43 protein-coding genes (1 of these 43 running past the window's edge) are annotated in these 57,671 nt (G+C 71.8%); 18 read left to right on the forward strand and 25 right to left on the reverse strand.

The annotated features are described in order from the left end of the window. Positions 1-391: 391 nt before the first annotated feature. A complete protein-coding gene (locus ACWC5C_RS34060) occupies positions 392-1,006 on the reverse strand; it encodes a hypothetical protein (protein WP_450881830.1) in 615 nt (204 codons plus the stop codon). Positions 1,007-1,124: 118 nt separating this feature from the next. Next, positions 1,125-2,582, reverse strand: coding sequence for an adenosylhomocysteinase (gene ahcY / locus ACWC5C_RS34065; RefSeq protein ID WP_450881832.1), 1,458 nt, complete (start codon positions 2,580-2,582; stop codon positions 1,125-1,127). Between the two features lie 493 nt (positions 2,583-3,075). Here ahcY and ACWC5C_RS34070 point away from each other — a divergent pair, with 493 nt between their 5' ends. Continuing rightward, positions 3,076-5,223, forward strand: a complete 2,148-nt coding sequence (locus ACWC5C_RS34070) for a fructose-specific PTS transporter subunit EIIC (RefSeq protein WP_450881834.1) — start codon at positions 3,076-3,078, stop codon at positions 5,221-5,223. A 691-nt stretch (positions 5,224-5,914) separates the two neighbouring features. On the opposite strand, the gene ACWC5C_RS34075 is transcribed toward ACWC5C_RS34070, so the two are convergent. The 7 genes from ACWC5C_RS34075 to ACWC5C_RS34105 all read right to left on the reverse strand — a co-directional run bounded on the left by ACWC5C_RS34075 (position 5,915) and on the right by ACWC5C_RS34105 (position 14,232). Next, positions 5,915-6,835 carry a cation diffusion facilitator family transporter gene (locus ACWC5C_RS34075; protein WP_450881835.1) on the reverse strand — a complete coding sequence of 307 codons (921 nt, stop codon included), beginning with the start codon at positions 6,833-6,835 and terminating at the stop codon, positions 5,915-5,917. A 96-nt stretch (positions 6,836-6,931) separates the two neighbouring features. Continuing rightward, positions 6,932-8,149 carry a mannose-6-phosphate isomerase, class I gene (gene manA, locus ACWC5C_RS34080; protein WP_450881837.1) on the reverse strand — a complete coding sequence of 406 codons (1,218 nt, stop codon included), beginning with the start codon at positions 8,147-8,149 and terminating at the stop codon, positions 6,932-6,934. Between the two features lie 66 nt (positions 8,150-8,215). Continuing rightward, a complete protein-coding gene (locus ACWC5C_RS34085) occupies positions 8,216-9,550 on the reverse strand; it encodes an SIS domain-containing protein (RefSeq protein WP_450881839.1) in 1,335 nt (444 codons plus the stop codon). A gap of 99 nt (positions 9,551-9,649) precedes the next feature. Then, a complete protein-coding gene (locus ACWC5C_RS34090) occupies positions 9,650-9,835 on the reverse strand; it encodes a Trm112 family protein (protein ID WP_450881841.1) in 186 nt (61 codons plus the stop codon). A gap of 713 nt (positions 9,836-10,548) precedes the next feature. Continuing rightward, positions 10,549-11,913 (reverse strand): phosphomannomutase/phosphoglucomutase, encoded by a 1,365-nt coding sequence (locus tag ACWC5C_RS34095; RefSeq protein ID WP_450881843.1) that lies wholly within the window; start codon positions 11,911-11,913, stop codon positions 10,549-10,551. 87 nt (positions 11,914-12,000) lie between these two features. Then, the gene (locus tag ACWC5C_RS34100) at positions 12,001-13,617 is read right to left on the reverse strand and encodes an L-lactate permease (RefSeq protein WP_450881845.1); all 1,617 of its coding nucleotides are present in this window, start codon (positions 13,615-13,617) and stop codon (positions 12,001-12,003) included. Positions 13,618-13,788: 171 nt separating this feature from the next. Beyond that, positions 13,789-14,232 carry a DUF3499 domain-containing protein gene (locus ACWC5C_RS34105; protein ID WP_385448566.1) on the reverse strand — a complete coding sequence of 148 codons (444 nt, stop codon included), beginning with the start codon at positions 14,230-14,232 and terminating at the stop codon, positions 13,789-13,791. Between the two features lie 341 nt (positions 14,233-14,573). On the opposite strand from ACWC5C_RS34105, the gene ACWC5C_RS34110 reads away from it, so the two are divergent. Then, positions 14,574-15,014, forward strand: a complete 441-nt coding sequence (locus ACWC5C_RS34110) for a metallopeptidase family protein (protein WP_385448584.1) — start codon at positions 14,574-14,576, stop codon at positions 15,012-15,014. 48 nt (positions 15,015-15,062) lie between these two features. Here the strand turns inward: ACWC5C_RS34110 and ACWC5C_RS34115 are convergent, their stop codons facing one another. The 3 genes from ACWC5C_RS34115 to ACWC5C_RS34125 form a co-directional block, all read right to left on the reverse strand. Beyond that, on the reverse strand, positions 15,063-16,586 hold the full coding sequence (locus ACWC5C_RS34115; RefSeq protein ID WP_450881847.1) for a DUF5719 family protein: 1,524 nt from the start codon (positions 16,584-16,586) through the stop codon (positions 15,063-15,065). After that, positions 16,583-20,452, reverse strand: coding sequence for a glycosyltransferase family 2 protein (locus tag ACWC5C_RS34120; RefSeq protein WP_450881849.1), 3,870 nt, complete (start codon positions 20,450-20,452; stop codon positions 16,583-16,585). The genes ACWC5C_RS34115 and ACWC5C_RS34120 overlap by 4 nt, the downstream gene beginning before the upstream one ends. 175 nt (positions 20,453-20,627) lie before the next feature. Beyond that, positions 20,628-20,891: a WhiB family transcriptional regulator gene (locus ACWC5C_RS34125; RefSeq protein WP_004952403.1), complete on the reverse strand. Its 264-nt coding sequence runs from the start codon at positions 20,889-20,891 to the stop codon at positions 20,628-20,630. A 614-nt stretch (positions 20,892-21,505) separates the two neighbouring features. On the opposite strand from ACWC5C_RS34125, the gene ACWC5C_RS34130 reads away from it, so the two are divergent. From ACWC5C_RS34130 to ACWC5C_RS34145, 4 genes are all read left to right on the forward strand, one after another. Further along, positions 21,506-22,018, forward strand: coding sequence for a cysteine dioxygenase (locus ACWC5C_RS34130; protein ID WP_450881851.1), 513 nt, complete (start codon positions 21,506-21,508; stop codon positions 22,016-22,018). A 50-nt stretch (positions 22,019-22,068) separates the two neighbouring features. Then, positions 22,069-23,031 (forward strand): 2-phospho-L-lactate transferase, encoded by a 963-nt coding sequence (gene cofD, locus ACWC5C_RS34135; RefSeq protein WP_450881853.1) that lies wholly within the window; start codon positions 22,069-22,071, stop codon positions 23,029-23,031. Next, positions 23,028-24,413 carry a coenzyme F420-0:L-glutamate ligase gene (locus ACWC5C_RS34140; RefSeq protein WP_450881855.1) on the forward strand — a complete coding sequence of 462 codons (1,386 nt, stop codon included), beginning with the start codon at positions 23,028-23,030 and terminating at the stop codon, positions 24,411-24,413. The genes cofD and ACWC5C_RS34140 overlap by 4 nt, the downstream gene beginning before the upstream one ends. Before the next feature lie 456 nt (positions 24,414-24,869). Beyond that, positions 24,870-25,778: a DNA-3-methyladenine glycosylase family protein gene (locus ACWC5C_RS34145; protein WP_450881857.1), complete on the forward strand. Its 909-nt coding sequence runs from the start codon at positions 24,870-24,872 to the stop codon at positions 25,776-25,778. A gap of 47 nt (positions 25,779-25,825) precedes the next feature. Here the strand turns inward: ACWC5C_RS34145 and ACWC5C_RS34150 are convergent, their stop codons facing one another. After that, complete coding sequence (locus ACWC5C_RS34150; protein ID WP_450881859.1) at positions 25,826-26,926, reverse strand: sugar phosphate nucleotidyltransferase; 1,101 nt, start codon at positions 26,924-26,926, stop codon at positions 25,826-25,828. Positions 26,927-26,996: 70 nt separating this feature from the next. Next, on the reverse strand, positions 26,997-28,421 hold the full coding sequence (locus ACWC5C_RS34155; protein WP_450881861.1) for a peptidoglycan recognition protein family protein: 1,425 nt from the start codon (positions 28,419-28,421) through the stop codon (positions 26,997-26,999). A 117-nt stretch (positions 28,422-28,538) separates the two neighbouring features. Here ACWC5C_RS34155 and ACWC5C_RS34160 point away from each other — a divergent pair, with 117 nt between their 5' ends. The 4 genes from ACWC5C_RS34160 (at position 28,539) to ACWC5C_RS34175 (ending at position 34,246) form a co-directional block, all read left to right on the forward strand. After that, positions 28,539-29,282 (forward strand): TIGR03089 family protein, encoded by a 744-nt coding sequence (locus tag ACWC5C_RS34160; RefSeq protein WP_450881863.1) that lies wholly within the window; start codon positions 28,539-28,541, stop codon positions 29,280-29,282. Between the two features lie 222 nt (positions 29,283-29,504). After that, positions 29,505-30,626, forward strand: a complete 1,122-nt coding sequence (locus ACWC5C_RS34165; RefSeq protein ID WP_450881865.1) for an LCP family glycopolymer transferase — start codon at positions 29,505-29,507, stop codon at positions 30,624-30,626. Positions 30,627-30,858: 232 nt separating this feature from the next. Then, positions 30,859-32,547 carry an LCP family protein gene (locus ACWC5C_RS34170; protein ID WP_450881867.1) on the forward strand — a complete coding sequence of 563 codons (1,689 nt, stop codon included), beginning with the start codon at positions 30,859-30,861 and terminating at the stop codon, positions 32,545-32,547. Positions 32,548-32,617: 70 nt separating this feature from the next. Continuing rightward, positions 32,618-34,246, forward strand: coding sequence for an LCP family protein (locus tag ACWC5C_RS34175; RefSeq protein ID WP_450881869.1), 1,629 nt, complete (start codon positions 32,618-32,620; stop codon positions 34,244-34,246). 94 nt (positions 34,247-34,340) lie between these two features. Here ACWC5C_RS34175 and ACWC5C_RS34180 read toward each other — a convergent pair whose 3' ends face one another. Next, complete coding sequence (locus ACWC5C_RS34180; protein WP_450881871.1) at positions 34,341-35,360, reverse strand: glycosyltransferase family 2 protein; 1,020 nt, start codon at positions 35,358-35,360, stop codon at positions 34,341-34,343. Between the two features lie 225 nt (positions 35,361-35,585). On the opposite strand from ACWC5C_RS34180, the gene ACWC5C_RS34185 reads away from it, so the two are divergent. The 3 genes from ACWC5C_RS34185 to ACWC5C_RS34195 all read left to right on the forward strand — a co-directional run bounded on the left by ACWC5C_RS34185 (position 35,586) and on the right by ACWC5C_RS34195 (position 39,827). Then, on the forward strand, positions 35,586-37,022 hold the full coding sequence (locus ACWC5C_RS34185; RefSeq protein ID WP_450881873.1) for an LCP family protein: 1,437 nt from the start codon (positions 35,586-35,588) through the stop codon (positions 37,020-37,022). An 82-nt stretch (positions 37,023-37,104) separates the two neighbouring features. Beyond that, a complete protein-coding gene (locus tag ACWC5C_RS34190) occupies positions 37,105-39,048 on the forward strand; it encodes a serine/threonine-protein kinase (RefSeq protein WP_450881875.1) in 1,944 nt (647 codons plus the stop codon). Next, positions 39,045-39,827, forward strand: a complete 783-nt coding sequence (locus ACWC5C_RS34195; RefSeq protein ID WP_450881877.1) for an FHA domain-containing protein — start codon at positions 39,045-39,047, stop codon at positions 39,825-39,827. Before ACWC5C_RS34190 ends, ACWC5C_RS34195 begins: the two co-directional genes overlap by 4 nt. A gap of 20 nt (positions 39,828-39,847) precedes the next feature. On the opposite strand, the gene ACWC5C_RS34200 is transcribed toward ACWC5C_RS34195, so the two are convergent. After that, complete coding sequence (locus tag ACWC5C_RS34200; RefSeq protein WP_450881879.1) at positions 39,848-40,399, reverse strand: acyl-CoA thioesterase; 552 nt, start codon at positions 40,397-40,399, stop codon at positions 39,848-39,850. Positions 40,400-40,506: 107 nt separating this feature from the next. On the opposite strand from ACWC5C_RS34200, the gene ACWC5C_RS34205 reads away from it, so the two are divergent. Then, on the forward strand, positions 40,507-41,814 hold the full coding sequence (locus ACWC5C_RS34205) for an LCP family protein (protein WP_450881881.1): 1,308 nt from the start codon (positions 40,507-40,509) through the stop codon (positions 41,812-41,814). Positions 41,815-41,942: 128 nt separating this feature from the next. Then, positions 41,943-42,665 carry a DUF6250 domain-containing protein gene (locus ACWC5C_RS34210; protein ID WP_450881883.1) on the forward strand — a complete coding sequence of 241 codons (723 nt, stop codon included), beginning with the start codon at positions 41,943-41,945 and terminating at the stop codon, positions 42,663-42,665. Positions 42,666-42,727: 62 nt separating this feature from the next. On the opposite strand, the gene ACWC5C_RS34215 is transcribed toward ACWC5C_RS34210, so the two are convergent. Continuing rightward, positions 42,728-43,891, reverse strand: coding sequence for an acyl-CoA dehydrogenase (locus ACWC5C_RS34215; protein WP_450881885.1), 1,164 nt, complete (start codon positions 43,889-43,891; stop codon positions 42,728-42,730). Positions 43,892-44,080: 189 nt separating this feature from the next. Between ACWC5C_RS34215 and ACWC5C_RS34220 the strand changes: the two genes are divergently transcribed. Then, a complete protein-coding gene (locus tag ACWC5C_RS34220; RefSeq protein ID WP_385446166.1) occupies positions 44,081-45,421 on the forward strand; it encodes a UDP-glucose dehydrogenase family protein in 1,341 nt (446 codons plus the stop codon). Between the two features lie 86 nt (positions 45,422-45,507). Here the strand turns inward: ACWC5C_RS34220 and ACWC5C_RS34225 are convergent, their stop codons facing one another. The 4 genes from ACWC5C_RS34225 to ACWC5C_RS34240 all read right to left on the reverse strand — a co-directional run bounded on the left by ACWC5C_RS34225 (position 45,508) and on the right by ACWC5C_RS34240 (position 50,901). Continuing rightward, on the reverse strand, positions 45,508-46,935 hold the full coding sequence (locus ACWC5C_RS34225) for an alkaline phosphatase family protein (protein WP_450881887.1): 1,428 nt from the start codon (positions 46,933-46,935) through the stop codon (positions 45,508-45,510). A gap of 170 nt (positions 46,936-47,105) precedes the next feature. Beyond that, complete coding sequence (locus ACWC5C_RS34230; protein WP_450881889.1) at positions 47,106-48,305, reverse strand: dipeptidase; 1,200 nt, start codon at positions 48,303-48,305, stop codon at positions 47,106-47,108. 929 nt (positions 48,306-49,234) lie between these two features. Continuing rightward, a complete protein-coding gene (gene purE, locus ACWC5C_RS34235) occupies positions 49,235-49,765 on the reverse strand; it encodes a 5-(carboxyamino)imidazole ribonucleotide mutase (RefSeq protein ID WP_450881891.1) in 531 nt (176 codons plus the stop codon). After that, complete coding sequence (locus tag ACWC5C_RS34240; protein WP_450881893.1) at positions 49,762-50,901, reverse strand: 5-(carboxyamino)imidazole ribonucleotide synthase; 1,140 nt, start codon at positions 50,899-50,901, stop codon at positions 49,762-49,764. The genes purE and ACWC5C_RS34240 overlap by 4 nt, the downstream gene beginning before the upstream one ends. Positions 50,902-51,066: 165 nt before the next feature. On the opposite strand from ACWC5C_RS34240, the gene ACWC5C_RS34245 reads away from it, so the two are divergent. Further along, entirely contained in the window at positions 51,067-51,603 is a 537-nt protein-coding gene (locus tag ACWC5C_RS34245) for a GtrA family protein (protein ID WP_385446171.1), read from the forward strand. Between the two features lie 50 nt (positions 51,604-51,653). On the opposite strand, the gene ACWC5C_RS34250 is transcribed toward ACWC5C_RS34245, so the two are convergent. Next, positions 51,654-52,904, reverse strand: coding sequence for an ATP-binding protein (locus tag ACWC5C_RS34250; RefSeq protein ID WP_450881895.1), 1,251 nt, complete (start codon positions 52,902-52,904; stop codon positions 51,654-51,656). A gap of 22 nt (positions 52,905-52,926) precedes the next feature. Then, positions 52,927-53,607, reverse strand: a complete 681-nt coding sequence (locus tag ACWC5C_RS34255) for a response regulator transcription factor (RefSeq protein WP_123101300.1) — start codon at positions 53,605-53,607, stop codon at positions 52,927-52,929. 295 nt (positions 53,608-53,902) lie between these two features. On the opposite strand from ACWC5C_RS34255, the gene ACWC5C_RS34260 reads away from it, so the two are divergent. Further along, positions 53,903-55,432, forward strand: a complete 1,530-nt coding sequence (locus ACWC5C_RS34260; RefSeq protein ID WP_450881898.1) for a peptide MFS transporter — start codon at positions 53,903-53,905, stop codon at positions 55,430-55,432. Between the two features lie 87 nt (positions 55,433-55,519). Here ACWC5C_RS34260 and dacB read toward each other — a convergent pair whose 3' ends face one another. Next, positions 55,520-56,911: a D-alanyl-D-alanine carboxypeptidase/D-alanyl-D-alanine endopeptidase gene (gene dacB, locus ACWC5C_RS34265; RefSeq protein WP_450881900.1), complete on the reverse strand. Its 1,392-nt coding sequence runs from the start codon at positions 56,909-56,911 to the stop codon at positions 55,520-55,522. Between the two features lie 139 nt (positions 56,912-57,050). After that, positions 57,051-57,671, reverse strand: partial view of a hypothetical protein gene (locus ACWC5C_RS34270; RefSeq protein WP_450881902.1) — the 3' end only. Its footprint extends 735 nt past the window's final position; the window shows 621 of its 1,356 coding nt (coding positions 736-1,356); its start codon lies beyond the right edge, outside the window; its stop codon occupies positions 57,051-57,053.

Consider the following 57,671-nt stretch of genomic DNA (forward strand, 5'->3'; position numbering starts at 1 on the left):
AACCGTATCACCGGTTTCTCCGGGCTTTCCCTCCGGGCCTTTCGGCCTTTCGTGTTTCCAACCTTACCAGATCCGTTTTCCGTTCCGTTTCCGGTTCGAATTCCGTTTCCGGTGGCCTGTTGGGGGCCTTTGCCTTTCGGCTGTCCTTGACTTTAGCAGAGTCGCATCGGCCGACCTAATCGGCTTCGCGATTACCTGCGGGGGGTCAAAGTGCTCCGTTGGAATTGCCTTCACGAACGAAGCGTTTCAGATGCCAACGGCTGCTGAGCAACGTACCACGCCGCTCATCGCAACCGTTAAAATCTACCTCCCCACATGGCCCGTGTCAACGGGTTTCGGGGAGATGAACACCGTACCAGCTCAGCGGGGCGCTCCGCACATCACCCGCACATCACCCGAAGGACGACGGCGGGGTCTCCAGTTCCTCCAGTTCGATGCCCGGGGCCGCGAGCACCACGTCGCCCGCGATGTGGACCGTGTGCTGCTCCCCCGTGTCCAACTCGCTGACCTGGTATTCGTCCACGGTGAGCGGGCCGACGTCGGTGGTGTGCTGGGTGCTGCCGAGCAGGGCCCAGGACTGGTCCAGGGTGCGCGGGGCGAGGACCGGGTCGGTGAAGGCGACGAGGCGGACGCGTACGGGGCTCCCGCCGGGTTCGAGCCGGAGCATGCGGGTGAGGGCGACGAGGAACGCCGGGGAGGTGCCGGTGAACGCGTGGGCCTGGGTGTTGCCCTCGGTCGCGTGCGCTCCGGACGGATCCGTACGGACCCAGGTCACGCCCTCCATCGCGCCGCCGCGGATCCGCCAGCTCGCGGCGTGCAGCTCCAGGCGGAGGGGGCGGCCGAGTTCGTCGAGGGTGAGGTCCACGGAACCGGCGTGCTCGCCGGAGGGCGAGGTGCGCTGGGCGACGTAGCGCCATCCGCTGGGGCCCGGAGCGCAGTGGAAGTGTTCTTCGCCGAGGGGCGCGTGGTCGTGCGTGTCATGGAGGGAGTAGCGGCCGCGGGGCATGGTGAGGTCCTTGAAAACGGGCTCGGGCCCGCCCGGCCGGAATGGCGCGGACGGGCCCAAGTGGCCCCGCCGGTGCGGCGGGGCCGGTGACCGGCGCTCGGCGCGCCGGCCGGGGCGATCAGTAGCGGTAGTGGTCGGGCTTGTAGGGGCCCTCGACCGGGACGCCGATGTAGTCGGCCTGCTCCTTGCGGAGGGTCGTCAGCTTGGCGCCGAGTGCCTCCAGGTGGAGCCGGGCGACCTTCTCGTCCAGGTGCTTGGGCAGCACGTACACATCGGTCGGGTAGGACTCGGGCTTGGTGAACAGCTCGATCTGGGCGATCGTCTGGTCCGCGAAGGAGTTGGACATCACGAACGACGGGTGACCGGTCGCGTTGCCCAGGTTCAGCAGACGGCCCTCGGAGAGCACGATGAGCTTCTTGCCCTCGGGGAACGTCCAGGTGTGGACCTGCGGCTTGACCTCGTCCTTGACGATCCCGGGGATGGCCGCGAGACCGGCCATGTCGATCTCGTTGTCGAAGTGGCCGATGTTCCCGATGATCGCCTGGTGCTTCATCTTGGCCATGTCGGTGGCCATGATGATGTCCTTGTTGCCCGTCGTGGTGATGAAGATGTCCGCGGTCTCCACCACGTCGTCCAGGGTGGCGACCTGGTAACCGTCCATCGCCGCCTGCAGCGCGCAGATCGGGTCGATCTCGGTGACGATGACCCGGGCGCCCTGGCCGCGCAGCGACTCCGCGCACCCCTTGCCGACATCGCCGTAGCCGCAGATGACCGCGACCTTGCCGCCGATCAGGACATCGGTGGCGCGGTTGATGCCGTCGACCAGGGAGTGGCGGCAGCCGTACTTGTTGTCGAACTTCGACTTCGTCACCGCGTCGTTGACGTTGATCGCCGGGAAGAGCAGGGTGCCCTCCCGGTGCATCTCGTACAGGCGGTGAACGCCGGTCGTCGTCTCCTCGGTGACACCGCGGATCTCGGAGGCGAGCTGCGTCCACTTCTGCGGGGTCTCCGCGAGAGTGCGGTTCAGCAGCTCGAGGACGACGCGGTGCTCGTCGTTCTCGGCGGTGGCGACGTCAGGGGCGGCGCCCGCCTTCTCGTACTCGACGCCCTTGTGGACGAGGAGGGTGGCGTCGCCACCGTCGTCCAGGATCATGTTGGGGCCGCCGGTGGCGGTGCCCGGCCAGGTCAGCGCCTGCTCGGTGCACCACCAGTACTCCTCCAGGGTCTCGCCCTTCCAGGCGAAGACCGGGATGCCCTGCGGGTTCTCCGGGGTACCGGTCGGGCCGACGGCGATCGCGGCGGCCGCGTGGTCCTGGGTGGAGAAGATGTTGCAGGACGCCCAGCGGACCTGCGCGCCGAGCGCGGTCAGGGTCTCGATCAGGACCGCGGTCTGCACCGTCATGTGCAGCGAGCCGGTGACACGGGCACCGGCCAGCGGCTGGGATGCGGCGAACTCCTTACGAAGCGCCATCAGGCCGGGCATCTCGTGCTCGGCGAGGGTGATCTCCTTACGACCGAAATCGGCCAGGGAGAGGTCGGCGACCTTGAAGTCCTGACCGGTGTCGGCTGACGTCATGAGTGCTGCTCCTCATTGATCGGTTGGCGAGCGAGAGTGTTTCGGCTGGCCTGCGGGCAGCGGGCACTGTGTGTCCGGCGGTGCGTCCGGGTCCGGGGTGTGTCCGGATCTGGACCCACGTTAGGCGGACACACGTGTCCCCTTTGCTCGCAGTGCGCAGTCCGTCGGAGGCCCTCTCTCCCTCGGCCGCCCCGCGGTACGGGACGCCCGACCGCCATCAGCAGCGACGTCTGGCTCGGTCACGAATCTACACCGCTGGGCGGGGTGAGCCCCAGCCCGAGGGGGTGTTCTTCGGCCCCGGGCCTGGACGGGGCCCCGGTTGTGGGGCCGAGCGCTTTGATCCCGTCCACGGGTATTGCAGGATGCCGCTGGCACGGGGACGCTTGCACATTCCCGCGCTGCCCGGCGTGTTGACGGTGCTGTACGGCGTTGTGCGGCCCTGTTCGGCGCCGCAGGGGCCGCCGGGGAAGCTGATCGTGACAAGGAGAACCACGTGACCAGTCCAGCCGATCCCCCCAGCGGTGCGGGGGCCAGCGACAGTGCGGAGACCGGCGGGCCGGGGCTCAGACTGCTCGCGGTGACCGCCTGTCCTACGGGCATCGCCCATACCTACATGGCCGCCGAGAAGCTGACGCAGGCCGCGGAATCGCTCGGGCATCGCATGAAGGTGGAGACCCAGGGCTCGATCGGGGCCGAGAACGTCCTGTCTGACAACGATGTCAGCGAGGCGGACGGAATCATCATCGCCGCCGACAAGGACGTCGACCGCAGCCGGTTCGTCGGCAAGAAGGTGCTCGTCGTCGGGGTGGCGGAGGGGATTCACCATCCGGAGGGACTGATCGAGCGAGTGCGGGACGCGCCGGTGTACGAGGGGGATGGGCGCGGTGGGGGTGGTGCCGGGGCCGTCGGTGGTAGTGCTGGTGGTGGTGGCTCGGCCGGTGGTGGCGGCGCCAAGGGGCGTGGGGTCACGTACAAGGCGCTCATGAACGGCGTCTCGTACATGATCCCGTTCGTGGTCGTCGGCGGTCTCCTGATCGCCGTCTCGCTCGCGCTGGGCGGCGATACGACGGCCGAGGGGATCGTCATCCCCGACGGCTCCTTCTGGAAGACCGTCAACGACATCGGCAGCATCGGCTTCCAGCTGATGATCCCGGCGTTGTCCGGCTACATCGCGTACGCCATCGCCGACCGGCCCGGGCTGGTGCCCGGCATGGTCGGCGGCTGGATAGCGGCCCATGGCGAGCTGTACGACAGCGAGGCGGGCGCCGGGTTCATCGGGGCGATCGTCACCGGGTTCCTGGCCGGGTATCTGGTGCAGGGGATCAAGAGGGTCCGGGTACCGAAGTTCGTTCAGCCGATCATGCCGATCATCGTGATCCCGATCGTGGCGACGTCGGTGCTCGGTCTGTTCTTCATCTACGTGCTCGGCAGGCCCATCGCCTGGGTCTTCGAGAACCTCACCGACTGGCTCGGCGGGCTGACCGGGACCAGTGCGGCGCTGCTCGGCATCATCCTCGGGCTGATGATCGCGTTCGACATGGGCGGGCCGGTCAACAAGACGGCGTTCCTCTTCGGGGCCGGGCTGGTCTCCAAGAACCCCGAGGTCATGGGCGCGTGCGCGGCGGCCATTCCGGTGCCGCCGCTGGGGCAGGGGCTGGCCACGCTGATCCGTCGCCGGATGTTCGACGACCAGGAGCGGGAGACCGGGCTCGCGGCCCTGTTCATGGGCTTCTTCGGTATCACCGAGGGGGCGATTCCGTTCGCCGCGGCGCGGCCCGCGATGGTGATTCCGGCGAACATGCTGGGTGGTGCGGTGGCCGGGGCCATAGCCGGGCTGGCGGCGGTCGAGGACAGCGTGCCGCACGGAGGGCCCATTGTGGCGGTGCTCGGTGCGGTGAACGGGGTGCCGATGTTCTTCGTGGCTGTGGTGGTCGGTACGGCCGTCACGGCGGTGGCTACGGTCGGGCTGATGTCGGTACGGCGGGGTGGGGCGGGGGCCGTTCCGGCGTCTGCCTCGGCTGGGGCGGTGGCTTCTGTTGTGGCCGAGCCGGTGTTGGTGGGGAGTGGTGCGGGGGCCTCGGGGGGTGCGTCGGGGGGTGGTTCCGCTGTTCGTACCGATGTAGCGAAGCCTGTGGCGTCTGCGGAGTCTGCGGCCTCTGCGGAGTCTGCGGAGCTTGCCGGGGGTGCGGTGTTGTCCGGGTATCTGACCGAGCAGACCGTCAAGGAGCAGCTGGCCGCTGATCGTAAGGACGAGGCGATCCGCGAGATGGCCGCGCTGCTGGCCGCGAGCGGCAAGGTCGCGGACGCCGCGGAGTTGGTGCGGGTCGCGTTCGCCCGCGAGGACCAGGGCACGACCGGTCTTGGGGAGGAGATCGCGATCCCGCACGCCAAGACGGACGCGGTGACCGCCCCGGTCGTCGGCTTCGCGCGGTCCGCCGAGGGCATCGAATGGGGCGCGCCGGACGGTACGAAGGCCCGGCTGGTCTTCATGATCGCGGTGCCGGAGGCTGCGGCGGGGGATGAGCACCTGCGGATCTTGGCGCTGCTGTCGCGGAAGTTGATGGTTGCGGAGTTCCGGGAGCGGTTGGTGGGGGCGGAGGATGTGGGGGCGATTTTGAGGGTGTTGGGCGAGATCGCGTAGGTGGGTGGCGGGGTGGGTTGTCCCCCACCCCGCCCCTCCCCGACCCCGGGGCTCCGCCCCGGCCCCCGCTGGGGGCTGCGCCCCCAGACCCCCTTCCGGGGGCTCCGCCCCCAGACCCCCTTCCGGGGGCTCCGCCCCCGCACCCCCGCCGGGGCTCCGCCCCTGGACCCCGGGCGGTGTCGCCGCATCCCGGGCCCGTCTCGGTGCAGCGAGGCCCCCGACCCCAGGAAGCCGCGCAGCCCCGGCGCGGCTGCGCCCCTGGCCGCGAGCGGTGGGGCGCCGTGCAGCGGGGCTCCTCGCACCGAGCAGCTGCGTTTCTGGGCCCCGGCCCGAGGCCTCGCACCGCACCGCCAGGGTTGGCGCAACGTCCCAGGGCCGATTCGACGCGGCGGGGCTCCCCGCACCACGCTGCGCTTCTGGACCCGTACCGGGGCGTCGCGCGGCGCCCCGACTCGCTGCGTCGCTGGGGCCGTCGTGGGGCTCGCTCTCGCGCCTGTGCGGGGTTGCGTCCCCGCGCCCCTGGCCCTGGGGCGCTGTGCAGGGGCGGGGCAGCAGGGGTTCGGCGCGGCGCTCTTCCTCGCCACCTGCCCGGCCGGGGGGCTACGCCCAGGGCCCCACCCGGCCGCGCAGGGGGGCGCTGGCGGCGGGTGGAAGTGCGATCGCCCCGGCCGGAGGCCGGGGCGATCGGGGGTTAGGGGGTGGAGGTTCGGAGGATGTCTGGTTCCAGGTAGATCGCTCGGGCGATCGGGACCGCCTCGCGGATTCGGGCTTCCGCTTCGTCGATCGCGCGGGCCACGTCGGCTGCGCTGTCGTCGTGCTGGACTGCGATCTTGGCGGCCACCAGGAGTTCTTCGGGGCCCAGGTGGAGGGTGCGCATGTGGATCAGGCCGGTGACGGTCTGGCCGTCGACGACCGCTTCGCGGATCTTGGCGACCTGGTCGACGTCGGCCGCCTCGCCCAGCAGGAGGGACTTCGTCTCGGCCGCGAGGACCAGGGCGATCAGGACCAGCAGGGCGCCGATGCACATGGTGCCGATGCCGTCCCAGATGCCGTCGCCGGTCAGGATGGCGAGGCCGACGCCGCCGAGGGCGAGGACGAGGCCGACCAGGGCGCCGAGGTCCTCCAGGAGGACGACGGGCAGTTCGGGGGCCTTGGCGCGGCGGATGAACTGGGCCCAGGACAGCTTGCCGCGGACCTCGTTGGACTCCTTGATGGCCGTACGGAACGAGAAGCTCTCCGCGATGATCGCGAAGACGAGCACGCCGACCGGCCAGTACCAGTGGTCCAGCTCATGCGGGTGCTTGATCTTCTCGTAGCCCTCGTACAGCGCGAAGATGCCGCCGATGGTGAACAGCACGATGGAGACGAGGAAGCCGTAGATGTACCGCTCGCGGCCGTAGCCGAAGGGGTGCTCGGGGGTCGCCGCGCGCTTGGCCTGCTTGCCGCCGAGGAGCAGTAGTCCCTGGTTGCCCGAGTCGGCCAGCGAGTGCACGCCTTCGGCGAGCATCGACGACGAGCCGCTGAAGGCGAACGCCACGAACTTGGCTACGGCGATGGCCAGGTTGGCGCCCAGTGCGGCAACAATCGCCTTGGTTCCGCCGGATGCACTCATATGTGCCGAATGTCCCTTCCTGCTCATGGCAGTTTTGCTTGAGCTTTACTGCCGCTACGGCGGGCCATTGTTCCAGCCCTCCGCAGGAGCCTGACGTCAGGCGGTCAGTGTGGCCCTGAACACAGTGCCGTCGCCGGTCGCGGTGACCGATTCGCCCGCCCTGACGAAGGCCGATTCGCCCCGGGAGAGATGGAGTTCATCGTCACCGCGCAGCGAAACCTCGCCCGCGACGCACAGCAGGATCTGCGGGCCGGAGGAGGGGAGGGTGCGCGGTGCGGCGCCTTCCGCCAGGACGTACCGGGAGAGCCGGAACTCGTCGATGGGAGTGGCGTACAGCTCCTCGCCGGAGGGGTCCTCCTCGGGGCGCAGGACGGCCGGGGCGTCGCTCTCGAAGCGGACGATACGGAGGAGTTCGGGGACGTCGACGTGCTTGGGGGTCAGACCGCAGCGCAGCACGTTGTCGGAGTTGGCCATGATCTCGACGCCGAGTCCGTCGAGGTAGGCGTGCGGGACGCCCGCGCCCAGGTACAGCGCCTCACCGGGCTGCAGCGTGACGAAGTTGAGCAGCATCGCGGCGATCACGCCGGGGTCGCCCGGGTAGTGCCGGGCGATGGTGGCGTACGCCGCGTACGCCGGGGCGTGCGGGCCGTCGAGCGCGCCCAGGCGTTCGGCGGCCGCCGCGGCCTGGTGCACGGTCTCGGCGATCGCCTCGCGGTCGGCGGTCAGCACGGCCGTCAGCACCTCGCGCAGGGCGTGCGACTCGGGGTGGGCGTGCAGGATGTCGACGTACGGCTTGAGCGAGTCGACCTCAAGTGCGGCCAGCAGCGCGGCGGCCTCGTCGGGGGCGCGGAAGCCGCACAGCCCGTTGAACGGCGTGAGGGCGCAGATCAGCTCGGGCTTGTGGTTGGCGTCCTTGTAGTTGCGGTGCGGGGCGTCCACGGGGACGCCCCGGGCCTCCTCGTCCGCGAAGCCCTCCTTCGCCTGCGCCAGGTCCGGATGGACCTGGAGGGAGAGCGGCGAGGCGGCGGCGAGCACCTTGAGGAGGAACGGCAACCGGGGCCCGAAGGTCCGCACGGCGTCCGCGCCCAGCTCGCGCTCCGGATCGGCCGCGATCACGTCGGAGAGGGCGACGGAGCCCTCGGCGGGGCCCTCGGTGGAGCCCTCGCCCCGGTCGAGGCGGGACGGCGCCCCGGGGTGCGCGCCCATCCACATCTCGGCCTGCGGCTCGCCCGTCGGCTCGACGCCCAGCAGGTCGGGGATGGCGGTGAGGGAGCCCCAGGCGTAGGGGCGCACGGTGTTGTCGAGGCGGTCCATGCGGTGCGGTTCCTGACTGTCCGGGCGGGCGGAGGGCCGTGGGCGTTCATGGCCTTGCGTACGGCCTCAAGTTCTATCCGCCGAAGCAAGCGCGAGGTAAACGGCGGCGAAATCCGTGATGGCGAGAAGCTCGGCCGCGCGCTCCAGCGGACTTCCTTCGTCCGGTTCCAGCTCGCTGAAGGCCGTTTCATGCGCCAGCGCGAGTTCGCGGGCGGACGGCACGGCCGAGACGGGGCCCACCGGCTCGTCGTGCAGCAGCACGATCCGGGCCCGCAGCGCCTCCGGCTCATCCACCCGGTCGCGGAAGAAGTCGTCGGGGTCGGCGCCGCCCGCGAAGGCCCCCGACAGCAGCGTGCCGTGCGCGGCCAGCGCGCCGGGCAGTTCGGCGGCGAGCGCGGGGCGCCCGGCGAGCGTCGCGAGCAGGCCCGCGAAGCGCCGTCCGGCCGCGGCGGCCACCGGGCCCTCGGTCCACAGCAGCGGCAGCGACCCGGCCAGCTCGGCCGCGAGCGTCTTCGCCGGGTTGGTGTACGTGGCGATGGCCGGTCCGCAGCGCTCGGCGACCCGGTCCAGCCGGTCCGCCACCTGCTGCAGCGCGGCGGGCGGCGCGGTGATCAGGCCGATCCGGTCGACGAGCATGAGCAGCGGCGTGAGCAGCGCCCACAGCGTGCCGGGCAGGGCGGGGCCGGTGACCTCGTCCGGGGCGGTGCCGGGGGGCTCTATGTGGGGCGGGGTGGTGTGGTGCGGGTGCGCGCTGAAGGAGGCTGGTTCGCCCAGGGCGCCTTCGGGGGGTGGGGATTGGGGGGCTGCCGCTTCGGGCTGGGCCTGGGGGTGGGTTTCGGGGTGGTCTTGGGGGGCTTCGGCGCGGTCTTGGGGGTGGGCGGCCTCGGGGGGCGCGTACGGGCCGTACGCGGACGTGGCCAGCGGCACGATGAGGCCGCGCGCCTGCGCCACCGCGCCCGCCAGCGGCGCGTGTCCCGGCGCCACCGCGACGAGCGCGCAGCCCCGGCGGTACGCCTGCTCCACGAGGCGCGGCAGCCCCGGCTCCGTACCGTCCGGTGTCGCGATGACCAGCAGGTCGGCCGGGCCCACCCAGCCGGGGAGCGCCCAGCGCAGGGCGCCGGGGGCGGGGGCTACGCCGGTGGGGGCGATCAGGCTGACCGGGATGTTGCCGCCGCTGAGCGCGCCGAGGAGGTCGGCGGTGCAGCTTCCGGCCGCCCCCGGGCCCGCGACCAGGACCGCGCGGGGGCGGCCGTCCGGCTTGAGGTCCGCTACGCCCGCCTCGGCGGCGTGCCGGGCTGCCGTACGGACTCTGGCGCCGGATTCGGCGGCCGCGCGCAGCAGTCCGCGGGTGTCGGCCCGGGCCAGGGCCTCTGGGGCGTCGAGGAGGGATTCGTCGAGCATGGAGCTACGGCCTCCGATCGCCGTGGGCGGGTGGGGCGGCGTGCGGCGTTGCGTCGTTGCGTCGTGCGGGGTGCAGCGTGCGCCGGGCGTCCTGCGCCGTCAGGCTGGGCGGCGCGCCTCGTCTACGAGCAGGACCGGGATGTCGTCGCGGACGGGGTACGCGAGGCCGCAGCCCTTGGCGTCCGTGCACACCAGCTCGGGGGTCTCCTCGGCCTCTTCCTCGCGGAGCGGGGCGTGGCACGCCGGGCAGGCGAGGATCTCCAGAAGACCGGCTTCGAGCGGCATGGGGTGTCCCTTCGGATGTGGTCCAGTCGGACGGGGGTCCGGCGTGGTCAGGGTACCGCCGGGGGTGGGGGCGGCGCGGCCGGTGGCCCGGGCCTGGGCTTGGCCGCGGGCCTCGTTTCCCCCACCCCGCCCCTTCCCGAAACCGGGGCTCCGCCCCGGGCCCCGCTGGGGGCTGCGCCCCCAGACCCCCTTCCGGGGGCTCCGCCCCCGCACCCCCGCCGGGGCTCCGCCCCTGGACCCCGCTCCTCAAACGCCGGAGGGGCTGGGATGTGCCGACCGGGGCCCCGCATCGCAAGCGCCGCAGAGGCTGGGGGTCGGGCATCACCACCCCCGCTTCGCACCACAAACGCCGCAGAAGCCGGGGGTCGGGCATCTCCGCCCCGGCCCCCGCACCGCAAGCGCTGGGGTCGGGCATCACCACCCCGGACCTCGCATCGCAAACGCCGCAGAGACTGGGCCGGGCATCACCGCCCCCGCCCCCACACACCGCAAGCGCCGCAGAGGCTGGGGTGGGGTGTCGCCGTACCGGCTCCCGCAGCGCGAGCGTCGGAGAGGGTGGGGCGGTTGGGGTCGGGCGTTGGGGGGCGGGGGCCGGACCGGATGGGGAGGGGGTAGCTCAGCCCCCGCGCCTCGCATCGCAAGCGCGGGGGGGGCGGGGCAGGGGCGTCGTGGTCCTCGGGGCGTTGGTGGGCCGGGGGCCGCGCGGAGCGGGGCTAGGCGCGGACCTGGGTCAGGACCTCGTCTCGGATGTGGTCCGCCGTTTCGCGGGTGCGGGCTTCTACGTTCAGGCGGAGGAGGGGTTCGGTGTTGGAGGGGCGGAGGTTGAACCACCAGTCGGCGCTGGTGACCGTCAGGCCGTCCAGCTCGTCCAGTTCGATGCCCTCGTCCTTGCGGCCCTCGTAGGCGGCCTTGACGGCCTCCATGCGGCCGGTCTGGTCGGCGACGGTGCTGTTGATCTCGCCGGAGGCGGCGTAGCGGTCGTACTGCTCGACGAGCTGCGACAGGGGCTCCTGTCCGCCGCCGAGGGCGGCCAGGACGTGGAGGGCGGCGAGCATGCCGGTGTCGGCGTTCCAGAAGTCGCGGAAGTAGTAGTGCGCGGAGTGCTCGCCGCCGAAGATGGCGCCGGTGCGGGCCATCTCGGCCTTGATGAAGGAGTGGCCGACGCGGGTGCGGATGGGGGTGCCGCCGTTCTCCTTGACGACCTCGGGGACGGACCAGGAGGTGATGCAGTTGTGGATGACCGTCCCGCCCGGGTGCTTGGCCAGTTCGCGGGCGGCGACCAGGGCGGTGATCGCGGAGGGGGCCACCGGTTCGCCGCGCTCGTCGACGACGAAGCAGCGGTCGGCGTCACCGTCGAAGGCGATGCCGAGGTCGGCGCCGGTCTCGCGGACGCGGGCCTGGAGGTCGACGATGTTCTTGGGGTCGAGCGGGTTGGCCTCGTGGTTCGGGAAGGTGCCGTCCAGCTCGAAGAAGAGGGCGTCCAGCTCCAGGGGGAGGCCCTCGAAGACGGTGGGGACGGTGTGGCCGCCCATGCCGTTGCCCGCGTCCACGACGACCTTCAGCGGCCGGATGGCGGTGAGGTCCACGAGGGAGCGCAGGTGGGCGGCGTAGTCCACCAGGACGTCCTGCTGGGTGAGGGTGCCGGGGTCGGCGGCGGGCTCGGGGGCGCCGGTCTCCGCCCACCCCTCCACCAGGGCGCGGATGTCGGCGAGGCCGGTGTCCTGGCCGACGGGCGCGGCACCGGCCCGGCACATCTTGATGCCGTTGTACTGGGCGGGGTTGTGGCTGGCCGTGAACATCGCGCCGGGCAGGTCGAGATGGCCGCTGGCGAAGTAGAGCTGGTCGGTCGAGCAGAGGCCGATCTCGGTCACGTCCACCCCGAGGGAGGCGGCCCCGCGGGCGAAGGCGCGCGAGAGACCCGGCGAGGAGGGGCGCATGTCATGGCCGACGACGATGGCGCCCGCGTCGGTCACCCGCGCGAAGGCGGCGCCGAACAGCTCGGCGAGCGGTTCGTCCCACTGGTCCGGGACCACACCGCGGACGTCGTACGCCTTCACGATCTGTGACAAGTCGGGCACAGCCAACCCCTTCTCAAGGTCCTTGGACACGGACCTCAAAACCTACCCTTCGGACCTGGGCGGCAACTGTGAGGCTCACCTACCGGCCTACGGCAGCATCCAGCCGAGGAGGAACGACGACTGCGCGACGACGATCAGGCACATCAGCAGCAGCAGCCCCAGACTCCACGGCAGCACCTTCCGCAACAGGTCCCCCTCACGCCCCTGGAGGCCCACCGCGGCGCACGCGATGGTGAGGTTCTGCGGGGAGATCATCTTGCCGAGGACGCCGCCCGAGCTGTTGGCGGCGGCGAGCAGCTCCGGGGAGAGCCCGGACTCGCGGGCGGCGGTGACCTGGAGGGCGCCGAAGAGGGCGTTGGCCGAGGTGTCCGAGCCGGAGACGGCGACGCCGAACCAGCCGAGCACCGGGGAGAGGAAGGCGAGTCCGGCCCCGGCGGCGGCGACGAAGTGGCCGATGGTGGCGGCCTGTCCGGAGAGGTTCATGACGTACGCGAGGGCGAGCACCGAGGTGACCGTCAGGATCGCGTGCCGCAGCTCCCGCACGGTGGCCGCCCACTCCCCCAGGGCGTCGCGCACGGCGACCCCCAGGACGGCCGCGGTGGCGATGCCCGCGAGCAGGACGAGGGTGCCGCCGGTGGCGGCCAGGGGCAGCGCGAAGAGATTGCCGCCGACCGGCTTGCCGTCGGGCGCGGCGACGTCCAGGAACGGCCAGTCGATGGTGCGGGTGGCCTTGGCCAACAGGTCCTTGACCGGGCCGATCTGGGCGATGGAGAAGATCGCGACGATCAGCGCGTACGGGGCGTAGGCGCGCAGCACCTCGGGGCGCGGGTCCTCGTGGTCCAGGTCGTCGCTGCGTACGCCGGTGAGGACGGCGGCGCGCACCGGCTCCTCGACGGGCCGCCGCGCGGACGGTACGGCGACGAGCGCGGCGGCGCCGACGAGCGCGGCGGCGATGTCGGCGAGCTGGACGGAGAGGTAGTTGGAGACGGCGAACTGGGCGACGGCGAAGGCGGTTCCGCAGGCGAGCGCCGGGGCCCAGGTCTCGCGCAGCCCGCGCCGTCCGTCGACCAGCGTGACCAGCAGCAGCGGGACGACGAGGGCGAGCAGCGGGGTCTGCCGTCCGACGACGGAGGCGACGGAGTCCAGCGGCAGCCCGGTGACCTGAGCGAGCGTCACCACCGGGGTGGCCATGGCGCCGAACGCGACGGGCGCGGTGTTGGCGACGAGCGCGACGACGGCGGCGCGCACCGGTTCGAAGCCGAGCGCCACGAGCATGACCGCGCAAATGGCCACCGGGGCACCGAATCCGGCGAGGGCCTCCAGCAACGCGCCGAAGCAGAAGGCGATGACGAGGGCCTGGACGCGCGGATCGTCGGAGAGCCGCCCGAAGGAGCGGCGCAGGACGTCGAAATGGTTCGTGCGGACCGTCATCCGGTACACCCACAGGGCGTTGACGACGATCCACAGGATGGGGAAGAGACCGAAGAGCACGCCCTGCGCGCCGCTGGAGAGGGTCTGGCCGAGCGGCATCCCGTACGGGAGCCAGGCGACGAGGACGGCGACGGCGAGGCCGATGGGCCCCGCGTAGTGGGCGCGCATCCGCACGCCGCCGAGCAGGACGAGGACGGTGAGGAGGGGGAGGGTGGCGACGAGGGCGGAGAGGGACAGCGAATCGGCGACGGGCTCCAGCTGCTGCACGAACACACGGGCCTCCTGGGGATCCTGGAAGTCCACATCCGTGATGCGGAAATGGAGGACTCGGGGTTCAGGAATGGTCGTGTCCGCGACGAGTTCGCGTCAATGCCCTGGACGTCAATGTCCTAGACGTCAATGCTCTGGAGTGAAGTGATCGGCTGGTGCCGGAAGTTGTGCGGGTCAGGACTCCGGCGAGCGCAGGACGCGCAGATGCCCGCGCCGGGCGACTTCCCGGGGATCGGCCTCGCGGCCGCTCTGTCCGCCCCCGGCTCCGGAACCGGACGCTCCGGCCGCGCGCTCCTGCGGGCGGGCCGCCTCGCGCACGGCGTTGGCGAGGGCTTCGAGGTCATCACTGCTCGGCCGGGGCGGACCGGTGTCGACGGCCAGCCGGACGACTTCCCAGCCGCGCGGGGCGGTCAGCCGCTCCGAATGCTCCGAGCACAGGTCATAGCAGTGCGGCTCGGCATAGGTGGCCAGCGGTCCGAGAACCGCGGTCGAGTCCGCGTAGACGTACGTCAGCGTCGCGACGGCGGGGCGGCCGCAGGCGGTGCGCGAACAGCGACGTACAGGGCTCACGACGTTGGACGGTACCGCACTCTTGAGCGGGCCGCGACGACTCTCCACCAGCTCACTCCGCCGTGTCGTCCCGGTTCGCCCCGTGCACCCGATACGTGCACTTCCCTGTTGACCAGCGCGGACATCGGGACGACCGAGAGTCGCCGAGGACGATTCCGGTCACCAGTCGAACCGAGAGGGGTCATCCTGAGGTACGGAAGCAAGCCAAGAGACGTCCGTTTATGGACGCAAGCATGGCCGGAATGTTCATTAAGTGACATTGGACATGGCTGTCCAGTAAGCGCGTGCCGGAGGCGGGGCGGCGGCTACCCTCGTGAGTGATGACCAGGCCCGTACCCTCCGACCAGCCCGAGCCGCGTCCCCGGCGCCGCGACCGGCACGGCCGGGGTATGCGCGGTCCGATCGCGCCGCCCCAGGTACCGCTGTCGGTCAGCCGCGCGGAGTCCTTCGTCGATCTTGTGCAGGACTCGGCGGAGCGGCTGGAGAGACGGTGGCCCCAGCTGTCGGGAGTCGACTTCACGGTGCTGGAGGTGCCGGTCACCGGGGCCGGGGGCTCCGACGGACCGTCCGGGCACGGCTTCGACGGACATCCGGCGCACGGCCCCGGCTTCACCGACGGGTGGGACGGCGAGTCCGTACCGCTCGGGCGCTTCATCGCGGCGCGCGGCGACGCTCCCGACCGGATCGTGATCTACCGGCGCCCGGTGGAGATCCGTACGAAGAACCGGGATGAGCGCGCCCTGCTGGTCCACGAGGTCGTGGTCGAGCAGGTGGCGGAGCTGCTGGGACTGGAGCCGGAGTCGGTGGACCCGCGCTACGGGCAGGACTAGGGAGCCGGGGGGCGCTCGCCTGCCCACCCCGGCCCCCCGCCGGGATCCCTAGCGGTTCAGTACGGACAGGTCCTGCGTCGCCTGCGGGACCTCCACCGTCCCCCGGTCGTCCGGGAGGGACTGGATCGTGAAGGCCGGTACGTCGCCCTGCGGCAGCGACAGCATGCGCGAGGCGTGCACCGGGCCGCCCGAGAGGCGCTCCACGGTCACCGCGTACTGGCCCTTGGCACCGGACGGCTTCGGCGGGGCGACCGTCTTCGTCGTACCGCCCTTGATCTCGTACGTCTGGCTGGCCGAGGTGCCGCCGCCGGTGCCCGCCGAGGCGGTGACGCGGACCTTCGCGCTGGAGCCCGGGGCGACCAGGGACAGGATGGAGCCCTTGACGCGGTTGTCGGCGGCGGTGGCGGAGCGCTCGATGGCGCTGGTGGCGGGGATGAACGCCGTCTCCTGGTCGCTCCCCTTGCCGCGCGTCACCTGAAGCCCGGCGACCACCGGGGTGGCCGGGCCCTCGCCGCCCTCGGGGGTGAGCAGGAGCGAGCCCGGTTCGCCCTTGGTGACGTCGCCGAGGTCGACCGCCGACGTCATCCCGCTCTTGACGTGCAGGGACTCATGCCCGGCCGGGGTGATCGAGCTGGTGGGCCCGGCGAGCCGCACCTTGAGGTCCGCGTCGTTGGCGCCGGGCGCGAAGACCACCAGGCGCGCCGAGGTGGCGTCGGCCGGTATGCCGGGGAGCGCGACGCTCGTGGCGGGCACGGCGGACGCCGGGATCCAGTCGCCGCCGCGCTGCTCGTCGGCGGCCTGGACGGCGGCGCCGATCCGTCCGCTGCGGGCCGTCACATGGAGGGAGACATCGGCGGCCCGCTGATCGGTGAGGGTGGAGAGCAGCACCGGCACGGTGGAGCGGCCCGGGACCGTGATCGACTCGTCGCTCGTGGGCTTCAGCTTGCCGCTGGAGCCGTACATCGTCAGGTCCACCTCGGCCGCCCGGTCGTCCGGGTTGGTCAGATGGACGAAGTCCTGCCGGTCCTTGGCCGTGGACGCCCCCTGGAACCAGAAGTCGGTGTCCGGGGCGGTGCACGCGGTGCCCATGAGGCCGCGCCCGCTGCCCGCGTCGATCGACGTGGTCTGCTGGACGGTCCAGCCGGGCGCGAGCGGGCCGTCTGCGGTGCCGATGAGCGCCGGGGCGCCCGAGCTGTCGGTGTCGGTGGTGACCGGCGTGCCGGGGCGCTTGAGCGGCAGGACGGGGTCGTTCTTGCCCTTGCCGCCCTGGGGGTCCTTCTCCTCGGACACGTCGTCAGGGCTGCTTGTCGCGGGCAGCAGTTCGGCCTTACCGCTGCCGCCGTCCGCGCCGCCGCCGCTGCGCTTGGGGGTGTACCCGGTGTACGTCGTACTGCTGACGTCGGAGGAGCTGGGCTCCGGGCACAGCAGCGTGGAGCGCTGGACGGGCAGCCTGCTGGCGGCCTTGGCCGCCGTGCCCGCGTCGTCCGACGGGCCGCCGGTGAGGGACGCCAGGCCGGTGACGGCGGCCAGCGCCGTGGCCGCGCCGATCAGGGACAGGGTGGTGCGGTTCATCGCTGCTGATCGCTCCCGTCGCGGCGGCCCTCGGGGTCGGCGCCGCCGTACGTCGTGTCGCCCTGGGCGGGGTACGTGCCGTCGGGGTAGGGCTGCTGCTGGTCGTAGCCGTACGGATCGGCGTACTGACCGGCGGCGTACGGGTCGGCGGCGTACGCGTCGGGGTACGGGCCGCCCGCGTACGGGTCCGCCTGGTACGGGGCGTCCTGGTACTGGCCCTGCGGGTACTGGCCCTGCGGGTACGGATAGCCGCCGGGGTACTGGTCGGCCGGGTACTGCTGCTGCCCGTACGCGGCGTCGGCGTACGGCTGCTGCGCGTCCCACTGCCCCCCGTACGGCTGCTGCTGCGGCTGCTGCTGCGGCTGCTGGTCCGGCTGTGGCGGTACGAACGGCTCCGGTACGAACACCGGCGGCTCGGCGGGCGGCGCGGGCGGTGCGGGCGGCGGGGCATCCGCCGCCGTGCCACCGTCCGCCGGAGCGTCCGGCGCGTCCCCGGCCTGCGTCTGTGCGGCCTCCGCGGCGGCCCGCAGCCGCCGCGCCCGGCGCCCGTCGCCCGCCAGGTCCTCGGCGGTGATGGCGGTGGCGGCCGCCGCGGCCTCCGCCTCCGGCAGGTCGTCGTCCACGTCACGGCGGCGGCCCGGCAGCGCGAGCACCAGCAGGACGACCGCGAGCAGCCCCTGCGCCCAGATCCACGCGGTGTGGGTGATGGGGGTGTCGTAGGTGAGGTCGAGCCGACCGCCGCCCGCCGGGAGTTCGAAGCCCTGCGCCCAGCCGTCGATCGTCTTCGCCGTCAGCGGCTTGCCGTCGAGCGTGGCCGTCCAGTCGGGGGTGGCCCGGTCGGCGAGCCGCAGCACGCGCCCGTCCGCGCCGTCCGGGATGGTGGTGTGCGCCTCGACGGGACCGGACGCCACCTGTACGGGCGCGGCCGACGAACCCGCCGCGCCGCTCCCCTGGGAACCGGGCGGGACGATGGAGACCCGCGAGGCCCGCTGGTCGAGCCGCCACAAGGTGCCCGCGTCGTCCCTGCTGAGCTGGGTGAGGCCGGGCGTCGCGTTGAGCACGCGCGTCATGTCGCGCGAGGCGCCCTGCTGTGCGTACACATAGCGCACCGCGTAGGCGCCCAGCCGGGTCGTCTGGTCGGCGCCGGAGCCCGCGACCAGATGGGCCACGACGTCGTCGAGGCGGGTGTCGGCGCCGCCCGCCGCGGCGAGTTCGCCATCGCCGAGCCGGGCGCCGGAGCCGCGCACCAGGGCGTAGTCGGTGCGGGCGTCGCCGCCGGTGAGCACCAGGGTGCGGGACTGGTCGGCGTCGGCGCTCTCCGCCGCCACGAACGCCGGGACCTGGGAGGGCTCGCGCCGTGCCACCGGGCCGTCCGCGCCGCCGACCATCCAGACGACCGCCGCGTACAGCGGGGCGGCCGCCGAGGCGACGGCGATGATCAGCGCGACCGGCTGGCGCCAGCCGAAGCTCTGCGCCGCCACGCGCTCCCGTGCGCCCTCGGCGCCGACCACGGCGGCGGTCAGCAGCGCCAGCCCGTAGACCAGGGTCGCGGGCCCGGCCCAGGCGGAGCCGTTGCTGAGCGCCGCGAAGAGGAACCCGGTGAGGGCCACGGCCCACGCCGTACGGACCGTCAACTGCCGTTCGCCGCGCATCAGGGCGGCCAGCGCGGCCAGCACGAAGCCGATCAGCAGCAGCGTGCCGCCGCCCTTGGGGCCGCCGGGGCTGAGCGCGAGCAGGTCCAGCGCGGACGCGGAGCCGCTGCCGCTGTCGAGCCCGGCCTCCTTCAGGAAGCGGACCGGGTCGGTCAGCAGATCGACCGACCAGGGGGCGAGCACCAGAAGCGGAGTGAGGACGACGGCCAGGAAGCGCAGCCCGTACGCCACCAGCGGCTCGCCCTGCCGCTGCCGCAGGATCAGCACACCGGCGGACAGCAGCAGCGCGATCGGCCAGACGACCGGCGTGAAGGCCATGGTGAACGTCAGCAGCAGGGCGTACGCCCACGCCGCGCGCCAGCTCGGCAGCCTGCCCTTCGCACCGCCCGCCCGGAAGCCGCCCGCGGCGGCCGCCGCCCGCGCCATCAGCGGCAGCAGGACGGCCAGCACGGCGGTGCCGAGCCGCCCGCCCGCGAGGGCGCCGGTCGCGGCCGGGAGGAAGGCGTACGCGACGCTCCCCCACGCGCGCAGCAGCCGGGACTCGACGAGCGGCCGGGAGGCGAAGTACGCGATGAACCCGGCCAGCGGCACCGAGCAGACCAGCAGCAGGGTCAGGGTGAAGCCGGTGCTGCCCAGGAAGACCGTGGCGAGCGCCGCGAGCGCGGCGAGATAGGGCGGCGCGCTCTGAGTGCCGCCGGTGCCGACCGGATGCCAGCCATTGACGTAGCTCGCCCACAGGTCGCCGACGTGCCCGGGGGCAGGCAGCAGGTCGCCGCCCGCGAGCGCGCCGGTGCCCAGCAGCTCACGGCAGGCGACCAGCGAGACCAGCAGCAGCACGGCGAACAGCATCGGGCCGGGTTTGCGGGCGATCCGCTTGACCCGCGCGAACTGCTCGACCTGAAGGAAGTCGGCGTCGTCGTCGGAAGGCCCGGACTCGACGGCACCGTGACGGCCGCCCGAGGACAGCTCGGGCTCCGACCGCCCGCCGATGTTGCTGGCGATCTGCTCGGCCGTCGCCCGCACGGTCGCACCGGACGGCGGGAAAAGCGGCCGCAGCTCGCTCGGCTCGGTCGCCGGGCGGCCGCGCCGCTTGCGCGCGGCGCTGATCCGGCCGGGCCGCAGCAGGATGCCGGACAGGCCCGTGACCTCGTCCAGCGCCTGGCCGGGCACCTTGCCCACCAAATAGGCGAGGGTGCGCAACAGGGTGCCGAGGACGACCCGCAGCATCACATAGGGCAGCAGCGCGCCCTTCGTGTTGACCAGCAGGGTGTAGACCGCACCGGCCTTGTCGACACGGTGCGGGCTGGCCACGGACCGGCCGACGCAGTCGATGGGGCGCCGCTCCCGCGCGGACGCCTCGGCGTGCCGCAGGGAGGCGTCCGGCGCGATCAGCACGCTGTGCCCGGCGGCGTGGGCGCGCCAGCACAGATCGACGTCGTCCCGCATCAGCGGCAGCCGGGGGTCGAAGCCGCCCAGCCGCTCCCATACGTCGCGCCGCACCAGCATGCCCGCACTGGAGACCGACAGCACCGGCCGCACCTGGTCGTGCTGGCCCTGGTCCTGCTCGCGCCGCTCCAGACCGGTCCAGCGGCGGCCGCTGCGGGCGATGCTGACGCCCACTTCGAGCAGCTGCTTACGGTCGTACCAGCCGCGCAGCTTGGGGCCGATGATCGCGGCCTCGCGGTTGGCCAGCAGCTCGCCGTCGGCCACCCGCAGCAGCTCATGGAGCGCGTCAGGCGCGGGCGCGCAGTCGTCGTGCAGCAGCCACAGCCACTGGATGGGCTCGCCGTGCGGTAGCTCCGGCATGTCGTACGCGTCGTCGCGCCAGGTGCGGTTGACGGGGTCCCAGCCGCTGGGGCGCTTGAGGTACGGCAGCTCCTCGGGACTCAGCACCGGGGCACCGCGAACGGCCTCGGCGACGGCCGTGCCGAAGCCGCTGCGGCGCGCCAGGTGCAGGACCCGGTCCTCGCCGAGGGCTTCGGTCAGCAGCCGGGCGGATTCGTCGGCGCTGCCGGTGTCGGCGGCGACGACGCTCTGCACGGGACGCTCCTGACCGAGCAGACCGGACAGCGCGTCGGGCAGCCAGCGGGCACCGTCGTGGGAGACGAGCACGGCGGTGACGACATGGCGCGGGAACTCAGGTGCCGGTTGCGCGGCGGCAAATCCGGCGGAGGCGGCCGGGTGAGGGGCCGCCGAGTGGCTGTGCACGGACATCGAGGTACGGGCCCCGGTTCGCTGGACTGCGGTGGACGAGCCCGCCCCAGGGGGACATTGGCGCGCCTCGGACGGGCCCCCACACTAACGGCTGCCTACGACAGCGGTCCGCCTCCCGGTCGCCATGGGCTCGGGGGACGGACCGCGCACTCCGCCGTGAACTGTGCGGATGTGGTCAGACCGCTGCCTTCTTCAGTCGGCGGCGCTCCCGCTCGGAGAGGCCGCCCCAGATGCCGAAGCGTTCGTCGTTGGCGAGTGCGTACTCGAGGCATTCGGAACGGACCTCGCAGGCCAGGCAGACCTTCTTCGCCTCGCGCGTGGATCCGCCCTTTTCCGGGAAGAACGATTCGGGATCGGTCTGGGCGCACAGTGCGCGCTCCTGCCAACCGAGCTCCTCGTCCGCCTCTTCGACCAGCAGTTGCTGGAACAACTCGGTCATGTGCGCCCCTCGTCTGTTTTTGCGTCCCCGGTGCCGTCCCCGTGCCCTGGTGCCGTGGGTCAAACCGGCAGAACGACACGTGTGAAATTACAAGTGCGCCGATCCGGGCCAGTCAAGCCGAGATCTGCTATTGGGCCTCTTATTCACTCTGCGGAACCAAGGCTGCGCGGAAAGTGTTCAAATCGGCCTAAACGCGACACGTTTCCCGTGCATGTCCCTGGCCCCTCCTCTCGCCTCACGGTGGAGGACGCCGTGAACGCCGTTCCCGTTGCACACGGGGGCGGGTGCTGCGCCACCTCTCCGGCTAACGCGGGGACAAACCTTTCTGCCTCCACATCAACCGGATGAGGTGAACGATTACTCCCGGAGCGGAGATCAAGTTGACAGGAGGGCGAGGACCCGCTGTTCTAGTCCCCATGTCAGTGACCCACGCGCCCCAGTCGACCCGTACCCACGGGTTCCGCTGCGCTGTGCAGGCTCGCTGTCGCTGTTCCAGCTGTTGATGCCCTTCTGAGCTCCAGCTTTCTCGCCTCGCGTCTCTTCCGCGTCTCCCTGCGTCACCCCGCACAGCTCCGCTTCGCGCCCGCCGCGCTTCCCGCCGAGGAACCCCCCACATGAACAGCGACGTCCAGATCGCCGGTGACCCGCTCGCCATCCCGCATCTGCTGCCGCCCGTACCCGCGCACCCCACCACCGTCTCCGGCTTCGCCGGGCTGGCCCGCGACATCGCCGCCGACCGCGACAGCTGGGCGTCCCTCGTCCGGTACGACGCCACCACCCGCTGGTACCACCGGGTGCGCACCGGCCCCGGCTATGAGGTCTGGCTGCTCAGCTGGGTGCCCGGCCAGGGCAGCGGAGCCCATGACCACGGGCGCTCCTCCGGCGTACTCACCGTGCTCCAGGGCGAGTTGACGGAGCGCGTGGGCGCGGACGGCGGCGCACGGCATACGCTGCGCGCGGGCGCGCAGCGCGTCTTCGCACCCGGATACGTGCACGACGTCGTCAACGACGCGCTCGAACCCGCCGTCAGCCTGCACATCTACTTCCCCGGCCTCACCGAGATGCCGCCGCACCCCGCCCCGGCCGCCGGTGCGGCCGCCCCCGGCCCCCTCGACGTCCTGCGCTGAGCACGCCCCGCACGGTTCCGATGTCGTAGCCGACTGCCAGACTGTCCCCCATGCGCATTGTGGTTCTGGCAGGCGGCATCGGCGGCGCCCGTTTCCTCCGTGGTCTGATGTCGGCGGTTCCCGACGCCGACATCACCGTCATCGGCAACACCGGCGATGACATCCATCTCTTCGGCCTCAAGGTCTGCCCCGACCTCGACACCGTGATGTACACCCTCGGCGGTGGCATCCACGAGGAGCAGGGCTGGGGCCGGGCCGAGGAGACCTTCGCCGTCAAGGAGGAGCTGGCGGCGTACGGCGTGGGGCCCGAGTGGTTCGGCCTCGGCGACCGGGACTTCGCCACGCACATCGTCCGTACGCAGATGATGGGCGCCGGTTACCCGCTCAGCGCCGTCACCGAGGCGCTGTGTGCGCGGTGGCAGCCGGGGGTGCGGCTGCTGCCGATGACCGACGACCGCGTCGAGACGCACGTCCTCATCGATGACCCCGAGGGTGAGGGCCGCAAGGCCGTCCACTTCCAGGAGTACTGGGTCCGGATGCGCGCCTCCGTGCCCGCCCACGCCGTGGTCCCCGTCGGCGCCGACCAGGCCAAGCCCGCGCCCGGCGTGCTGGAGGCCATCGCCGACTCCGACGTCGTCATCTTCCCGCCGTCCAACCCCGTCGTCAGCATCGGCACCATCCTGGCTGTCCCCGGAGTGCGCGAGGCCATCGCCGACGCCGGGGTGCCGGTCGTCGGCCTCTCCCCCATCGTCGGCGACGCGCCGGTGCGCGGCATGGCCGACAAGGTGCTCGCCGCCGTCGGTGTCGAGTCCACCGCCGCCGCCGTCGCCAAGCACTACGGCTCCGGGCTGCTGGACGGCTGGCTCGTGGACACCGTGGACGCCGGGGCGGTCGACGAGGTCGAGGCCGCTGGGATCCGCTGCCGTGCCCTCCCGCTCATGATGAGCGACACCGAGGCGACCGCGCGCATGGCCACGGAGGCGCTGGCGCTGGCCGAGGAGGTCCGGGCATGAGCCCGTCGCTCGTGCCGGGCGCCCCCTCGTACCAGGCCCCCTCGTACCAGGCCCCCTCGTATCAGGTCTGGGCCCTCCCCGGGCTGCCCGAGGTGCGGCCCGGCGACGACCTCGCCAAGCTCATCGCCGACGCCGCGACCGCGGGCTCCCTGCCGGGGCTCGCGCACGGTGACGTCCTGCTCGTCACCTCGAAGATCGTCAGCAAGGCGGAGGGGCGCGTCGTCGCGGGCGACGACCGCGAGGCCGCCATAGACGCCGAGACCGTGCGGGTCGTCGCCCGGCGCGGGCGCACCCGGATCGTCGAAACCCGGCAGGGCCTGGTCATGGCCGCGGCCGGAGTCGACGCCTCCAACACCCCTGCCGGGACCATCCTGTTGCTCCCCGAGGACCCCGACGCGTCCGCCCGCGCCATCCGCGCCGGGCTGCGGGACGCGCTCGGCGTGGACGTGGGCGTCATCGTCACCGACACCTTCGGGCGGCCCTGGCGCACCGGGGTCACCGACGTGGCCATCGGCGCGGCCGGGGTGCGCGTCCTGGACGACCTGCGGGGCGGCACCGACGCGCACGGCAACGCGCTGAGCGCCACCGTCGTCGCCACCGCCGATGAGCTGGCCGCCGCCGGGGAGCTGGTCAAGGGCAAGGCGGACGGGCTGCCGGTGGCGGTGCTGCGGGGGCTGCCGCATGTGGTGTCGCCGCCGGACGCGACCGGCTCGTCTGAGCCTGACGCGGGGGCGCGGCCCTTGGTGCGCGGCGCCGCCGACGACATGTTCCGGCTGGGCACCTCGGAGGCCGTGCGGGAAGCGGTGACCCTGCGCCGTACGGTCCGCGAGTTCACCGACGAGCCGGTGGACGGCGCGGCGGTGCGGCGCGCCGTGGCCGCCGCCGTCACCGCGCCCGCGCCGCACCACACGACGCCGTGGCGGTTCGTACTGCTGGAGTCGGAGGAGTCGCGGGTGCGGCTGCTCGACGCGATGCGGGACGCGTGGATCGCGGACCTGCGGGGTGACGGCTTCTCGGAGGAGTCCGTCGCCAAGCGGGTGCGGCGGGGTGACGTACTGCGCAAGGCGCCGTATCTGGTGGTCCCGTGCCTGGTCGCGGACGGCGCCCACACGTACCCGGACGCGCGGCGGAACGCGGCGGAGCGGGAGATGTTCGTGGTCGCGGCCGGAGCCGGGGTGCAGAACCTGCTGGTCGCCCTGGCGGGCGAGCGGCTGGGGTCGGCGTGGGTGTCGTCGACGATGTTCTGCCGACCGGTGGTGCGGGACGTGCTGGACCTGCCGGAGGACTGGGACCCGATGGGCGCGGTGGCGGTGGGCCACGCGGCGGCCGCGCCCGCGGCGCGTCCGGAGCGGGGCGTGGACGGCTTTGTGGCGGTGCGATAGCGCTGCGGGTTGCGAGCGCCAGGGCGCGCGGGGCGGGTGTGCGCGCCGGGTCGGGGGTTGTGCGGGTGTGTTTGCGGGGTGCGGGGGCGGGGCCTCCGGGGCAGGGGCCTGGACGCGTATATTTTTGGCGCCACCGCCGAAGAACGTGGGGTGGGCCGGGAGTAGGCGCCACAAATACACGTCGTCGTCCAGGCCCCCACCCCTGCGACCCCGCCCCCTCCCGCCGGTGGCCCCAAACCCCGGCCCGGTCCCGTCCCGTTGTGGGCAATCGTCCCGCCGGGGGGCACCTCCCAGCGGTAGCTGGGGGAGGGACGGGTGGGCACAACCCACCCACCGGCCCGCACCCGGCCACGAAACCCCCTGCCCACCCCGGGGCCCGGGGTGCCCCCGGTTTCGGGAAGGGGCGGGGTGGGGGAGCAACAAAACGACCGGCCTCCCTGGGCTTAGGGTGGCGGCGTGGTGGGACGTCGTGTGTGGGTGCCTTCCTGCGCGTACGACCTCGCGCGGAACCTCGGTGTGCTGCAGCGCGGCCCGGGCGATCCCGCGTTCCAGGCCGACGCGGACGGGGCCTTCTGGCGGGCCAGCCGGACCCCGGCCGGTCCCGGGACCGTGCGGATCGCGCGGGACGGCAAGGGAGTCGAGGCCCAGGCCTGGGGGCCGGGGGCCGAGTGGCTGCTCGACCACCTGCCCGGGCTGCTCGGCGCCGACGACGACCCGTCCGCGTTCACCCCACGGCACCGGCTCGTCCACGAGGCGCACCGGCGGAACCCCGGGCTGCGGCTGATCCGGACCGGCCTGGTGCTGGAGTCGCTGATCCCCTCGATCCTGGAGCAGAAGGTCACCAGCGACGAGGCGTACCGGGCCTGGCGGTTGCTGCTGCAGCGCCACGGTGAGCCCGCGCCCGGGCCGATGGAGCGTATGCGGGTGATGCCCGATCCGCGCGCCTGGGCGCTGATCCCCTCGTGGGAGTGGCACCGCGCGGGCGTGGACGGCAAGCGCTCGGCGACGATCCTGCGGGCCGTACGGGTCGCCCGGCGGCTGGAGGAGGCCGCGGGCATGGATCTCGACGCCGCCTCACAGCGGCTGCGGCTGATCCCGGGCATCGGGCCCTGGACGGCGGCGGAGACCCTGCAGCGCAGCAACGGCACCCCGGACGCGATCACGGTCGGGGATCTGCATCTGCCCCGTATGGTCGGCTACGCGCTCACGGGTGAACGCGGTACGGACGACGCGGCGATGCTGGAGCTTCTCGCGCCGTACGCCGGGCAGCGGCACCGGGCGGCGCGGCTGATCCTGCTGTCGGGGCGGGCCGCGATGCCGCGTCGCGCACCGCGTTTTGCGGTGCGCGACTTCCGGGCGATGTAGCTGCCCAGTCGGGTTTCGTTGCCAGGTGCGGGCCGGTAGGCACAACGCTATTGGTCGGAGGAGAACCTCACCGCGCCTGGGGGGATGTCCACGTCGCACCACACCCTCGCGCCGTCGCGGAGTTCGTTGTCCGGGCCGACCAGGGCGCCGTCGCCGACGACCGCGCCGTGCAGGACCGTACGGGCGCCGACCCGGGCGCCCGCGCCGATCAGGGAGTCGCGGACCTCGGCGCCCTCTTCGACCACCGCGCCCTCCAGCACCGTGCTGCCGTCGATGCGCGCGCCCGCGCCCACGTGGGCCTGCGGGCCGATGACCGTGCCGCCGGTGAGCTTGGCGTCGCCCGCGACGGTGGCGGATTCCAGGACGAGGCGGTCACCGCAGCGGCCCGGGACGGCCGGGGAGGGGGCGCGGCCGAGGACCAGGTCGGCGGAGCCGCGGACGAAGGCCTGCGGGGTGCCGAGATCGAGCCAGTACGTGGAGTCGACCATGCCCTGGAGGTGGGCGCCCGCGGCGAGGAGGCCGGGGAAGGTCTCGCGTTCGACGGAGACGGGCCGGTCGGCCGGTATGGCGTCGATCACGGAGCGGTTGAAGACGTACGCGCCCGCGTTGATCTGGTCGGTGACGATCTCCTCGGGGGTCTGCGGCTTCTCCAGGAAGGCGGTGACCCGGCCGTGCTCGTCGGTGGGCACGAGGCCGTACGCGCGCGGGTCGGTGACCCGGGTGAGGTGGAGGGAGACGTCGGCGCCCGTCCGGCAGTGGGTGTCGACGAGGGCGCGGATGTCGAGGCCGGTGAGGATGTCGCCGTTGAAGATGAGCACCGGGTCGTCGGGGCCCGAGCGCAGCCGGGAGGCGACGTTGCGGATGGCGCCGCCGGTGCCGAGCGGCTCCTCCTCGGTCACGTACTCCAGGTGCAGACCGAGGGAGGAGCCGTCGCCGAAGTACGGTTCGAAGACCTCGGCCAGGTAGGAGGTGGCGAGCACGATGTGCTCGACCCCGGCGGCGCGGGCGCGGGCGAGTTGGTGGGTCAGGAAGGGGACGCCAGCCGCCGGGACCATCGGCTTGGGGGTGTGCACCGTCATGGGGCGCAGCCGCGTTCCCTTGCCGCCGACCAGGAGGATCGCTTCTGGCGTTGCTGGCGCTTTGGTCACGTAGTCCTGCTTCCTGCTCGGGCTCGCCGGTCGGCGGACCAGTGTATGCAGAAGCCCGGACCGCGCCTGGTCAGCGCCCCTGGAGCCGGGCGGCTGTGCTGCGTACGGAGCCGAGCTTGCTGTAGAGGCGCTTTCCGGGGCACTCGGTCGCGAAGCCGTCGCGGTGTCCGGAGATGACGCGCAGCTTCACGTTGGCGCCCTTTTTGTACTTGTTGCCGCCGCCGGACACCAGATGGGTGGTGCCGCGTGGATTCCGGTTGAAGATGCCGAGTTTCCAGGCGGTGAGCTTGGCGATGGCCTTGACGGCCTTGGCGGAGGGCTTCTTGGCGGAGTACGTACCGAGGACGGCGACGCCCATGCTGTTCTGGTTGAACCCGAGGGTGTGCGCCCCGAGTACGGCTTTGGTGACGCCTCCTGAGCGGCCTTCGTAGATGTTTCCGCACTTGTCGATGGTGAAGTTGTAGCCGTAGTCGCGCCAGCCCATGCTCTGGACGTGGTAGCGGTAGATACTGCGCAAAACGGAGGGGACTTGGGCACAGGTGTAGCTGTTGCCCGTCACGGTGTGGTGGATGAAGGCGACTTTGACGGTCTTGCTGTAGACGTGGCCGCTCTCGCGGATCTTCTCGTCGGCGCCCCATCCGGCGCGAGTGACGATACGCGGCCGGGGTGCGGTGTGGCGGGCGGCGCTGGACTCGGACTGGTCGGCGGGGAGTTGGGTGGTCCCGGACGGACGCGGAGTGGGCGCCGTGGGCCGGGGGGTGGGCCGGGCCGTGGGGGACGCGACGCCGCCGGTGGGGTGCGGGTGCGGGTGCGGGTCCGGGTGCGGCACGGCCGTGGGATGCGGGTGCGGAACGGCCGTGGGATGCGGATGGACCGGCTGTACGGGGGTGGGGTGGGCCGGGGGCGGGGCGGGGGCGGCGCCGGGGTTGACGAGTTCGAGGCGTAGCCCGGCGGGGAGGGTGGCCGGAACCGCTCCGGCGGGTGGTGCGGCGGCGCGCACGCGGGCTTGCACGCCGTCGGAGTCGCCGACCCACAGCGGGGCGGTGCCACCGCGCGGGCCCCCGGCACCGACGTCCGTAGCCCCGGACTCCACGGCACCGCCGTGCGCGGCACCAGGAGCCGCGCCAGGGGCCGCGGCGGGCGCCGGGTCGGGGCCGTCGTCGTGGTACGCCCGGAGGTCGCGCCAGGCGGACCACACACCGGTGCTGGCGGCGCGGGTGCGCACCTGGATGTCGCCGCGGAGGTCGGCGGAGGCGTCGTTCCAGACGACGCCGACGAGGGAGAAGGGGGCCACGTCGCGGGCGGCGAGCGCCCGGTCGCCGCCGGGGGCGGCCAACCCCCGGTCGAGACCGGCGGGTGGGAGGAGGGGCAGCGACTGGGTGCTGCCCACGAGGCCGGTGCGGTCGGCCCGGGCATGTGCGGTGCCCAGGGCGGACGGAAGGGCGAGGGCGGCGGTGCACACGACGCCGACCGAGGACGCAAGGAATCCACGCATGATGAAAATCCTGTGCATATCGTGACACAAGTGTCTATTCGGACGCGCGGTGAGCGTCCGACTGGAAGAGTCGGGCGACCCCCTGGCGCGGCGTGTCGGGCGCGTACCCTTGCGCGGATGAACGCCACCGATCGCGCCCCCGCCGACCTGCTGCGATCCGCGCTCGCCGCGGATCCCGCGCGCCCCCTCGTGACCTTCTACGACGACGCCACGGGCGAACGCGTCGAACTCTCCGTGGCCACGTTCGCCAATTGGGTGGCGAAGACCGCCAATCTGCTGCAGGACGATCTGGCCGTGGCCCCCGGCGACCGGGTCGCGCTGCTGCTGCCCGCCCACTGGCAGACCGCGGTGTGGCTGCTGGCCTGCTCGTCGGTCGGGGTCCTCGCGGACGTCGGCGGCGATCCGGCCGCGGCCGATGTGGTGGTGAGCGGGCCGGACACCCTGGAGGAGGCGCGCGCGTGCTCCGGGGAGCGGGTGGCGCTCGCCCTGCGCCCCCTGGGCGGCCGGTTCCCGCAGCCGCCGCAGGGGTTCGCCGACTACGCCGTGGAGGTGCCGAGCCAGGGCGACCGCTTCGCGCCGTACGCCCCGGTGGACCCGGACGCGCCCGCGCTGGCGGTCGGCGGCCTGGAGCTGACCGGCGCGGAGCTGGTCGAGCGGGCGCGCGCGGACGCGGCCGGGCGCGGGCTCACGCCGGGCTCCCGGGTGCTGTCGGGGCTGCCGTACGACGGCTGGGAGGGGCTGTCGTACGGGCTGTACGCGCCGCTGGCGGCGGGCGGCTCGGTGGTGCTGTGCCGCCATCTGGACCAGTTGGACGAGAAGGGGCTCGCGGAGCGCCGGGAGAGCGAGCGCGTCACCCTGTAACGGCCCTTCGTCCCCCACGCCCCCACGGCCCGGCCGTCCGCCCGACCCCCGTCCGGCGGACCGCTGGGCCGAGCCCGCGCGCCCCGGCGTGCACCCCGCGCGATGATCGACGGATACGTACAACCATGTGCGGGGTTCGTATGTCTGTCCCAATGATCGGCCCAGCACGCGATACCGCTCCCGTCCGCTGCCGGGCGGGAGGCGGGGTGGGAGGACGCGGACGTGACGACTGACGGCCAAGAGCCCGCGCCGGGGCGAAGACGCCGCTGGCCGCGCGTGGTCGCGCTGGGCGCGACCCTGCTGGTGCTGTCGGCCGCCGCGACGGGGTGGTGGTTCTACGAACGCCTCGACCGCAACATCCGCACCGACACCCGGACCGCGGACGAGCTGAAGAAGTACGAGGCCGAGCGGCCGGTGTCGGTCGTGCGGGACGCGCAGAACATCCTGGTGATCGGCTCCGACGACCGGAGCGGCAAGGGAAACGGCAAGTACGGCCGGGACACCGGCACCCAGCGCTCGGACACCACGATCCTGCTGCACCTCCAGGCGGGCGGTAAGAGCGCGACCGCGGTCTCCATCCCGCGCGATCTGATGGTGGACGTGCCGGGCTGCGACCGGCCGAAGGGCGGCGGCCGACTGGCGCCCCGATTCGCCCAGTTCAACTGGGCGTTCGAGTTCGGCGGCGCGGCCTGCACGATCCGTACCGTGGAAAAGCTGACCGGGATCCGGGTGGACCACCATGTGATCGTGGACTTCAGCGGCTTCAAGAAGCTGGTGAACGCGGTCGGGGGCGTCGAGGTGTGCCTCACGGAACCGGTCGACGACGACGACGCGCATCTGCGGCTTCCCTCGGGCCGTCAGACCCTGCACGGGGAGAAGGCGCTGGGCTTTGTCCGCGCCCGCTACTCGATCGGTAACGGCAGCGACACGGAGCGCATCGCCCGGCAGCAGGAGTTCCTCAGCTCCCTTGTGAAGAAAGTGCAGAGCAATGGTGTGCTGCTCAATCCGGCGAAGCTGTATCCGGTGCTCAGCGCGGCGACCTCCTCGCTGACCACGGATCCGGGTCTGGACACCCTCAAGGACCTGTACGGACTGGTGCGCGGGGTGCGGGACATCCCGCGCGAGAAGATCCGTTTCCTGACCATTCCGCGACAGCCGTATACGTACAACAAGAACCGTGACGAACTCGTCCAGCCCGATGCCGACCGGTTGTTCAAGCAACTCCGCCTGGATCGCCCGGTGTCGGTGACCCGAGCCGTCACGGCCGGCCACGGCGAGGACCCCAAGGGCATGGAGCGCACTCCGTACCAGGGGACGACGGCGGCCCGCGACATCTGCGGGTAATGGGCCGCCATAGGGAAGGGCCCGGACTCGTGAAGAATCTCGAAAGGATTGGGCAGATTGCCCAGTTGTAGGGAAGTGGAATTTGTCACCGGCGTCGCTTGACGCGGATCCGGGCGGATAGTGTGAGCGATCCGGTGCGCTCCTAGATGTGACCGCGCACTGTATATGAAGACGGACCGAGCGCCTTGAGGGGGAGGCGCCCGCGTGGCACCGACGGAGGACACAGGCGACCGTGGACGCGCAAGGCCCTGGGCGGGACGGTGACATCGACCCCGCCGACCAGTGGGTGTTCGACCCGAACACCGGCAACTATGAGCTGAGGCTGAACCCTGCGGGGGAGACGGCCTCGGCCGCCGAGCCCCACGCGGCCCCCAGAACCACAGGCCGTCGTCGCACCCCCGAGTCCGAGCCACGGGGGCGCAGGAGGGCGGCGGGGAAACGCGAGCCGGAGAAGGCGGCGGCTCCCGCGAGCAGGAGAAAGCCGAAACCGAAGAAGACGAAGACGAAGAAGGCGCTGTACTGGGGCAGTGGCACCCTGGCCTTCGTGCTGGTCGGCGGCTCGGCCGCGGCGTACTTCGTCTACCAGCACCTCAACGGCAACATCAGCAAGGTCGACATCGGCGAGAACAACGCCGCGGTCACCGACGGACCGATGAACATCCTGCTCATCGGCACCGACCGGCGCGATGGCAAGGGCAACGAGGGCTACGGTGACGCGGGGAGCGTCGGCCACGCCGACACCACGCTGGTCATGCATGTCTCCGGGGACCGCACCAACGCGACGGTGCTGTCCATTCCGCGCGACATGGTCACCGACATCCCGGACTGCCCGACCGTGCAGAAGGACGGCTCGAAGAAGATCATCCCGGGCCAGTCGGAGGTGCGCTTCAACACCAGCCTGGGCCAGGAGGGGCGCGACCCCGGCTGCACCATGAAGACGGCCGAGAAGATCACCGGGCTGGACATCACCCACTTCATGATGGCGGACTTCAACGCCGTCAAGTCGATGTCCACGGCGGTCGGCGGGGTCGACGTCTGTCTCGCGAAGGACATCGACGACCCCAAGTCGCATCTGAAGCTGAAGGCGGGCAACCACAACATCAAGGGCGAGGACGCCCTGGCGTTCGTACGGACCCGGCACTCCGTGGGCTTCGGCGGCGACCTGGACCGGATCAAGCTGCAGCAGCAGTTCCTCAGCTCGATGATGCGCAAGATGAAGGGGAACGGGACGCTCAGCAGCCCCAGCAAGATGTGGGGCCTGGCCAACACCGCGACCAAGGCGCTCACCGTGGACACCGGCATCGGCACCGTCGACAAGCTGGTCTCGCTGGGGAAGGCGCTCAGCAAGATCGACCTGAAGAACATGACCTTCACGACGGTTCCGGTCGTCGACAACGACGACGGAGCGACGGTGCTGCTCGACCAGACCAAGGCCGAGCCGCTGTTCGACATGGTCCAGCAGGATGTGTCGCTGACCGAGGTGAAGAAGAAGGAGAAGGCGGCCAAGGACAAGGAGGCCGCCCGCCTCAAGGGACCGAAGGCCGACGCGGCGGAGGTCCGGGCCAAGGTGCTGAACGGCAGCGGGCAGACGGGGGCCGCCCAGGAAACCCTCGACTGGATGCAGAACACCGAGGGGATGCCGCTCACCAGCAACGGCGGAAACGCTCCGGCAGATCTGGAGAAGACCACTCTGGAGTACGCTCCCAACCAGGCGGACCAGGCGCGCCGGCTGGCCGACAGCATGGGGTTGCCCGCGTCCGCGATGAAGGAAGGCACGAAGGACGCCGCCCCCAAGGCGGAGATGACGCTGACGCTCGGCGCGGACTTCAAGGGCGCGGGCACTCCCATCTCCGGTCCGGCCAAGGCGCCGAAGGATATTCAGAAGGTCGAAGCCGACGACAAGAACGTCTGCGCCAAGTGACCACTCCCGGCCCGTCGGAGCGCCCTCGCCCATCGGTCCGGACGAGCACAGAAGTACGGGGAGGGGCCCGATGCGGCAGAGCAGTGTGCGGGGGGAGGGGCGGCGGCAGGCCGTACCCGAACCCCGCGGCACCGGTGAGGGTGACAGCCCGCCCGGAGGAGAAGGCCCCGCGTCCGGTGGCGCGGGGCACCGCCAGGGCGGCCGCCGTCCGGCTGCCCGCGGTGGCGGCCGGGGGTTACGCGTGGTGCGGTGGAGCGCGCTGGCGCTCGCCGTGCTCGTGTTGGGCGCGGCAGCCGGCGGTTATCTGTACTACAACCATCTGAACGAGAATCTGAAGAAGGAAGCGCTCGACCTCGGCGACAGCAAGCTGGGCAAGCCCGAGCCGAACGCCAACGGCCAGACCCCGCTGAACATCCTGCTCATCGGTTCGGACAGCCGTAACACCGCGGAGAACGTGCGGCTCGGCGGCGCCAAGCAGGACGCCGACCGCAAGCCGCTGGCCGATGTGCAGATGCTGGTGCACGTCTCGGCCGACCGCAGCAACATGTCGGTGGTCAGCATTCCGCGCGACACCCGGGTGACCATCCCCCAGTGCACCGACCCGGACGGCGGGCGCGTCTACCCGAAGACCGAGGCGGCCATCAACCAGTCGCTCCAGCACGGCGGTCCGGGCTGCACGGTCGCCACCTGGAAGGAACTCACCGGCATATACATCGATCACTTCATGATGATCGACTTCGGTGGGGTGGTCTCCATGGCGGACGCCGTCGGCGGCGTCCCGGTGTGCGTGAAGGACAACGTCTACTCGCACGACAGCAAGGGCCATGGCTCGGGGCTGCGGCTGACCAAGGGCACCCACTCCGTCAAGGGCGTCCAGGCCCTCCAGTGGCTGCGGACCCGCTACGGCTTCGAGGACAACACCGACATCGGCCGGGCCAAGGCCCAGCACATGTACATGAGCTCGATGATCCGTCAGCTGAAGAAGGGCACCAAGCTCAGCGACCCGGGCAAACTGATGGACCTGGCGGAGGCGGCCACCGACGCGCTGACCGTCGACCACGGCCTCGGCGACGTCAAGAAGCTCTACAACCTGGGCAACGACCTCAAGCGGGTGCCCACCGAGCGCACCACCATGGTCACCATGCCCTGGCAGTACAGCGCGAACGAGCAGTTCGTGGAGCCCAAGCCCGGCGACGCCGAGCAGACCTTCTCGCTGCTGCGCAATGACACGGCGCTGGACGGCAAGGACAAGAAGAAGCCCGACAAGACCCCGGCCCCCACCCAGCCCAAGGGCGAGGTCCCGGTCGTCGTGCAGAACGGCACCGCGTCCATGGTGTACGGGCCGGTCTCCGGCCGGGCCGGTGCGATCACCAATGAGCTGGTACGGCTCGGCTACGGCAAGGCCGCCGCGAACACCGTGCTCATCTCGCAGGCCGACACCACCGTCTCCTACCCGAGCGAGGCCGAGCAGGGCGACGCGCTCGCGGTGGCCAAGGCGCTGGGGCTGCCCAAGAGCGCGGTGAAGTCCTCGAAGTCGGTGGAGGACGTGACCGTGGTGGTCGGCAACGACTGGCGCGCGGGCACGGCCTACCCGAAGGCCTCGAAGACCGAGGACGACAAGACGCCGGAGAGCGCCGACGCGCTCAACGGCGAGGACAAGAAGGCGTGTATGACGGTCAACCCGGACTACACGTTCTGAGGAGCCCGCACGTTCTGAGGAGCCCGCACGTTCTGAGGAGCTGTACGACGAAGGGGCCGGACCGCCTGGTCCGGCCCCCTGTGCGTACGGCTGTCTAGCCCTGCGCCATGACCGCCGGGCGACGGCTCGCGATGACCTTCTTGGCGAGCGCCTTCGGGCTGGTCAGGAAGCCCCAGCCCCACGACATGTGCATGGTCGCGAGCGCCAGCGGGATCCGTACCCGGGCCCCCACCGGAAGCCCCTTGCCCGCCGGGAGCGAGCCCGCGGCGATGGCCGCCAGATAGCCGCCCGGGATCAGGAAGCCCCACGGGGAGACGGCGGCGCCCACCACGGTGCCCACCGCGATGGCCACCACGGCGGTCGGCGGGGCGAGGTAGCGGGCGTTGATCGAGCCCTGGTGGAAGCGGGCGACGACATGGCGCCAGCGCCCGTAGTTCCGGTACTGCTTGGCCAGCTCCCGCACGTTCGGCCGGGGGCGGTACGAGACCTTCAGCTCGGGCGAGAACCAGACCAGCCCGCCCGCCTCGCGGATCCGGAAGTTCAGCTCCCAGTCCTGGGCGCGGATGAACTCCTCGTTGTAGCCGCCCTGCCGCTCCAGCGCCTCACGGCGGAAGACGCCCAGGTAGACGGTGTCGGCGGGGGCCGCGTCGCCGCCGGTGTGGAAGGCGGCGTTGCCGACACCGATCTTCGAGGTCATGGCGGCGGCCACGGCCCGCTCCCAGTCGTTCTCGCCCTCGGCGTGCATGATGCCGCCGACGTTCTGCGCGCCGGTCTCCTCCAGGAGCCGCACGGCGGTCGCGATGTAGTTCGGCGAGAGCATGCCGTGCCCGTCGACCCGCACCACCACGGGGTGGCGGGACGCCTTGATCGCGGCGTTCAGCGCGGCCGGGGTGCGGCCGGTGGGGTTGGGCACGGTGTTCACCCGCGGGTCCTCGGAGGCCAGCTGGGCGGCGATCTCTTCGGTGCGGTCCGAGGACGGGCCGACCGCGATCACCACCTCCATCTCACCGTCGTACTCCTGCTCCAGGATGTGCCGCACGGAGTTGCGCAGATGGCGTTCCTCATTGAGCACCGGCATGATCACGGAGACGGCCGGGAGCTGACGCGGGTCCATGGCACCTCGGGGTTTCTGGGGACGGGGCCCCAGGAGACTGCAGTAGCGGGCCCACGGTACCGCGAATGGCGGCACCGGAACGCGCCGCCCGGGTGGCAGCGGGCGGTACGGGCGGCGTGGGGCGCCGGGTCGCTCATCGTATGGCCCTACCGTGACAGCGGTTCCGACCCGCCAGCGCCCCGCCCGGGCCCGTCCCGCCGGGCCCGTTCACGGAGGTCTCCTTCGGTGAGTGCACCGGCCCGATCGACGCGCCCCCGCCCCCGGCCCCGCTCCGGCCGCCGCCGTCGCTGGGGGCTGCGGATCGCCCTGTTCGTCGCGTGCCTGGTGCTGGCCGTCAGCGCCATCGGGCATCTGCTGGTGCGGGAGCTGGAATCCGGCATCCACCGGGTGGACGCCTTCGGCGGCCTGGACAACCGGCCGAAGAGCGCGGGCGGCGGCGTCAACTTCCTGCTGGTCGGCACCGACGGCCGGTCCAAGATCACCCCGCAGGAGAAGGCGCTCTACCGGCTCGGCGGGGCGCCCTGCCGCTGCACCGACACGGTCATCCTGGTCCATCTGTCGGCGGACCGCCGCCGGGCCTCCGTGGTCAGCCTGCCGCGCGACTCGTACGCCGTGATCCCCGCGTACACCGACCGCGCCGGGAAGCCGCACCGCGCCCATCCGCAGCGGCTCAACGCCGCGTACGCCGAGGGCGGGCCCAGCCTGACCGTACGCACTGTCGAGCACGCGACCGGCGTGCACATCGACCACTACCTGGAGGTCGACTTCACCAGCTTCATGAGGACCGTCGACGTGGTCGGCGGGGTGAAGGTGTGCACGTCCCGGCGGCTCAAGGACGACCACACCGGCCTCGACCTGCCGCCCGGCAGCCATCTGCTGCGTGGCGGCGAGGCGCTGCAGTACGTACGCTCCCGCCACACCGACGGCACCTCCGACCTCGGCCGGATCCAGCGCCAGCAGCGCTTCCTGGCCTCGGTGCTCCACCAGACGACGGCGGGCGGCATCCTGCTGAACCCGGTGCGGTTCAACGCCGTCGCCACCACCCTGCTCGGCTCGGTCCGCGCCGACCACGGCTTCGGCGCGGAGGACCTGATGGCGCTCGGCCGGGCGATGAACGGCCTCACCCCGGCGTCCTCCGAGTTCGCCTCGGTCCCGGTGATCCTGCCGGGGAAGCCGCTCAAGGGCGTCGGCTCCACGCTGCACTGGGACCGGCCCAAGGCCGAGCAGCTGTTCGCCGCCATCCGCGAGGACCGGCCGCTGACCACGCACCGCGCGAAGCCCAAGGCCACCGTGGTCGACGTGGCCCCGCAGCAGGTACGGGTCCATGTGCTCAACGGCACCGGGACGGCCGGGCTCGCCCGGCGCGCGGACCGGGCGCTGCACGCCACCGGCTTCGCCACCACCGGCTCCCCCGCCGACGCGGCCACCAAGGACCTGGCGCGCACGGTCATCACGTACGACCCGGTCTGGAACCGCTCCGTCCGCACCCTGGCCGCCGCGCTGCCCGGCGCGCAGCTGAAGCCGGTGAAGGGGCAGGGCGGGGTGATGCAGGTCACGGTCGGCGCGGACTACAAGGACGTACGCCCGGTCCGCACCGAGGACCCGCGCCGGGACCGGCCCGGCATCGCGGCCGTCACCGGCGACGAGGTCGCGTGCGCCTAGCCAAGCTCTGTTCAGCCGCGTGACGACTGAAGTACTCTCCGTGTCCTGACCGAGGCGGGGCGCGGGGTACGGGGGTTTACGGGTGAAGGCAGGAGCCGGGGACAGGATCGCGGGCCGGTATCTCCTCCAGGAGCCCATCGGCAGAGGCGGGATGGGCATCGTCTGGCAGGCCCACGATGAGCTGCTGGACCGGCGGGTGGCGGTCAAGTGCGCCCGCCCGGACGACGAGCGCGCGGCGCAGCGGCTGAAGAAGGAGGCGCGCAACGCGGCGCGGCTGCACCATCCGAACATCGTGTCGGTCTTCGACTTCATCGAGGGCGGCCTGGGTGAGGACGGTGACGTCTGCTGGATCGTCATGGAGTACGTGCCCGGCGCCAGCCTCGCGGACCTGGTGCGGGAGCGCGGCCCGCTCGCCCCGGAGGAAGCGGCCGCCATCGGCTGCCAGATCGCGGCCGCCCTGGCGAAGTCCCACGCCGAGGGCGTGGTGCACGGCGACGTCACCCCGGAGAACATCCTGGTCACCGCCGATGGGGTCGCCGATGGGGTCGCCAAGCTGACCGACTTCGGCATCTCCCGGGCGCTGTGGAGCGAGGTCACCATGACCGTGACCGGCGGGGTGCAGGGCAAACCGCCATATCTGCCGCCCGAGGTGGCGCGGGGCGGCACGGCCGACCGGAAGTCGGACGTCTTCTCGCTGGGCGCGTCGCTCTTCGCGGCGGTCGAGGGCCAGTCGCCGTACGGGGAGGCCGCGCACCCCATGGCGTACGTGGCGCGGGCCATCGACGGCTCCATCGAGACCGCGCACCGGGCCGGGCCGCTCGGCGAACCGCTCGCCGCGCTGCTGGAGATCGAGCCGAAGCAGCGCCCCGCCGCGACCAAGGCGCTGCGGCTGCTGCGGCAGGCCGCGCCCGGCGCGCCGTTCCCCCCTGCGGCGGAACTCCACGCGCCGCACCGCACCCTCCGCACGCTGCGGCTGCTGTCTCCGGCGGTCGGCCGCACCTGGCGCCGCCCGGGGCGCGGCGTGGTGATCACCGCGACCGCGCTGGTCACCGCGGCGGCCCTGGCGACCGGGCTGGCCCTCTTCGGCCCCTGGTCGGGCGGCTCCTCCGACGAGTCCCACGGGTCGCCGGGCGACGGCGGGAGGGGCGCCCCCGACGCGAAGCCCCCAGCCGCCGGACGGGCGGGCACCATCGGCGATCCCCGGACGGCCGACCCGTGCAGGCTGCTGGACGCCGCGTCGCTGAGCCGCTTCGGCGAGACCGAACTCGACCCGGACTACGGGGAGGTGGACCGCTGCGACGTCCTCGTACACGGCCCCGGCGGTGGCGACGTCGCGGACGTACAGATCAACTTCGACGGCGATCCGCCCGAGCCGGGCGACGAGCGGCCCGCCAGGAGGATCGGCAACGTCACGGTCATGACGTCCCCGCGCGACGGCGACGTCTGTGAGCGGACCATCGCGGCCGCCGACCGCAAACAGATCCGGGTGATCGCCAAGCGGCTCGACTCCCCCTCCCCCGACCCGTGCGCCCTGGGCGACGCCGCCACCGATCACGCGGTCGCGGTGCTGGACCGGGGCCAGGTCCCCCGGCGCGCCTCGGTGCCGACCGCGCGCTCCCTGGCCCGGGCGGACGCGTGCGCGCTGCTCGACGCGACCGCGCTGCGGCGCGTCCCCGGCGTCGGCGCGCGCCCCTCGGATCCGGGCTTCGGCCGTTGGTCATGCGACTGGGCCGACAGCTCGGGCGACGCCGGAGTGGAGGTGGAGTTCGACCGGAGCAGTACGTTCGACACGGACGACGGGCGGCCCGCCGTCCTCGCCGGAAGAAAGAGCACCGTAACGCCGGACGACTACGGCGACGGCACCTGCGTCGTACGGACCCTCCACCGCTCGTACCGCAACTCCCTCGGAGACCCCACCGTCGAGCTGCTGACGCTGAACACGTACGGGCCGCAGCCGTCCGCGACGCTCTGCCGCACCGCGAAGGCGCTCGCCGCCGCGGCCGCGAAGAACCTCCCGAAGCCATGACCGCGTCGGGCCCCCTCCGGGCGCTGCCCGCCACCCACGGCAGCCTCGCCCGCGGCGTGACCTCCCCGGTGCCCGGCACCGTCTTCGCGCTCGCCCTCACCGGCGGCATGCGGCTCGGCCCCGGCGACGGCCGCGAGCTGATCTTCGGCCGCAATCGGCCCGAGGTCCATGTGTGCCTGGGCGAGGACGACGCCCAGGTCAGCCGCCGCCACGGCAAGCTCACCCACCGCGACGGCCGCTGGTGGGTGACCAGCACCGGCCGACTGCCCCTCCGTATCCCCGCCCGCCTGCTGTTCACCGGCGAGGAACCCCTCCCCCTCGCCACCGGCTACACCCCGCTGTTCGTCCGTGGCTCGGGCGACCGCGAACACCTCCTGGAACTCTTCGTCACCGGCCCCGAGGACGCGCCGCCGACCCCCCGCCCCGGCGACGTCACCCGCCCACCCCGGGTGTGGGTGCTCACCGAAGACGAGAAGCTCGCCCTTGTCGTCCTGGGCCAGCGCTACCTCCGCCACGAACCACGGCCCCAGCCCCTCACCTGGAAACAGACCGCCGAACACCTCGCCGAACTGCGCCCCGGCGCGGGCTGGCGCGAGAAGCGCGTCGAGCACCTGGTCAACCGCGTCCGCACAACCCTGTCCCGCGACGGCGTCCCCTGGCTGACCCGCGAGGAAGTCGGCGAACCGGTCGGCAACGCGCTCAACGACCACCTGATCCGAGCCCTGATGCTGTCCACCACCCTGGTCCCCCCGGACCTGTCCCTGATCGACACGCTCTGACCGGGCCCGGTGGAGGCGTCCTACAGCTCCTCCGTGCCCTCCGCCGCACGGCGGGCGCGCAGGTCTCTGATCGCGCGGCGGCGGGCCAGGCGGTGGGTGCGGCGGATCTCGGCCTCCTGGTAGCGCCGCTTGTCGCGCTCGGTCTCCGGTATGACCGGGGGTACGGGGCGGGGCTTGCCGTCGGCGTCGACCGCGGCGAAGACCAGATAGGCGCTGCCGACCTGGGTGGCGGGGGTGGATTCGTTCCAGCGCTCGGCCAGGACGCGGACGCCGACCTCCATGGAGGACCGTCCGGTCCAGTTGACCTGGGCCTTCACATGGACGAGGTCGCCGACCCTGACCGGCTCCAGGAAGGCCATCTCGTCCATCGAGGCGGTGACCGCGGGGCCCTCGGAGTGCCGTCCGGCGACCGCCCCGGCCGCGTCGTCGACGAGCTTCATGATCACGCCGCCGTGGACCGTGCCGAGGAGGTTGGTGTCGCTGCCGGTCATGATGTGCGACAGCGTGGTGCGGGAGGCGGAGGTGGGCTTGCCCGGAAGATCCACTTCGGCGCTGTGGGCCTGTTTGGTCATGGCGTCCACCATATGCGGACCGCGTTCTTATCAGCTCTGCAACAGCCACGCCCCGATCCGGCACCCGCCCTGTAAGACAGCGGGGCCGACCAGGCACACTTCCTTGCATGAGCGAATGGCCCCAGGGTTACACCGGTGACCGCAACGACCGGTACGGACGCGGCAGCGGTGGCTCCCAGCCAGAGGGGGCCCGCTCGATGCCGCAGGTACGGCGGGCGGCACCGGGCGGCGGCGAGCCGCCGCTGCCCCCTGAGCTTTCGCCGCGGGGGAACGTACCGGGGCCCTCCCCGAGCTACGACGACTACGGCGGCCACGGCGGTGACGGATACAACACCGGCCAGGTCTACGGCGGCGGTGGCCGTGGCCCCGGCGGGCCGGGCGGATCCGGCGGCGGCCGCGGCAGGCGCGGCGGGCGCGCGGGAGGCCCCGTGAACTGGAAGCGCCGGATAACCGTCGGCCTGGTCACGCTGGTCGTGCTGCTGCTCGCGGTCGGCATCGGTACGTACTTCTGGGCCGACGGCAAGCTCAAGCGCGAGGTCGACCTCAGCAAGGTCGAGGACCGGCCGACCGGCGGCAAGGGCACCAACTACCTGATCGTCGGTTCTGACAGCCGCGAGGGCATGTCCGACGAGGACAAGAAGAAGCTGCACACCGGCTCCGCCGAGGGCCGCCGCACCGACTCCATGATCCTGCTCCACGTCGGTGAGAACGGGAACACCATGGTCAGCCTCCCGCGTGACTCCTGGGTCACCATCCCGGCCTTCACCGGCTCGGAGACCGGCAACCGGATCCCGGCGAGCCAGAACAAGCTGAACGCGTCGTACTCCTCGGAGGGCCCGCAGCTGCTCGCCCGGACCATCGAGTACAACACCGGCCTGAAGATCGACCACTACGCGGAGATCGGCTTCGACGGCTTCGCCAAGATCGTCGACGGGGTCGGCGGGGTCGAGATCGACATCCCGCAGGACATGAAGGACAAGAAGTCCGGCAACGACCTCAAGGCGGGCAAGCAGACCCTCAACGGTCAGCAGGCCCTCGGCTTCGTCCGGCAGCGCTACGGCCTCGCGGGCGGCGACCTGGACCGCACCAAGAACCAGCAGAAGTTCCTGTCCGCGCTGGCCAACAAGGCGGCCTCGCCGGGCACGGTCATGAACCCGTTCGCGCTCTACCCGATGATGGGCGCCGGTCTTGACAGCCTGATCGTCGACAAGGACATGAGCCTGTGGGACCTCAAGGACATGTTCTTCGCGATGAAGAGCGTCTCCGGCGGCGAGGGCAAGCAGATGAACATGCCCGTCTCCAACCCCGGCCTGTCCACTCCCAAGGGCAGCGCGATCCAGTGGGACATGACCAAGGTCAAGCAGCTGGTGAACGAGCTGAAGAACGACGAGAAGGTCACGGTCTCCAGCAACTGACCGCGCCATCTCCGCACGACGGCCGCCGCCGGGCCCCCGAGGGGTCCGGCGGCGGCCGTCTGTTAAGTTCATCGAGCGCTACGCATTGAAACGGTTCAACCATTCCCCCCGGAAGGAACCGCACCACGATGACGTACCCCCGCTCCCGCAGACGCCTGCTCACCCTCGCCGCCGCGACCGCCGCCGCGACCGCCGCCGCGACCGCCACCGCCCCGGCCGCCTTTGCCACAGGCCGCCGCTGGACCCGGATAGCCCACGACGACTTCCGCCACGGCACCCGCCAGTGGGCCGCCGAGCTGGAGAGCGGCGGGACGGTACGGGCCCGGCACGGGGTGCTCGACGTCGACGTACCGGGCGGCGCCACGGTCTGGTTCACCCGCGAGCTGACCGGCCCGTACGTGATCGAGTACACGGCCACCCCGGTCTCGGCGGGCGGCCCCAACGACCACGTAACGGACCTCAACGCCTTCTGGAACGCCCGCGACGTCCGCTCCCCCGGCGACCTCTTCGCCACGAGCCGCAGCGGCACCTTCGCCGACTACGACCTACTGAAGACCTACTACGTCGGCTACGGCGCCAACCTCAACACCACCACCCGCATGCGCCGCTACGTCGGCGAGCCGGGCAACCGCCCCCTGCTCTTCGACCTCACGCAGCCGCTCCTCACCCCGAACACCCCGTACCGCGTCCGCCTGACCTCCGCCGGGCGGACCGTCCAGTACTGGAGCAACGGCGAACTGCTCTGCGACTACCGGGACCCCGCGCCCTACACCAGCGGCTGGTTCGGCTTCCGCACCGTCGCCAGCCACTTCCACCTGACGAACTTCTCGGTCTGGCGGCCGCACGCCTGAGCCGGGCGTACGACGGAGGGCGGGGGCGCCGCGTGCGGCGCCCCCGCCCTCCGTCACGAGCCCTACGGCAGGTTGCGGGCCATGACGACTCGCTGGACCTGGTTGGTGCCCTCGTAGATCTGGGTGATCTTGGCGTCGCGCATCATGCGCTCGACCGGGTAGTCGCGGGTGTAGCCGTAGCCGCCGAGGAGCTGGACGGCGTCCGTGGTGACCTCCATGGCGACGTCCGAGGCGAAGCACTTGGCGGCGGCGCCCTGGTAGGTGAGGTCGGCGTCGCAGCGCTCGGAGGCGGCGGCGGCCTGGTAGGTCAGGGCGCGGGCGGCCGAGATCTTCATGGCCATGTCGGCGAGCATGAACTGGATGCCCTGGAAGTCGGCGATCGCCTTGCCGAACTGCTTGCGCTCCTGGACGTAGCCCTTGGCGTAGTCCAGGGCGCCCTGGGCGATGCCGAGGGCCTGGGCGGCGATGGTGATGCGGGTGTGGTCGAGGGTCTTCATGGCGGTGGCGAAGCCGGTGCCCTCGGCGCCGATCATGCGGTCGGCGGGGATGCGGACGTTGTCGAGGTAGACCTCGCGCGTCGGGGAGCCCTTGATGCCGAGCTTCTTCTCCGGGGCGCCGAAGGACACACCCTCATCCGACTTCTCCACGACGAAGGCGGAGATGCCCTTGGACCGCTTCTCGGGGTCGGTGACGGCCATCACCGTGTAGTAGTCGGAGACCCCGGCGTTGGTGATCCAGCGCTTGACGCCGTTGAGGACGTAGAAGTCGCCGTCGCGGACCGCCTTGGTCTTCATACCGGCCGCGTCCGAGCCCGCGTCGGGCTCGGAGAGACAGTACGAGAACATCGCGTCGCCCTTGGCGAGCGGGCTCAGGTACCTCTTCTTCAGCTCCTCGGAGCCGGAGAGGATGACCGGCAGCGAGCCCAGCTTGTTGACCGCGGGGATCAGGGAAGAGGACGCGCAGACGCGGGCGACCTCCTCGATGACGATCACGGTCGCGAGCGCGTCGGCGCCGGCGCCGCCGAAGGACTCGGGGACGTGCACCGCGTGCAGGTCATTGGCGACCAAGGAGTCCAGCGCTTCCTGCGGGAAGCGGCCCTCCTCGTCGACCTCGGCCGCGAAGGGGGCTATTTTCGCCTCGGCGAGCGAGCGGACCGAATCGCGGAGCATGTCGTGCTCCTCCGACGGCCGGTACAGGTCGAAGTCTGCGTTTCCCGAGGACGCCAAGGTCTTCTCACTCCCCTGTGGTGCTAACTACCGTTAAGTAACTGAAGTCTAGGGCCGCCGACGCGACACGTATACGTGCCCTATACGTGAGCTACCCGACAAGACGCCGCCAAGACGCCGCTGAGCACTGTCGGGGGTGCCGACTATGCTCAGGCAGCGCATCTGAGACCGACGCTTCTGGAGCACCACATGGCCCTCAAGATCACCGTGATCGGCACCGGCTACCTGGGCGCGACCCACGCCGCGGCCATGGCCGAGCTGGGCTTCGAGGTGCTGGGGCTGGACATCGTGCCCGAGAAGGTCGCGATGCTCTCGGAGGGCCGGGTGCCCATGTACGAGCCCGGCCTGGAGGATCTGCTGAAGCGGCACGTGGTCGGCGCCGAGGGCTCGACCGGGCGGCTGCGCTTCACCAGCTCCTACGAGGAGGCCGGACAGTTCGGCGATGTCCACTTCATCTGTGTGAACACCCCGCAGAAGCACGGCGAGTACGCGTGTGACATGCGTCACGTCGACAACGCCGTGGAATCGCTCGCCCCGCATCTGCACCGCCCGGCGCTGGTCGTCGGCAAGTCCACCGTCCCGGTCGGCAGCGCGGACCGGCTGGCGGCGCGCCTCGCCGAGCTGGCCCCGGCCGGTGCGGACGCCGAGCTGGCGTGGAACCCGGAGTTCCTGCGCGAGGGCTTCGCCGTGCAGGACACGCTGCACCCGGACCGGATCGTGGTGGGGGTCACCAGCGACCGCTCCGAGAAGGTGTTGCGGGATGTGTACGCGACGCCGATCGCGGAGGGGTCGCCGTTCGTGGTGACCGACTTCCCGACCGCCGAGCTGGTGAAGACGTCGGCGAACTCCTTCCTCGCCACGAAGATCTCGTTCATCAACGCGATGGCCGAGGTCTGCGAGGCGGCGGGCGGCGATGTGGTCAAGCTCGCCGAGGCCATCGGCTACGACGAGCGGATCGGCAAGAAGTTCCTGCGGGCCGGGATCGGCTTCGGCGGCGGCTGTCTGCCGAAGGACATCCGGGCCTTCATGGCCCGCGCCGGTGAACTCGGCGCGGACCAGGCCCTGACCTTCCTCCGCGAGGTCGACTCGATCAACATGCGGCGCCGCGGCCACATGGTCGAGCTGGCCCGCGAGGCCGTCGGCGGCAGCTTCCTGGGCAAGCGGGTGGCGGTGCTGGGCGCCACGTTCAAGCCGGACTCGGACGACGTACGGGACTCCCCCGCGCTCAACGTGGCCGGGCAGATACAGCTCCAGGGCGCCCAGGTCACCGTCTTCGACCCCAAGGGCATGGACAACGCCCGCGCCCTCTTCCCGACCCTCGCCTACGCCCCGACCGCACTGGAGGCGGCCCGGGGCGCCCACGCGGTGCTGCATCTGACCGAGTGGCGCGAGTTCCGGGAGCTGGACCCGGTGGGCCTGGGCGAGATGGTCGCCGAGCGCCGCATCCTGGACGGCCGGAACGCCCTCGACCCCGACTACTGGCGCGACGCGGGCTGGACGTACCGCGCGCTGGGCCGCCCCATGGCGTAGGCCCGTAAGTCTCCGCTGTACGCCGCCCCCGCCGGGCTTCCTCCGGCGGGGGCGGCGTACGTACGCAAGTCCGTACGCGGGCCGGTTCAGCGGCGGGGGCGGCGGCCCTTCTCCTGCTTCGGGGGCTTCTGGTCGGCGCCCGGGAGGGTCGGCTTGGGGAGGTTCTCGACGTCCTCCTTGGCCTTCTCCAGCTGCTCGGCCGTGTCGTCCGGCAGCTTCGGCGGCCTCGGAGCGGCGTGGCCGAAGCCGAAGGCCGAGGTGAGATCGCCGAAGGTGCGGCGGCGCCACTGGCTGATGTTGGGCTCCTCGACCCCGGTCAGCCGCTCCAGGAACTGGAGCACCGAGGTGTGGTCGAACGCCTCGCCCGCGGCCCAGCCGCCCACCGTCCACGGCGAGACGATGAGGCAGGGCACCCGGAAGCCGCCGCCGATGGGCAGGCCGCCCACGAACTCGTCCACGGTCCCGGCCTTGGGGATGGGCGGCGGTACGTGGTCGAACAGGCCGTCGTTCTCGTCGTAGTTGAGGATGAAGACGGTCTTGCGCCAGACGTCCGGGTTGGAGGCGATGGCCTCGATCTTGGACGCGACGTAGTCGGCACCGGCCGCCGGGAGGTAGTCCGGGTGCTCGGAGACCTCGGCGGTCGGGATGATCCAGGAGACGGTCGGCAGCCGGTCGTTGCGGGCGTCCTCCTCGAACGTCCCGGCGGGGCTGTGCACCATGCCTCGGTCGTACAGCGGGTCGCCGGGGCGGGCGTCCTGGAACTGCTGGAACTCCTCCAGGAGGTTGCAGCCGTAGTTGTCCTCCTCCTGGTAGACCTTCCAGCTGACGCCCGCCTTCTGGAGGCGCTCGGCGTACGTCGTCCAGCGGTACGGCTTGGGCGCCTTGTTCTCCAGGACCGGGCCGCCCTTGACTCCGGCCGGATCGATGGTGCCCGTCATCCAGTACAGCCGGTTGGGCCAGGTGGGGCCGAAGACCGAGCAGAAGTAGTTGTCGCAGACGGTGAACGCCTCGGCCAGCGCGAACTGGAACGGGATGTCCTCACGGGTGTGGTAACCCATGACGTACGGCCCGTTCTCGCCGTCGGCCGCGCGGTGGGCCGGGAGCCACTTGTCCATGGCGCCGTTGTTCCACGCCTCGTGCTGCACCGACCAGGCGTGGCTGGTGGAGGGGATCGCCTGGGCGCTGGTGGAGCGGGTGTCCAGGTGGAACGGGAGCAGATAGCCGTCCGGGTTCTCCGCGTCCGGCTGGTGGAACACCGACTTGCCGGTGGAGAGGGTCAGGGCGTCTGGGTCGGCGAACCCGCGCACTCCCTTGAGGGTGCCGAAGTAGTGGTCGAACGAGCGGTTTTCCTGCATCAGCAGGACGACGTGCTCGATGTCGTCGAGCGAGCCGCCCTTCGGCGGCCCGGCGGCTATCGCCTGCTGCACGCTCGGCGGCAGAAGCGTCATGGCCGCGCCCGCGCCGAACGAACCGGCGGCGGCACCAAGGAGTCTACGGCGGGTGAAGTCGGGCATAACGCCTCTTTCCCGTATCTATGCATGAGAGATCGTCAGACCGCTGATGACTCTCTCTCCATGCCGACGACGGGGAAGAGACGAATTACGTGAACGATGCATCAACACATCGCAAAGCCACCAAGCCCTGGTAAAGGGGTGGTTGGTGGCTCATGCGAGTGCTGGGGGTGTTAGGCCTCGGTGGGGCCGTCCAGCTGGTCGATCGTCGCGATGGACGGGCCCCTGACCGCGCGCAGCCCGCGCGCCGCGTCCTCGGCCCCGCGCAGCACCCGGACGGCGTTCTGCCAGGTCAGCTTGGCGAGTTCGGCCTCGGACCAGCGGCGGTCGAGCAGTTCCGCGATGAGGTTGGGGTAACCCGCGACGTCGTCCAGGCCGGACGGGGTGAAGGCGGTGCCGTCGAAGTCGCCGCCGATGCCGATGTGGTCGACGCCCGCCACCTCGCGCATGTGGTCGAGGTGGTCGGCGACGGTGGCCGCCGTTGCCTTCGGCCGGGGGTGGGCCTCCTCGAAGGCGCGCTGCACCTTCTTCGCGGCGTCCGTCAGCTCCAGGGGGTGGAGGCCGTGCGCGCGCATGTTCTCGTCCGCCGCCTTCGTCCACTCGCCTGCTTCCGGCAGCACGAACTTCGGCACGAACGTGGCCATCGCCACCCCGCCGTTGGCCGGGAGCGCGGCCAGGACGTCGTCCGGGATGTTGCGCGGGTGGTCGCAGACGGCGCGGGCGGAGGAGTGCGAGAAGACGACCGGGGCCTCGGTAACGCGGAGCGCGTCGCGCATCGTGTCGGCCGACACGTGGGAGAGGTCGACGAGCATGCCGAGCCGGTTCATCTCGCGGACGACCTCCTCGCCGAAGCGGGTCAGGCCGTGCGCCCTCGGTTTGTCGGTCGCCGAGTCGGCCCAGGGGATGTTGTCGTTGTGGGTGAGCGTCATATAGCGCACGCCGAGGTCGTACAGGGCGCGGAGGGTCGCGAGCGAGCAGTTGATGCTGTGGCCGCCCTCGGCGCCCATGAGCGACGCGATCCGGCCCTCGGCGCGGGCCGCCTCGATGTCGGCGGCGGTGAGCGACAGCCGGAGGTCGTCGGGGTAGCGCTCGGTCAAACGGCGGACGACGTCGATCTGTTCGAGGGTGGCGCTGACTGCTGTGTCGCCGCTGAAGTCTGAGCGTACGAAGACTGACCAGAACTGGGCGCCTACGCCGCCTTCGCGGAGGCGGGGGATGTCGGTGTGGGTGCGCGTCGTTTGGTCGGTGGCGATGTCGAGGCGGTCGAGGTCGTAGCGGACCTGCTCGCGCAGGGCCCAGGGGAGGTCGTTGTGGCCGTCCACGACGGGGTGTGCGGCCAGTAGTTGGCGGGCGTGCGCGAGGTGATCGGTCATCCGGGCATTTTCGTACGCCCGCCCGACGAAGTCACGGCCCCGCGACGCCTGCGGCGGGCCTGTTCCCCACCCCGCCCCTTCCCGAACCGGGGCTCCGCCCCGTCCCCCGCTGGGGCTCCGCCCCAGACCCCGCCGCGGGGCTCCGCCCCTGCACCCCGCTCCTCAAACGCCGGAGGGGCTGGGGGTGGGGCATCACCGCCCCAGGGCCCCGCTCCTCCGCCGGAGGGGCTGGGGGCGGGGCATCGCCGCCCCGGCCCCGCACCCCAAACGCCGGAGGGGCTGGGTTTACCCGGCCGAGGCTGGGATGCAGCGGCCGAGGCTGGGACGTACCGACCGGAGCTGAGGGATGCCGGTCCGGGCTGGGGCGCAAGTCCGGGCTGGGTGACGCAGGTCCGGGCCAGGGCGCAGGCCCGGGCCAGGGCGCCGGGCCGGGCCGGGGCGCAGGCCCGGGCCAGGGCACCGGGCCGGGCCGAGGTGGGCCGAGCCGCCGGGCCGGGCCGAGGTGGGCCGAGCCGCCGGGCCGGGGTGAGGTGGGCCGAGCCGCCGGGCCGGGGTGGGCCGGGGTGGGGTGCCGGGCCGGGCCGGGGCGCCGGGCCGGGTGGGGTGGGCATCACCGCCTTGGGCTCCGCTTGCCGGGCGCCGGAGCCGCGTTCCGCTCCGCCCCGGACCGGAACGCGGCTGAGGGATGCGCCATGGCCCCCGCTGGTGCGCACCTCCACCCTCGGCCCGCTCCTCGAACACCGAAGGGGCGCGGACATCCCGCCGCCAGGACCGCCCTCCCCTGCAGTCCCTCCGGAGATGTACCGCCACCCAGCCCCTCCGGCGTTTGAGGAGCGGGGGTTTGGGGGCGGAGCCCCCAACCGGGGGCTGGGGCGGGGCCTCAGTTCGGGAAGGGGCGGGGTGGGGAAAGGGCCCCCGCAGGGGTTGGGTCAGTGGGCGAAGCCGAAGGAGGCCGCGCCGTCTACCTTGGCACGCAGGCGCTTGCCCTTTTCCGTGGCCTGTTCGTTCAGCTCGTCCTGGAACTCCCGCATCCGCCCCTGCAACTCCGCGTCATGCGCGGCGAGGATACGGGCGGCCAGCAGGCCCGCGTTGCGCGCGCCGCCGATGGAGACCGTGGCGACCGGGACGCCCGCAGGCATCTGGACGATGGACAGGAGGGAGTCCATGCCGTCCAGGTACTTGAGGGGCACGGGGACGCCGATCACCGGGAGCGGGGTCACCGAGGCGAGCATGCCGGGGAGGTGGGCCGCGCCGCCCGCGCCCGCGATGATGGCCTTGAGGCCCCGGGGCGCCGCGTTCTCGCCGTACGCGACCATCTCGCGCGGCATCCGGTGCGCCGAGACGACGTCCACCTCGTACGGGATCTCGAACTCGTCGAGGGCCTTGGCGGCTTCTTCCATGACCGGCCAGTCGGAGTCGGAACCCATGACGATGCCGATCGCGGGCACAGGAGCACTCATTCGGTGATGGTCCCTCGGAGGTAGTCGGCGGCGTGACGGCCGCGCTCGCGGACGTCGGCCAGGTCGTCGCCGTAGGTGTTGACGTGGCCGACCTTGCGGCCCGGCTTCACGCCCTTGCCGTACATGTGGATCTTCAGCCCGGGGTCGCGGGCCATGCAGTGGAGATAGGCCGCGTACATGTCGGGGTAGTCGCCGCCGAGCACGTTGGTCATGACGGTCCACTTCGCCCGGGTGTTCGGGGCGCCGAGCGGGAGGTCGAGCACCGCGCGCACATGGTTGGCGAACTGGGAGGTGACGGCGCCGTCCTGGGTCCAGTGGCCGGAGTTGTGGGGGCGCATCGCCAGTTCGTTGACGAGGATGCGGCCGTCCCGGGTCTCGAACAGCTCGACCGCGAGGTGACCGACCACACCCAGCTCGGCCGCGATCTTCAACGCCAGCTCCTGCGCCTGGGCGGAGAGCGCCTCGGAGAGGTCGGGGGCGGGGGCGATGACGGTGTCGCAGACGCCGTCCACCTGTATCGACTCCACGACGGGGTAGGCCACGGCCTGGCCGTGCGGGGAGCGCACGACGTTGGCGGCCAGCTCGCGCGCGAAGTCGACCATCTCCTCGGCGAGGACAGGCACGCCCGCGCGGAACGGCTCGGCGGCGTCCTCCGCGGTACGGACGACCCACACGCCCTTGCCGTCGTAGCCGCCGCGCACCGTCTTGAGGACGACCGGGAAGCCGTCCCCCTCCTCGGCGAACCGCGCGACGTCGGCCGGGTCGGCGACGATGCGGTGGCGGGGGCACGGAACCCCGGACTCGCGCAGCCGCTCCCGCATCACGCCCTTGTCCTGCGCGTGCAGCAGGGCCTCGATGCCGGGGCGGATGACGACACCGTCCGCCTCCAGCGCGCGCAGATGCTCGGCCGGGACATGCTCGTGGTCGAAAGTGACCACATCACAGCCTTGTGCGAACGCACGAAGCGTCTCCAGGTCGCGATAGTCGCCGACGACGACATCGCTGACCACTTGGGCCGCCGAGTCCTGAGGAGTGTCACTGAGCAGCTTGAACCTGATGCCGAGGGGGATGCCCGCCTCGTGGGTCATACGGGCGAGCTGGCCGCCCCCGACCATGCCGACTACCGGAAATGTCACCCTCCAAGGGTAACTTCTCGCCACGACAGCCCCTGACCTGCGCTTGGATGATCCTCCAGATATTCGGACCGGCCTGTTACTCCCGGCCTCCGGGCGAGTGTCGGTGCCGCTGGTTAGCATGAGGAGATGCTGTCGATGATGACGAAACGGGGCTGAAAGATCACCATGAGTGAACGACGCATGCTCGGGGGGCTGGGCACCCAGGTGGGGCGGCTCGCCCGGGAGATCGCGAAGTTCGGGGTGGTCGGCGGCGCCGGCGTCTTCGTCAACCTCGCCGTCTTCAACGTGGTCCGCAGCGTCACGGAGCTGCCCGTGGTGCGGGCCAGCATCGTGGCGACGGTGGTCGCGACCTGCTTCAACTACCTCGGCTACCGGTATTTCACCTACCGCGACCGGGACAAGCAGGGGCGCACCAAGGAACTCAGCCTGTTCCTGCTGTTCAGCGCGATCGGCCTGATCATCGAGAACGGGGTGCTCTACACGGCGACGTACGGCTTCGGCTGGGACAGCTCGCTCGCGAGCAACGTCTTCAAGTTCGTCGGCATCGGCATCGGCACCCTCTTCCGCTTCTGGTCCTACCGGACCTGGGTGTTCCGGGCGCTGCCCGCGCGGGAGGCCGTGGAGAGCGCGGAGGCGTTCCTCGCGGAGGCGCCGCCCGCCCAGACCACTCGCCGCGACAGCAAGCAGCCGGTCCGGAAGTAGCCGGTTCGGAAGTAGCCGCTCAGAACCTCAGAACCTCAGCGGGGGCGGGATCAGAGGGGGCGGATGTCCTCCGCCACGCGGCTCAGGAAGAGCGCGAACACCGGCGGATGCGGCTGCAGCAGCTCCAGCCGACCCCCGTCCGCCTCCGCCAGATCGCGGGCGACCGCGAGGCCGAGCCCGGTGGAGTTCCGTCCGCTGACCGTCCGCTCGAAGACCCGCGCGCCGAGGTCGGCCGGGACGCCCGGCCCCTCGTCGGTGACCTCGACGACCGCCTGGTTGCCGGTGACCCGGGTGCGCAGCGCGACCGTGCCGTCGCCGTGCATCAGCGAGTTCTCGATGAGCGTCGCGAGCACCTGGGCGACCGCGCCCGGTGTGCCGACCGCCCGCAGCCCCTTCTTGCCGGACCGCACGATCGCGCGCCCCTCGCTGCGGGAGGCCGGGCGCCACTCCTCGATCTGCTGCTTGACGACCTCGTCCAGGTCGAAGGCGACGGCGGAGCCGCTGCGCGGGTCGCGCGAGTTCGTCAGCAGCCGCTGGACGACGTCGGTGAGCCGCTCGACCTGGCCCAGCGCGATCGACGCCTCCTCCTTCACCGTCTCCGGATCGTCGGTGAGCGTGATCTCCTCCAGCCGCATGGACAGCGCGGTCAGCGGCGTCCGCAGCTGGTGCGAGGCGTCGGCCGCCAGCCGCCGCTCGGCGGTGAGCATGCGGCCGATGCGCTCGGCGCTCGCGTCCAGCACATCGGCGACCCGGTCCAGCTCGGGCACCCCGTAGCGGCGGTGGCGCGGCCGGGGATCGCCGGAGCCCAGCCGCTCGGCGGTCTCGGCGAGGTCGGTGAGCGGCGCGGAGAGCCGGTGCGCCTGCCGTACGGCGAGGAAGACCGCGGCGAGGACCGCGAGCAGCGCCACCGCCAGGATGATCAGCATGGTGCGGCCGATCTCCCGGCTGACCGTCGTACGGGACGCCTCGACCCGTACCGTCTCGCCCTGCTCGCCGTGCTCCTCGGAGGAGATGACGCTGCCTTCGGGGCGCTCGCCGATCTCGACGTCCGGGTGGTCCGGGATCGTGATCAGGGCGTAGCGGCCGGGTTCGATCTGCTCGCGCAGCACCTTGTGGGTGACGCCCTCGCCGCCGAGCAGCCTGCTGTCCACGATGCTGACCAGCCGCACCGCGTCCGAGCTGACGCTCTCCTGGGCGCTGTTCTCGATGGTCCGGGTCTCGACGACGACCAGCGAGACGCCGAAGACGGCGATGACGACGAGCACCACGGCCAGCGTGGAGTTGATCAAGCGACGGCGCATGGCCCTACCGTCTCAGCCACCGTCAGCTTTTCTCGAACCTGAAGCCGACACCCCGGACGGTGGCGATGTAACGGGGGTTGGCGGCGTCGTCCCCGAGCTTCTTGCGGAGCCAGGAGATGTGCATGTCGAGCGTCTTGGTGGAGGACCACCAGGTGGTGTCCCACACCTCGCGCATCAGCTGATCGCGAGTGACCACCCGCCCGGCGTCCCGCACCAGGACCCGCAGCAGGTCGAACTCCTTCGCCGTCAGCTGCAGCTCCTCGTCGCCCATCCACGCGCGGTGGGACTCGACGTCGATGCGCACCCCGTGGGTGGCGGGCGCCTGCGCCTGGGTCTCGACGGCGCCTCGGCGCAGCAGGGCCCGGACGCGGGCGAGGAGTTCGGCGAGGCGGAACGGCTTGGTGACGTAGTCGTCGGCACCGGCGTCCAGGCCGACCACGGTGTCCACCTCGTCGGCGCGGGCGGTGAGCACCAGCACCGGGAAGCCATGGCCTTCGGTGCGCAGGCGGCGACAGACCTCCAGTCCGTCCATCCCGGGCAGGCCCAAGTCGAGGACGAGCAGATCGACGCCTCCTTGGAGACCGGCGTCGAGCGCGGTGGGTCCGTCCTCCCGCACCTCCACCTCGTACCCCTCACGGCGCAGGGCGCGGGCGAGGGGCTCCGAGATCGATGCGTCATCCTCGGCGAGCAAAACTCGGGTCATGAGGTGATGGTAGTCCGCTTGGGTTCAGGTACGGGGCGCGCAGGTGGTGACGCAGGGAGCACGATCGGTCGCGCACCCGATCCGTGATCTAAGTCTCACCCAGGAGTGTCAAGTGCGTGTCGTATGGTGAAACAACGTCTGTAGCACTCCTCTGGGACCTTTGGTGGGTTCGACGCGCCGAAGGTCTCTGTCATGCCCGGGTCCGGACATTGGAGTCGCCTCCCCCACGGGCGCTCTTCTACGCGTGTCGATACGCGCGGCGGTGCACCCCTGAGTTCTGTAAGGAACCCCCCACATGGCGTCCAGCATGTCGAAGGGCGCGACCGCGCAGGAGTCTCCTGCCAGCGGTGGCAAGACCTTCTTCGGCCACCCACGCGGCCTCGCCACGCTCTTCATGATCGAGATGTGGGAGCGCTTCAGCTTCTACGGCATGAGAGCCCTCCTCGTCCTCTACCTGATCTCCGGCGGCCCGGACGCCAAGGACGGCGGCCAGGGCGGCGGCCTCGGGATGACCGAGGGCAACGCGGTGGCCATCTACTCGGTCTACCTGGCCATGGTCTATCTGCTGGCCATGCCCGGCGGCTGGTTCGCCGACCGGCTCTGGGGTCCACGCAAGACCGTCGTGCTGGCGTCCGGGATCGTGATGGCCGGGCATCTGGCGCTCGCCATCCCGGGGGCGGCGAGCTTCTTCGTCGGCCTCGCCCTGGTCGCGCTCGGCTCCGGTCTGATCAAGGCCAACATCTCCACGATGGTCGGCCAGCTCTACGACGGACCGCAGGACCCGCGCCGCGACGGCGGCTTCACCATCTTCTACATCGGCATCAACCTCGGCGCCTTCGCCGCCCCGCTGGTGATCGGCACCGTCGGCCAGTCGTACAACTGGCACCTGGGCTTCGCGCTCGCGGCGCTCGGCATGGCGCTGGGCCTGGTGCAGTTCCTGATCGGCACCCGCCATCTGAGCCCCGAGAGCGACACCGTGCCGATGCCGCTGGCGGCCGAGGAGCGCCGGTCCTGGCTGCGCAAGGGCCTGATCTGGCTGGCCGTCACCGCCGTCTTCTACACCGGCGTGGTGGCCAGCGGCAGCTGGACGCTCAACTGGGCGCTGGTCCCGATCACCCTGCTCGGCCTGATCATCCCGATCGCGGTGCTGGTGCGGATCAAGCGGGACCGGGATCTGGACGAGGTCGAGCAGACCAAGGTCAGCGGCTACATCTGGTTCTTCGCGGCCGCCGCCGTGTTCTGGATGATCTTCGACCAGGGTGGCTCGACGATGTCCGCCTTCGCCGAGACCAAGACCGCGGACACGATCTTCGGGCTGGAGTTCCCGTCCTCGTGGTTCCAGTCGGTGAACCCGATGCTGATCATGGCGCTGGCCCCGGTCTTCGCGTGGCTGTGGCTGTGGCTCGCCCGGCGCGACCGGGAGCCGAACACCACGCTGAAGTTCGCGTTCGGCCTGGTCATGATCGGCGCCTCGTTCTTCGTCTTCGTGCTGCCGATGCAGATGGCCTCGGACGGTACGAAGGTCAGCCCGATGTGGCTGGTGTCGATCTACTTCATCCAGACCGTGGGCGAGCTGTGCGTCTCGCCGGTCGGCCTGTCGGTGACGACCAAGATGGCGCCCGCGAAGTACGCCAGCCAGCTGATGGGCGTGTGGTTCCTCGCCGTGACCGCCGGTGACTGCGTCACGGGGCTGCTGTCCATCGCCGGGGTCGACCTCAGCGGTCCGGGCGTCATCGCGATGGAGGCGAGCGCGGCGGCGCTCGCGGGCCTCGCGGTCTTCATGTACCGCAAGAAGGTCGTGGCGCTCATGGCCGACGTGCACTGACGTCAGACGTACGACGTAAACGAGGGCCCGGGGCTGTTCAGCCCCGGGCCCTCGTTTACGTCGTTACGTCGTTACGCCCAGCAGCCGCTACGCCCAGCAGCCGTTGACCGTGGCGGCCAGGCCGTCCATGGCGTCCGTGATCTCGGAGTTCTTGGCGGTGGAGTTGTTCTCCACGAAGGAGAAGACCTTCCAGCGGCCGTCCTTGCCCTGGGTCACCCCGCTCAGCGCGACCGCGCCGGTCAGGGTGCCGGTCTTCGCCCGCACCTTGTTGACGGCGCACTTGGAGTTCGGGTCGTCGAAACGGGCGTACTCCGGGCCGAGCGTGCTGCCCGCCTCACCGGCGACCGGCAGGCCTTCCAGGATCGGCCCGAGTACGTAGCGGTTACGGGGCTCGGTGGCGTTGTCCAGGATCGCCGCGATGGTGGCGGCCGGAATCCGGGTGGCGCGGGAGAGCCCGCTGCCGTCCTTCAGGACGACGTTGTCGAGCGGGATGCCGTACCGCTGGCCCAGCACCTGCCGGACGGCCTCCGTACCGCCTTCGAACGTGGCGGGCTGTCCCGCCTTGATGGCCGTCTTCCGCAGCAGCGTCTCGGCCATGTCGTTGTTGCTGGTCTTGAGCATCGTACGAACCAGCTCGGCCACCGTCGGCGACAGCTTCTGCGCCACCGGCACATCCCCGAGGGTCGCCTTCCCGCGCGTGACGTCGCCGTCGACCGTGACGCCCCGTTCGGCGAGCTTGGCCGCGAAGACCTTCCCGGCGTCCAGGGCGGTGTCCGCGGAGAGCTTGCCGTCGACCGACAGGGCGCGGACGGGGGAGATCTGGTCGTCGTAGTAGTCGGGCCGCCAGCCCTCGGCCATGGTCGGCTCCGGGAAGAGGCTGTCGTCGATGGCGACCTTGACGTTCGTCACGCCCGCCGCCTTGAGCCCGTCGACGGCCGTCCGCGCCATCTCGCCGAGGTCGGCGCTGCTCAGGGTGCGGTCGCCGTCGCCGACGAGGGTGAGGGTGCCGTTGCTGTAGACGACCTTGGTGGTGAAGCGGTGCTCGGGGCCCAGCTCGTTGAGAGCGGCGGTGGCGGTGGCGAGCTTGACGTTGGAGGCGGGCATCAGCGCGGTCGAGGCGTTGTGGCCCCAGATCACCTTGTCCGAGGCGGCGTCCAGCACCACGCCGCTGAGGGTGCCGTCCTTGGCCAGACTCGGGTTGTTGACGCGCTCGCCGAGGTTCGCGGCCATCGCGCTGTCGGCCTCGCTGAGCGGCGGCTCCGTCGTATCCGGGACGGTGGCGGCCGCGGCGGCGCTCTTGTCGGCGGCGAACGCCGACGGCCCGGCCAGCACGGCCCCGGCCACCGGTGCGGTCGCGGCGAGGACGAGGGCGCGGCGGGCGGCCGCGTTCATCGCCTTGGGCTTGCGGTGCCGGTGCCGCTGCCGCTCCGGCGCGTGGGGGGTGGAGGGGGTTTCGGGATCGGTGCGTACGGCGTCCATATGAAGTTCCTGAAAGTGCTATGGGGGAGCGATGGGCACAGGCTAGAGGCGGATGGCTAACGTCCCGCTAACGCGGCGTTTCGGGTCATGCTTTCGCCCCGCCGCACGGGGTGCGGCGGGGCGGAAGCGGTTGCTGGGTTCAGCGGGTGCCGCGCAGCTTGCGCCACGGGGTGAGGGTGAAGATCGCGCCGCCGAGCAGGATCGTCGTACCGGCGATCAGGCCGAGCGCGGTGAGGCCGCCTCGGTCGTCCGAGCCGGTCTCGGCGAGCCCGCCGCTGGTGCCGCTGGTGCCGCTGCCCGAGGTGCCCGTGCCACCGGAGGTGGTCGTGCCGCCCGAGGTGGTGGTGGAGCCCGAGGTGCCGCCGGGCTGCTGCGTGGTGTCCAGCTCCAGCGAGGCGCCGGGGTCCTTGGCGGGGGTGCAGGTGGTGGTCGTACCGAGCGCCTTGACCGTCAGCACGCCCGGGGTGAGCGTGGCTTTGCCGGTCGCGCCCGGCTTGTAGGTGCCGGTCAGGTCCGGGATCTCGATCGGGTCACCGGACTTGATGGGCCCCTTGTTGGTCGGGCCCTGCACCGTGACGCTGCCCTTGTCCGCGCCGCCGACCTTGACGGCCATCGACGGCTGGACCGAGTCCGCGGGGATGTCGGCCGGGCTGTCCATCACGGACTTCCCGAACTTCACGGTCAGGCCGAAGCTGCCGCCGTTCTTGGTGGCGTTGATCTGGACCGGGGAGGTCGCGGTCTTGTCGCCGATGGGCGTCTT

The organism is Streptomyces sp. NPDC001700 (assembly GCF_053596435.1).

Bases quoted from the DNA above. Each gene is read 5' to 3' on its own strand.
- ACWC5C_RS34120 (WP_450881849.1), bottom strand. From the start codon at position 20,452: ATGTCCGTGCACAGCCACTCGGCGGCCCCTCACCCGGCCGCCTCCGCC.
- ACWC5C_RS34155 (WP_450881861.1), bottom strand. From the start codon at position 28,421: ATGCGTGGATTCCTTGCGTCCTCGGTCGGCGTCGTGTGCACCGCCGCC.
- ACWC5C_RS34250 (WP_450881895.1), bottom strand. From the start codon at position 52,904: ATGCGCCGTCGCTTGATCAACTCCACGCTGGCCGTGGTGCTCGTCGTC.
- manA (WP_450881837.1), bottom strand. From the start codon at position 8,149: ATGGACCGCCTCGACAACACCGTGCGCCCCTACGCCTGGGGCTCCCTC.
- ACWC5C_RS34210 (WP_450881883.1), top strand. From the start codon at position 41,943: ATGACGTACCCCCGCTCCCGCAGACGCCTGCTCACCCTCGCCGCCGCG.
- ACWC5C_RS34140 (WP_450881855.1), top strand. From the start codon at position 23,028: ATGAGCCCGTCGCTCGTGCCGGGCGCCCCCTCGTACCAGGCCCCCTCG.
- ACWC5C_RS34195 (WP_450881877.1), top strand. From the start codon at position 39,045: ATGACCGCGTCGGGCCCCCTCCGGGCGCTGCCCGCCACCCACGGCAGC.
- ACWC5C_RS34225 (WP_450881887.1), bottom strand. From the start codon at position 46,935: ATGCCCGACTTCACCCGCCGTAGACTCCTTGGTGCCGCCGCCGGTTCG.
- ACWC5C_RS34200 (WP_450881879.1), bottom strand. From the start codon at position 40,399: ATGACCAAACAGGCCCACAGCGCCGAAGTGGATCTTCCGGGCAAGCCC.
- ahcY (WP_450881832.1), bottom strand. From the start codon at position 2,582: ATGACGTCAGCCGACACCGGTCAGGACTTCAAGGTCGCCGACCTCTCC.
- ACWC5C_RS34130 (WP_450881851.1), top strand. From the start codon at position 21,506: ATGAACAGCGACGTCCAGATCGCCGGTGACCCGCTCGCCATCCCGCAT.
- ACWC5C_RS34115 (WP_450881847.1), bottom strand. From the start codon at position 16,586: ATGAACCGCACCACCCTGTCCCTGATCGGCGCGGCCACGGCGCTGGCC.
- ACWC5C_RS34060 (WP_450881830.1), bottom strand. From the start codon at position 1,006: ATGCCCCGCGGCCGCTACTCCCTCCATGACACGCACGACCACGCGCCC.
- ACWC5C_RS34075 (WP_450881835.1), bottom strand. From the start codon at position 6,835: ATGAGTGCATCCGGCGGAACCAAGGCGATTGTTGCCGCACTGGGCGCC.
- ACWC5C_RS34245 (WP_385446171.1), top strand. From the start codon at position 51,067: ATGAGTGAACGACGCATGCTCGGGGGGCTGGGCACCCAGGTGGGGCGG.
- purE (WP_450881891.1), bottom strand. From the start codon at position 49,765: ATGAGTGCTCCTGTGCCCGCGATCGGCATCGTCATGGGTTCCGACTCC.
- ACWC5C_RS34230 (WP_450881889.1), bottom strand. From the start codon at position 48,305: ATGACCGATCACCTCGCGCACGCCCGCCAACTACTGGCCGCACACCCC.
- ACWC5C_RS34160 (WP_450881863.1), top strand. From the start codon at position 28,539: ATGAACGCCACCGATCGCGCCCCCGCCGACCTGCTGCGATCCGCGCTC.
- ACWC5C_RS34110 (WP_385448584.1), top strand. From the start codon at position 14,574: ATGCGCGGTCCGATCGCGCCGCCCCAGGTACCGCTGTCGGTCAGCCGC.
- ACWC5C_RS34220 (WP_385446166.1), top strand. From the start codon at position 44,081: ATGGCCCTCAAGATCACCGTGATCGGCACCGGCTACCTGGGCGCGACC.
- ACWC5C_RS34125 (WP_004952403.1), bottom strand. From the start codon at position 20,891: ATGACCGAGTTGTTCCAGCAACTGCTGGTCGAAGAGGCGGACGAGGAG.
- ACWC5C_RS34175 (WP_450881869.1), top strand. From the start codon at position 32,618: ATGCGGCAGAGCAGTGTGCGGGGGGAGGGGCGGCGGCAGGCCGTACCC.
- ACWC5C_RS34255 (WP_123101300.1), bottom strand. From the start codon at position 53,607: ATGACCCGAGTTTTGCTCGCCGAGGATGACGCATCGATCTCGGAGCCC.
- ACWC5C_RS34085 (WP_450881839.1), bottom strand. From the start codon at position 9,550: ATGCTCGACGAATCCCTCCTCGACGCCCCAGAGGCCCTGGCCCGGGCC.
- ACWC5C_RS34090 (WP_450881841.1), bottom strand. From the start codon at position 9,835: ATGCCGCTCGAAGCCGGTCTTCTGGAGATCCTCGCCTGCCCGGCGTGC.
- dacB (WP_450881900.1), bottom strand. From the start codon at position 56,911: ATGGACGCCGTACGCACCGATCCCGAAACCCCCTCCACCCCCCACGCG.
- cofD (WP_450881853.1), top strand. From the start codon at position 22,069: ATGCGCATTGTGGTTCTGGCAGGCGGCATCGGCGGCGCCCGTTTCCTC.
- ACWC5C_RS34205 (WP_450881881.1), top strand. From the start codon at position 40,507: ATGAGCGAATGGCCCCAGGGTTACACCGGTGACCGCAACGACCGGTAC.
- ACWC5C_RS34180 (WP_450881871.1), bottom strand. From the start codon at position 35,360: ATGGACCCGCGTCAGCTCCCGGCCGTCTCCGTGATCATGCCGGTGCTC.
- ACWC5C_RS34260 (WP_450881898.1), top strand. From the start codon at position 53,903: ATGGCGTCCAGCATGTCGAAGGGCGCGACCGCGCAGGAGTCTCCTGCC.